Annotated in this window: 48 protein-coding genes (2 of these 48 cut by a window edge); 29 read left to right on the forward strand and 19 right to left on the reverse strand. The window is 70.9% G+C overall.

What is annotated here, in order from left to right; genetic code table 11:
• Both JOE64_RS02000 and JOE64_RS02005 read right to left on the reverse strand, forming a co-directional pair.
• Positions 1-381 carry the 5' portion of an ABC-2 transporter permease gene (locus tag JOE64_RS02000; protein ID WP_204962688.1) on the reverse strand. 447 nt of this gene lie to the left of the window's left edge, so only the first 381 of its 828 coding nucleotides appear in the window; its start codon is at positions 379-381; its stop codon lies off the left edge, out of view.
• Positions 378-1415, reverse strand: coding sequence for an ATP-binding cassette domain-containing protein (locus JOE64_RS02005; protein WP_204962689.1), 1038 nt, complete (start codon positions 1413-1415; stop codon positions 378-380). The genes JOE64_RS02000 and JOE64_RS02005 overlap by 4 nt, the downstream gene beginning before the upstream one ends.
• Positions 1416-1491: 76 nt before the next feature.
• Between JOE64_RS02005 and JOE64_RS02010 the strand changes: the two genes are divergently transcribed.
• Genes JOE64_RS02010 through JOE64_RS02025 form a run of 4 tightly spaced genes read left to right on the forward strand, consistent with a single transcriptional unit; the run spans position 1492 to position 4961 of the window.
• A complete protein-coding gene (locus JOE64_RS02010) occupies positions 1492-2601 on the forward strand; it encodes an enoyl-CoA hydratase/isomerase family protein (RefSeq protein WP_271202430.1) in 1110 nt (369 codons plus the stop codon).
• Positions 2598-3449, forward strand: coding sequence for an LssY C-terminal domain-containing protein (locus JOE64_RS02015; protein ID WP_204962690.1), 852 nt, complete (start codon positions 2598-2600; stop codon positions 3447-3449). The genes JOE64_RS02010 and JOE64_RS02015 overlap by 4 nt, the downstream gene beginning before the upstream one ends.
• Positions 3446-4006 (forward strand): hypothetical protein, encoded by a 561-nt coding sequence (locus JOE64_RS02020; protein WP_204962691.1) that lies wholly within the window; start codon positions 3446-3448, stop codon positions 4004-4006. Before JOE64_RS02015 ends, JOE64_RS02020 begins: the two co-directional genes overlap by 4 nt.
• 10 nt (positions 4007-4016) lie before the next feature.
• Positions 4017-4961, forward strand: coding sequence for a DnaJ domain-containing protein (locus JOE64_RS02025; protein WP_204962692.1), 945 nt, complete (start codon positions 4017-4019; stop codon positions 4959-4961).
• A gap of 8 nt (positions 4962-4969) precedes the next feature.
• Here the strand turns inward: JOE64_RS02025 and JOE64_RS02030 are convergent, their stop codons facing one another.
• Positions 4970-5629, reverse strand: a complete 660-nt coding sequence (locus tag JOE64_RS02030) for a TetR/AcrR family transcriptional regulator (protein ID WP_204962694.1) — start codon at positions 5627-5629, stop codon at positions 4970-4972.
• Positions 5630-5742: 113 nt separating this feature from the next.
• Here JOE64_RS02030 and JOE64_RS02035 point away from each other — a divergent pair, with 113 nt between their 5' ends.
• Entirely contained in the window at positions 5743-6282 is a 540-nt protein-coding gene (locus JOE64_RS02035; protein ID WP_204962696.1) for a YaeQ family protein, read from the forward strand.
• A 32-nt stretch (positions 6283-6314) separates the two neighbouring features.
• Here JOE64_RS02035 and JOE64_RS02040 read toward each other — a convergent pair whose 3' ends face one another.
• Positions 6315-7274, reverse strand: coding sequence for an SDR family oxidoreductase (locus JOE64_RS02040; RefSeq protein ID WP_204962697.1), 960 nt, complete (start codon positions 7272-7274; stop codon positions 6315-6317).
• 108 nt (positions 7275-7382) lie between these two features.
• Here JOE64_RS02040 and JOE64_RS02045 point away from each other — a divergent pair, with 108 nt between their 5' ends.
• Positions 7383-8219, forward strand: coding sequence for a helix-turn-helix transcriptional regulator (locus JOE64_RS02045; protein WP_204962699.1), 837 nt, complete (start codon positions 7383-7385; stop codon positions 8217-8219).
• Positions 8220-8241: 22 nt separating this feature from the next.
• On the opposite strand, the gene JOE64_RS02050 is transcribed toward JOE64_RS02045, so the two are convergent.
• Positions 8242-9441, reverse strand: coding sequence for a sensor histidine kinase (locus JOE64_RS02050; protein WP_204962701.1), 1200 nt, complete (start codon positions 9439-9441; stop codon positions 8242-8244).
• Between the two features lie 107 nt (positions 9442-9548).
• Here JOE64_RS02050 and JOE64_RS02055 point away from each other — a divergent pair, with 107 nt between their 5' ends.
• The gene (locus JOE64_RS02055; RefSeq protein ID WP_372432880.1) at positions 9549-10274 is read left to right on the forward strand and encodes a VIT1/CCC1 transporter family protein; all 726 of its coding nucleotides are present in this window, start codon (positions 9549-9551) and stop codon (positions 10272-10274) included.
• Between the two features lie 70 nt (positions 10275-10344).
• Here the strand turns inward: JOE64_RS02055 and JOE64_RS02060 are convergent, their stop codons facing one another.
• Together JOE64_RS02060 and JOE64_RS02065 are read right to left on the reverse strand one after the other, a co-directional pair.
• Complete coding sequence (locus JOE64_RS02060) at positions 10345-11355, reverse strand: NADP-dependent oxidoreductase (protein WP_204962705.1); 1011 nt, start codon at positions 11353-11355, stop codon at positions 10345-10347.
• Positions 11356-11404: 49 nt separating this feature from the next.
• Positions 11405-11791 carry a DUF1304 domain-containing protein gene (locus tag JOE64_RS02065; protein WP_204962707.1) on the reverse strand — a complete coding sequence of 129 codons (387 nt, stop codon included), beginning with the start codon at positions 11789-11791 and terminating at the stop codon, positions 11405-11407.
• 98 nt (positions 11792-11889) lie between these two features.
• Here JOE64_RS02065 and JOE64_RS02070 point away from each other — a divergent pair, with 98 nt between their 5' ends.
• The 3 genes from JOE64_RS02070 to JOE64_RS02080 all read left to right on the forward strand — a co-directional run bounded on the left by JOE64_RS02070 (position 11890) and on the right by JOE64_RS02080 (position 13929).
• Positions 11890-12483: a TetR/AcrR family transcriptional regulator gene (locus tag JOE64_RS02070; RefSeq protein WP_204962709.1), complete on the forward strand. Its 594-nt coding sequence runs from the start codon at positions 11890-11892 to the stop codon at positions 12481-12483.
• A gap of 280 nt (positions 12484-12763) precedes the next feature.
• Complete coding sequence (locus tag JOE64_RS02075) at positions 12764-13465, forward strand: SDR family oxidoreductase (RefSeq protein WP_204962711.1); 702 nt, start codon at positions 12764-12766, stop codon at positions 13463-13465.
• Positions 13462-13929 (forward strand): glutaminase, encoded by a 468-nt coding sequence (locus JOE64_RS02080; RefSeq protein ID WP_204962718.1) that lies wholly within the window; start codon positions 13462-13464, stop codon positions 13927-13929. The genes JOE64_RS02075 and JOE64_RS02080 overlap by 4 nt, the downstream gene beginning before the upstream one ends.
• Before the next feature lie 70 nt (positions 13930-13999).
• Here the strand turns inward: JOE64_RS02080 and JOE64_RS02085 are convergent, their stop codons facing one another.
• Positions 14000-14617, reverse strand: a complete 618-nt coding sequence (locus tag JOE64_RS02085) for a sugar O-acetyltransferase (protein WP_239531674.1) — start codon at positions 14615-14617, stop codon at positions 14000-14002.
• 59 nt (positions 14618-14676) lie between these two features.
• Between JOE64_RS02085 and JOE64_RS02090 the strand changes: the two genes are divergently transcribed.
• Together JOE64_RS02090 and JOE64_RS02095 are read left to right on the forward strand one after the other, a co-directional pair.
• Complete coding sequence (locus JOE64_RS02090; protein WP_204962721.1) at positions 14677-16194, forward strand: alpha-N-arabinofuranosidase; 1518 nt, start codon at positions 14677-14679, stop codon at positions 16192-16194.
• A gap of 134 nt (positions 16195-16328) precedes the next feature.
• Positions 16329-16529: a histidine ammonia-lyase gene (locus JOE64_RS02095; RefSeq protein ID WP_204962723.1), complete on the forward strand. Its 201-nt coding sequence runs from the start codon at positions 16329-16331 to the stop codon at positions 16527-16529.
• A gap of 76 nt (positions 16530-16605) precedes the next feature.
• Here JOE64_RS02095 and JOE64_RS14875 read toward each other — a convergent pair whose 3' ends face one another.
• Positions 16606-16938, reverse strand: a complete 333-nt coding sequence (locus JOE64_RS14875; RefSeq protein WP_372432881.1) for a ribbon-helix-helix domain-containing protein — start codon at positions 16936-16938, stop codon at positions 16606-16608.
• Here JOE64_RS14875 and JOE64_RS02105 point away from each other — a divergent pair.
• Positions 16912-18489, forward strand: coding sequence for an ApeA N-terminal domain 1-containing protein (locus tag JOE64_RS02105; protein WP_204962727.1), 1578 nt, complete (start codon positions 16912-16914; stop codon positions 18487-18489). The two genes, JOE64_RS14875 and JOE64_RS02105, sit on opposite strands and share 27 nt — an antisense overlap.
• Before the next feature lie 550 nt (positions 18490-19039).
• On the opposite strand, the gene JOE64_RS02110 is transcribed toward JOE64_RS02105, so the two are convergent.
• The 6 genes from JOE64_RS02110 to JOE64_RS02135 all read right to left on the reverse strand — a co-directional run bounded on the left by JOE64_RS02110 (position 19040) and on the right by JOE64_RS02135 (position 26937).
• Complete coding sequence (locus JOE64_RS02110) at positions 19040-19492, reverse strand: hypothetical protein (protein WP_204962728.1); 453 nt, start codon at positions 19490-19492, stop codon at positions 19040-19042.
• A gap of 59 nt (positions 19493-19551) precedes the next feature.
• Positions 19552-20955 (reverse strand): AAA family ATPase, encoded by a 1404-nt coding sequence (locus JOE64_RS14770; protein ID WP_204962730.1) that lies wholly within the window; start codon positions 20953-20955, stop codon positions 19552-19554.
• 457 nt (positions 20956-21412) lie between these two features.
• On the reverse strand, positions 21413-23713 hold the full coding sequence (locus JOE64_RS02120) for a beta-xylosidase/alpha-l-arabinosidase (protein ID WP_271202420.1): 2301 nt from the start codon (positions 23711-23713) through the stop codon (positions 21413-21415).
• A gap of 2 nt (positions 23714-23715) precedes the next feature.
• Positions 23716-24624, reverse strand: a complete 909-nt coding sequence (locus tag JOE64_RS02125; RefSeq protein WP_239531675.1) for a carbohydrate ABC transporter permease — start codon at positions 24622-24624, stop codon at positions 23716-23718.
• The gene (locus JOE64_RS02130) at positions 24621-25640 is read right to left on the reverse strand and encodes a carbohydrate ABC transporter permease (protein WP_204962732.1); all 1020 of its coding nucleotides are present in this window, start codon (positions 25638-25640) and stop codon (positions 24621-24623) included. Before JOE64_RS02130 ends, JOE64_RS02125 begins: the two co-directional genes overlap by 4 nt.
• A 7-nt stretch (positions 25641-25647) precedes the next feature.
• Entirely contained in the window at positions 25648-26937 is a 1290-nt protein-coding gene (locus JOE64_RS02135) for an ABC transporter substrate-binding protein (protein ID WP_204962734.1), read from the reverse strand.
• A gap of 167 nt (positions 26938-27104) precedes the next feature.
• Between JOE64_RS02135 and JOE64_RS02140 the strand changes: the two genes are divergently transcribed.
• On the forward strand, positions 27105-28103 hold the full coding sequence (locus tag JOE64_RS02140) for a LacI family DNA-binding transcriptional regulator (RefSeq protein WP_204962737.1): 999 nt from the start codon (positions 27105-27107) through the stop codon (positions 28101-28103).
• Here the strand turns inward: JOE64_RS02140 and JOE64_RS02145 are convergent.
• Both JOE64_RS02145 and JOE64_RS02150 read right to left on the reverse strand, forming a co-directional pair.
• Positions 28060-29274, reverse strand: coding sequence for an ROK family transcriptional regulator (locus tag JOE64_RS02145; protein WP_204964927.1), 1215 nt, complete (start codon positions 29272-29274; stop codon positions 28060-28062). The genes JOE64_RS02140 and JOE64_RS02145 overlap by 44 nt on opposite strands.
• A gap of 69 nt (positions 29275-29343) precedes the next feature.
• Positions 29344-33591, reverse strand: a complete 4248-nt coding sequence (locus tag JOE64_RS02150; protein WP_204962739.1) for an endo-1,4-beta-xylanase — start codon at positions 33589-33591, stop codon at positions 29344-29346.
• 217 nt (positions 33592-33808) lie between these two features.
• Between JOE64_RS02150 and xylA the strand changes: the two genes are divergently transcribed.
• The 15 genes from xylA (at position 33809) to JOE64_RS02225 (ending at position 54489) form a co-directional block, all read left to right on the forward strand.
• Entirely contained in the window at positions 33809-35002 is a 1194-nt protein-coding gene (gene xylA, locus JOE64_RS02155; protein ID WP_204962740.1) for a xylose isomerase, read from the forward strand.
• A gap of 291 nt (positions 35003-35293) precedes the next feature.
• Positions 35294-36595, forward strand: coding sequence for a xylulokinase (gene xylB, locus JOE64_RS02160; protein WP_204962742.1), 1302 nt, complete (start codon positions 35294-35296; stop codon positions 36593-36595).
• Between the two features lie 265 nt (positions 36596-36860).
• Complete coding sequence (gene glgX / locus JOE64_RS02165; RefSeq protein ID WP_204962744.1) at positions 36861-39071, forward strand: glycogen debranching protein GlgX; 2211 nt, start codon at positions 36861-36863, stop codon at positions 39069-39071.
• Positions 39072-39097: 26 nt separating this feature from the next.
• Entirely contained in the window at positions 39098-41470 is a 2373-nt protein-coding gene (treY, locus tag JOE64_RS02170; protein ID WP_204964928.1) for a malto-oligosyltrehalose synthase, read from the forward strand.
• A gap of 136 nt (positions 41471-41606) precedes the next feature.
• Positions 41607-43262, forward strand: a complete 1656-nt coding sequence (locus tag JOE64_RS02175) for a TIGR04028 family ABC transporter substrate-binding protein (protein WP_204962746.1) — start codon at positions 41607-41609, stop codon at positions 43260-43262.
• A 34-nt stretch (positions 43263-43296) separates the two neighbouring features.
• On the forward strand, positions 43297-44373 hold the full coding sequence (locus JOE64_RS02180; RefSeq protein ID WP_204962747.1) for an ABC transporter permease: 1077 nt from the start codon (positions 43297-43299) through the stop codon (positions 44371-44373).
• Positions 44370-45260 (forward strand): ABC transporter permease, encoded by an 891-nt coding sequence (locus tag JOE64_RS02185; RefSeq protein WP_204962748.1) that lies wholly within the window; start codon positions 44370-44372, stop codon positions 45258-45260. The genes JOE64_RS02180 and JOE64_RS02185 overlap by 4 nt, the downstream gene beginning before the upstream one ends.
• Positions 45257-46942, forward strand: a complete 1686-nt coding sequence (locus JOE64_RS02190; protein WP_204962749.1) for a dipeptide ABC transporter ATP-binding protein — start codon at positions 45257-45259, stop codon at positions 46940-46942. Before JOE64_RS02185 ends, JOE64_RS02190 begins: the two co-directional genes overlap by 4 nt.
• Positions 46939-48015, forward strand: a complete 1077-nt coding sequence (locus tag JOE64_RS02195) for a putative FMN-dependent luciferase-like monooxygenase (protein WP_204962750.1) — start codon at positions 46939-46941, stop codon at positions 48013-48015. The genes JOE64_RS02190 and JOE64_RS02195 overlap by 4 nt, the downstream gene beginning before the upstream one ends.
• The gene (locus JOE64_RS02200; RefSeq protein WP_204962751.1) at positions 48012-48656 is read left to right on the forward strand and encodes a CMD domain protein; all 645 of its coding nucleotides are present in this window, start codon (positions 48012-48014) and stop codon (positions 48654-48656) included. Before JOE64_RS02195 ends, JOE64_RS02200 begins: the two co-directional genes overlap by 4 nt.
• A gap of 1 nt (position 48657) precedes the next feature.
• Positions 48658-49281, forward strand: a complete 624-nt coding sequence (locus JOE64_RS02205) for an alkylhydroperoxidase domain protein (RefSeq protein WP_204962752.1) — start codon at positions 48658-48660, stop codon at positions 49279-49281.
• Between the two features lie 44 nt (positions 49282-49325).
• The gene (locus tag JOE64_RS02210) at positions 49326-49973 is read left to right on the forward strand and encodes a VOC family protein (RefSeq protein ID WP_204962753.1); all 648 of its coding nucleotides are present in this window, start codon (positions 49326-49328) and stop codon (positions 49971-49973) included.
• Positions 49970-51268 (forward strand): M20 family metallopeptidase, encoded by a 1299-nt coding sequence (locus JOE64_RS02215; protein WP_271202421.1) that lies wholly within the window; start codon positions 49970-49972, stop codon positions 51266-51268. Before JOE64_RS02210 ends, JOE64_RS02215 begins: the two co-directional genes overlap by 4 nt.
• Before the next feature lie 526 nt (positions 51269-51794).
• Positions 51795-53573 carry a malto-oligosyltrehalose trehalohydrolase gene (gene treZ, locus JOE64_RS02220; protein WP_204962754.1) on the forward strand — a complete coding sequence of 593 codons (1779 nt, stop codon included), beginning with the start codon at positions 51795-51797 and terminating at the stop codon, positions 53571-53573.
• A gap of 61 nt (positions 53574-53634) precedes the next feature.
• Positions 53635-54489: a TspO-related membrane protein gene (locus JOE64_RS02225; protein ID WP_307821446.1), complete on the forward strand. Its 855-nt coding sequence runs from the start codon at positions 53635-53637 to the stop codon at positions 54487-54489.
• Positions 54490-55298: 809 nt separating this feature from the next.
• On the opposite strand, the gene JOE64_RS02230 is transcribed toward JOE64_RS02225, so the two are convergent.
• Entirely contained in the window at positions 55299-56024 is a 726-nt protein-coding gene (locus tag JOE64_RS02230) for a glutamine amidotransferase-related protein (RefSeq protein WP_204962755.1), read from the reverse strand.
• 75 nt (positions 56025-56099) lie between these two features.
• On the reverse strand, positions 56100-56835 hold the 3' portion of the coding sequence (locus JOE64_RS02235; protein WP_204962756.1) for a substrate-binding domain-containing protein. It continues 83 nt past the right edge of the window; the window shows 736 of its 819 coding nt (coding positions 84-819); its start codon lies beyond the right edge, outside the window; it ends in the stop codon at positions 56100-56102.

Here is a 56835-nt window from a genome sequence, read left to right on the forward strand (position 1 = left end):
CGCGTAGAGCGTGCCCATGACCGCGCCCGCGACGAGCTTGCCACCCAGCGCGATGCCGCGCCGCGGGGTCGCGAGGAACGTCGGGGTGAGTGTCTTGTGACGGAACTCGCCGGTCACCAGCAGTGTGCCGATCAAGAGGGGGAAGACGTAGCCGACAGCGGTCGCGATGCTGTAGATCACGGGCGGCAGCGCCGCGGCAGGCAGGGCGGGCGTGTTCGACGCCTCACCGCCCAGAGAGCCGTTCGCCAGAGCCCCGAACGTCGCGGCGAGTCCGGCGGCGGTCGCGCCGACGTAGAGGAAGAGAACGATCCCGAGGATCCACCACATCGACGTGGTGAACTGCTTGGTGAGCTCGGACCGGGTCGCGTTCGCGAGAGTCATCGCTGCTCGCCTCCTTCCGTTGCCGGGCGCGGATCGGGGATCGTGGCCGACGCGGCGACGGGCGCCACGGGGGCGGCCGGTGCGTCGGGCGAGGTCGGGGGTGGCGAACCGGCGCCGACGACCGCAGTCCGGGCATCCGCACGCCCGTGACCGACGAGGTCGAGGAACACCTCTTCGAGCGACGGCCCGCGGCGCTGCAGGTTCGACAGCGCGACGCCGGCCGCCTGCGCGATCGAGCCGAGGTGGGCGGGTTCGGCGCTGCGCACCGTGAAGCCCGTGCGGAGCGCCTCGTACGAGACGCCGGCCGCATCGAGCGCGGCGGCGAGCGCGGCACGGTCGGGCGCGTCGATGACGGTGGCGACGTCGTCGGCTGGCGTGAGGCCGGCGAGGTCGCCCTGATAGACGAGGCGCCCGGCCGAGATGATGAGCAGCGACGACACCGTCTGCTGCACTTCGGCGAGCATGTGCGACGACACGAGCACCGTGCGCCCCTCCTGCGCGAGGCGGCGGAGGAACCCCCGCAGCCACGTGATCCCCTCGGGATCGAGACCGTTCGCCGGTTCGTCCAGCACCAGCACGCCGGGATCGCCCAGGAGTGTGTAGGCGAGGCCGAGACGCTGGCGCATGCCGAGCGAGAACCCGCCGACCTTGCGTCCCGCGGCGTCGGCGAGGCCGACGAGCCCCAGCACGTCGTCGACACGGTGCGTCGGAAGCCCCGCGGCCTGCGCATACACGCGCAGGTGGTTCGCGGCGGAGCGCCCCGGATGAAAGCTGGATGCCTCCAGTGCGGCGCCCACCGTCTGCAGCGGGTGCGCGAGCTCCGCGTAGCGTCGGCCGCCGATCGTCGCCGTGCCCGAGGTCGCCCGGACGAGGCCGAGGAGGATCCGCAGGCTCGTGGTCTTGCCGGCGCCGTTCGGACCGAGGAACCCGGTCACGGTGCCCGGTTCCACACGGGCGGTGAGTCCGTCCACGGCGGAGACGGCGCCGAACCGCTTCGTCACCCCGGTGAACTCCAGGACCTGTCCTTCGGGCATGGTGCGCTCCTCTGCGATGGCCTTTCCTCCATCCTTCCGTACCCGCGCCCGCTCGCCCGTGAGCCGCGCGGGTAACGTGGGCCGGGTGAGCCCTTCCGACATCGCCGCCGAGCCCGTCGTCCTCGTGCGCACGGTGCATCGACTCGGCCGGCTCACCCTGAATCGGCCGCACGCGATCAACGCGCTCGACCTGCCGATGATCTCCCTTCTTTCCGAGGCTCTCGATGCCTGGGAGCACGACGACGACGTCGTGTGCGTCCTGCTCGACGGGGCCGGGGAGCGCGGGCTGTGCGCCGGCGGAGACGTCCGCGCACTGCGCGAGCACATCCTGTCCGGACGAGACGGCGACGTCGTCGCGTTCTTCCGTGCGGAGTATGCGCTGAACGCCCGGATCGCCGAGTACCCGAAGCCGATCGTCGTGCTCGCCGACGGTGTGACGATGGGCGGGGGCATCGGTCTCGCCGGTCACGCCGCGATCCGGGTGGTCACCGAACGATCACGGCTTGCGATGCCCGAGACGCGGATCGGACTCACCCCCGACGTCGGCGGATCGTGGCTGCTCGCCCGGGCGCCGGGCCGGATCGGGGAGTACCTGGCGCTGACCGGTTCGACGATGGATGCCGCCGATGCGGTCTACGCCGGGTTCGCCGACCACATCGTGGGCGTCGATCGGCTCGACGCGCTCCGCGACGCGCTGTCGTCGCCCGAGGGCGTCCGCGATCCCGCGGCGCTCGTGCGTTCGATGCGTGTGCACCCTGGCGAGATCTCGATCGAGGCATCGGCGCTGGCTCGTGCGCGCGGATGGATCGCCGACGCGTTCGCCGCCGAGACGGCCGCCGCGATCGTCGCGCGTCTGCGCGCGCGGCCGGAGCCGGAGGCATCCGCCGTCGCCGACACGCTCGAGGAGCTCTCCCCGACGTCGCTGGAGGTGACCCTGGCCGCGGTCCGTGCCGCCCGCGGGCTGCCGGACCTGCGCGCCGCGCTCGCTCAGGAGTACGGGCTCGTCCTCTGGCTCGCCCGCACGCAGCCCGATCTCGTCGAAGGCATCCGCGCGCAGCTGGTCGACAAGGACCGGTCGCCGCGGTGGCAGCCGCCCACGCTCGCGGAGGTGGAGTCGGGCATCGGCGCCCGGGCGCTGGCCTGGACACCGCCGGAGGCCCTGTGGCGACGTGGCGGTACCCGATGAGGGCCGCCGAGCGGAGCGTCGACTCCGCCGCGTCGGCGCGCACGCGCCGTCGGTGGTCGATCGGGGCGGCGGTCGATCAGTTCTTCTTCGTGTTCGCGGGGCTCGCGGCGATCTGGCTGGCCTACCTCGGATTCACCCAGACGTTCGCCTTCGGGTGGTGGGGCATCGCCGTCGGCGTCGTGTTCTGGTTGCTTCTGGCCTACCTCGTCCTTCCGCGCCTGCACCGCATCCTCACCGCGATCTACGTTCCGGACTACTTCATCGGGCGGGCGCGCACGAGCGACGGCCTGCTCGGCGACCCGATCAATCTGGCGTTCATGGGGGAGGAGGAGAGGATCCATTCCGCCCTCGCCGAGGCCGGGTGGGTGCGCGCCGATCCGGTCACCCTGCGCTCCTCGTGGCGCATCGTCACCTCGACGCTCGGTCGCCGCAGCTACGACGAGGCGCCGGTGAGTCCGCTGTTCCTCTTCGGGCGCCCGCAGGACTTCGCCTATCAGCAGGAAGTCGACGGGAGCCCGGAGAAACGGCACCACGTGCGCTTCTGGCGCTGCCCGGACGGGTGGCTCCTGCCCGGCGGGCGCCGCGTCGACTGGCTCGCAGCCGGGACCTTCGACACGGCCGTCGGACTGTCGCTGTTCACGCTGCAGGTGACGCACCGGATCGATGCCGACACCGACATCGAACGCGATCACATCGTCGCCTCGCTGCGCGCGGGCGCGCCCGGCGTCGCCGTCGACGTCATCCGTGACTTCTCCAGTGGCTATCACGCGCGCAACGGCGGCGGCGACAGCATCCGTACCGACGGCGACCTGCCTGTCGTGGACGTCCGCGGGGTGATCGCACGATGACTTTCCACGATGACGAGCCGGAACCCACCGCACGCCCCGCGCGCCCCGAGCACCCCGCGCAGCGTCCCGGGTACGAACCGGTCGAGCGGCTGCTGCGTCCGACGCCCTATGATCCGGGCATGCGCCGCCCCGCGACGACGGTGGCGGGCGCCGCCCTCGTGCTGCTGGGAGCGCTCGTCGGGCTCGCGACGATCGTCGATCTGCTGGTGCACTGGCGCGAATATGCCGGAACGATCGAGATCGAGCTCGACGGCGTGACCCTCGACCCCGAGATGATCGATGCGTCGCTGTGGATCGTCGTCGCCGGCGTCGCCCTCTCGGCGGCGGTGCAGCTGGTGTGCTCTCTGCTGATCCTGCGGGGGCACAACATCGCCCGCGTCCTGGTGATGACGGTGTCGGCCATCAGCATCTCGGCGGCCTTCGCCTCGTGGTGGGCGCGCGACCAGGAGATCACGCTGCGCACGACGCTGCCCTCGCTGGCCGTCGACATCCTCGTGCTGCTCGCCCTGTCCAGCCGATCCGCCGCGGCGTACGCGCGGCGCAACCAGAAGCGCTGAGGCGGAGACCGTGTTCGATAGTCCTCTCTCGGCGTCTGCGTACGAGGTGCTGCAGGTCGCGGCCGACGTGTCCGATGACGACCTGCGCCGCGCGTACCGGCTGCGGCTGCGCCAGACCCACCCCGACACCGGCGGCGACGCGGCGCTGTTCGTCCAGGTGCAGCGCGCGTGGGAGCGCATCGGCACCAGCGAGGCGCGCGCCGCCTACGACCGCGGCCACGGCTTCGCCGCGGACGCCGCGCAGTACGCTCCTGAGCCGTCGGATGCCGGTGGCACCGGCTGGCGGCCGCGCGCGCGAGCGACCGACACGCGCCCGCGGGCGCGGTCGTTCGGCCAGCCCGGCGGGTGGCGCCGCGAGCGCTATCTGACGCTCATGCGCGAGTGGGTGGGCCGCGGCGCCGAGCTGCCCGATCCGTACGATCCGGCGCTCGTGCGCTCGGCGCCACGCGAGCTGAAGAGGCTTCTGGCCGATGCGCTCGCCGAAGAGGCGACGGCGCGCATCGTGGCCGATCTCGGCATGGGATACACCGTCTGGCACGACATCGCCGCCGATCCGCGCGACGCCACGCTGACCCTCGATCACATCGTCCTGGGCCCCAGCGGCCTGTACGCCGTGCTCAGCGGCGACTTCGGCGGGCCCGTGCGCCTGCGGCGGAGCGAGTTGATCGGCGAGGGCGTCGCCGGCTCGCCCATCGCCGACCTCGCCGCCGCCGCACGCGTGGTGGCGCGCGGGGCGCGCGTGAAGTTCAGCGGCGCGATCGTGGTGCTTCCCGACGATGACGTGGCCGCCGCCGTCGAAGAGATCGGGCGGGTGCGCGGGCTCGCGGTGGCCGTCATCGCCCGCTCGACCCTGTCGACCGTGCTCCGCCGTGGCCTGTCGGGCGCACGCGACATCGGCGGCAACGAGCTGTTCGACATCCGGACGCGGCTGCAGCAGAGCGTGCGCTTTCTCTGATCGGTGGGCTAGCGCGGCGGTGCCAGCAGTCCGTCCAGCAGGCGCAGGGCCGCTTCGTGATCGACGGACGGGTCGAGCAGCCACTGCGTCTGCAGGCCGTCCGACGCCGCGATGACGAGCGCGGCGGCGAGGCCCGGATCGATGTCGGAGCGGACCGCTCCGGATGCCTGCAGGTCGCGCACCCGCTCGGCGAGCTCGTCGCGCAGCCGCGCGAACCGACTCGTCACGAAGGCGTGTGCCGAGGGATGGCTGCCGTCGACCGCAGAGGCCACGAGCGACGAGTACAGCTGCACGAGGCCCGGGATCTCGCGGTTCTCGACCGCGGAGATCCGCATCATCTCGGCCGGACTGACCGACTCGGTCGCCCCGGACGGCGGGCCGTTCGGGGCCGCCGGCGCCTCGGCCGTGTAGGCCTCGTCGGCCGCGTCGTCCGGCGAGGACTGCTCGGACTCGCGGTACACGGCCACCAGCAGCTCGTCGAGCGACCCGAAGTAGTGCGTCAGTGCGGCGTGGGTGACCCCGACCTCCTGCGCGATGGCCCGCAGGCTCGTGCGGCTGCCGCCGCGCTGCGCGAAGACCTCGATGGCCCGGTCGAGGATCTCCTGGCGACGGGCCACGCCCTTGGCGTACGCCCCCCGTGTGCGGGGGGCCTGATCGTCGGGGCCCATGCGGCGATCCTAACCGGGCCCCCGTCGCAGGCCCCCGCGTCGTCGACGGGACTATCCCGGCCCGGGCGAGGGGCGGGTCGTCGCCCGGGCATCCGCCCGTCTAGGCTCGAGGCATGGCGATCGGCGTGGTGATGCACACCTTCGACGTGCAGCTCGCGGATGTCGACCGGGGCGTGTACGACGACCTCACGCTGCGCCTCGCGCAGCACCCCTCCGAAACCGGCGCGTTCCTCACGACGCGGCTGCTCGCCTACTGCCTCGAGTACGCGGAGGGCATCGCCTTCAGCGAGGGGATCGCCGCGACGAACGAGCCCGCCGTGTTCGTCCGCGATGCGACCGGCGCGATGACGGCGTGGATCGAGGTCGGCTCCCCCGATCCCGACCGACTGCACTACGGCAGCAAGCTCACCGATCGCGTCGTGATCTATACGCACCGCGACCCCTCCCGTGTGCTGCCGCAGTACGCCGGCAAGAAGATCCACGCCGCCGATCGGATCGAGCTGCGCAGCTTCGATCCCGGATTCGTCGAGGCCGCCGCCGCCGCAGTCGAGCGCCGGAACTCGGTGACCCTCTCGGTCACCGAGGGGCAGCTCTATCTGGACGTCAACGGCACGAATCTGGCGTCGCCGATGCACGTGCAGTCGATCGTCTGACGCGCGCCGGATCTCCGCCGCGGGGCCGCCCCTCACGACGCCGGGTTCGTCCGACCGCGGCGACGTGCTGCATCGATCAACTCCGCGGAGGTCTCCCACACCCGCGCCGCCTCGGCCTCGCTGCGCAGTCGTGAGTAGAGAGCCTGCTGTGCCGCGGGGCCGCCGAGGTGCGCGAGTCCCGAGGGACCGTACATGCGACCGGCGCCGTCGGGCGCGGTCGCCGCCAACAGCGCGGGCTCGGCGGCGCTGCGCACCGTGCCGAAGAGGATGCCGCGGCGCGAGAGCGCCTCGATGAACCGGCGCCCCCGCACGGGCTCCGCACGGCCCAGCTCGGTGCGGGCCGCCAGCAGAGAGGTCGGCGCGACACCGGGGTGCGACAGGTTGCTGGTGATGCCCCATCGCTCGATCCGACTGCGTCGATCGAGTTCGAGCCCGAACAGCCCGAGTGCGATCTTCGATTGGCTGTACGCGGTGCGTCCGTTGTAGCGGTGCTCGAAGTTCAGATCGTCCCACTGGATCGATCGCTCGTTCGCGGCGACGCTGACCTGCGACGTCACGCGCGCCGAGCCGGCGCGCAGCAACGGCAGGATGCCGAGAACGAGCGCGACGTGGCCGAGGTGATTCGTTCCCCACTGCAGTTCGAAACCGTCGGCGGTGAGCTGGCGGGAGGGCGGCGTCATCATTCCGGCGTTGTTGATCATGTGGTGGATCGGCTCTCCGGCATCCGTCAGCTCGGCCACGAGCCGGTCGATGGAGGCGAGTGACGACAGGTCGAGGCTCAGCAGCGTGACCTGTGCGTCCGGGACGGTGCGGCGGATCTCGGCGACGGCGGACGCGCCCTTGACCGGATTGCGCACCGGCAGGAGCAACTGGGTACCGGCGGACGCCAGCCGCGCGGCGATCGCGAGACCGATCCCGTCGCTGCCGCCGGTCAGCAGCGTGCGCGTGCCGGAGAGATCGGGGAGCTCGAGGGTGCGGGGTGAGGATGCCATGCTCCGATGCTCTCCCGCCCGTCGCGGCGCATCCAGGGTCTGCCGATCCCTGGATAACGGCGGCTCGTTCGAGAGAGACTGGACGCACGGCGGACAGGAGGGGCGGAGATGACGGGCAGAGCAGAGCTCGCCGCTTTCCTGAGGGCGCGGCGCGAAGCACTGCGACCCGAAGACGTCGGGCTCGGACGCGGGCCGCGGCGGCGGGCGGAGGGACTCCGCCGTGAGGAGGTCGCCGCACTCAGCCATATGTCGGCGGACTACTACACGCGTATCGAGCAGAACCGCGGGCCGCAGCCGTCGCCGGCGATGCTCGCGGCGATCGCGCAGGGTCTGCACCTCTCGCTCGACGAACGCGACCACGTCTTCCGGCTCGCCGGACATCGCGCGCCCGAGCGTGGGCCTTCGGGCGGGCACATCTCGCCGGGTCTGCTGCGCATCTTCGACCGGTTGCACGACACCCCCGCGGAGATCGTCAGCGAACTCGGCGAGACGTTGCGTCAGACGCCGCTCGGAGTCGCGCTATCAGGGCCGCTCACCGACTTCCAGGGCGAGCAGCGCAGCATCGGTTTCCGATGGTTCACCGACCCGGGCGCGCGACTGCGCTACGCGCCCGAGGATCGGGACGCTCTCGGTCGCGTGTTCGTCGCGAACCTGCGACGGGTCGCCGGCCTGCGCGGACCCGCCTCGCGCGCCGCCCATTACGCCGAGGCACTGCAGGAGCGCAGTGCCGAGTTCCGGGCCCTCTGGGACGAGGGGCAGGTCGCGACACCGCCCGAGGCCGTGAAGCGCTTCCTCCACCCCGAGGTCGGTCTGATCGAACTCACCTGTCAGCGACTGATCGATCCCGATCAGTCGCATGCGTTGCTGGTGTACACGGCCGCGCCGGGCAGCGAGAGTCAGGACAAGCTCGATCTGCTCGCGGTGATCGCTGCCGCGGGCGTCTGACGACGCGGTGACCGCCGCGGGGTCACTCGGGCTGGGGGAGCCACACGCGCACGCGCGCGCCGCCCCGCGGGGAATCCTCGATCACGATCGTGCCGCCGTGGGCCTGGGCGATCCGACGGCAGGTCGCCAGTCCGAGCCCGAGGCCGGGGACATCCTTCACCCATCCGCGCTCCATCGCTCCGAAAACGCGTTCGCGCTGGTCGACGGGAACGCCGGGCCCGTCATCGTCCACGGTGATCGCCCATGCCGTCGGAGTGCGCTGCGCGGTCACCGCGATGGTCGGGGCGGCGCGGGTCGTCGCCGTGAACTTCAGCGCGTTGGCGATGAGGTTCTGCATCAGCACGCCGAGGAGGGTCGGGTCGCCGACGACGATGTCGCCCGTGGCGCCGTCGGTCTCGGTGAGCGCGATCGAGACCGACGCTCCGAACGCGGTGACCGCGCCCTCGAGGTCGGCCACGGCGCTCTCGACGATGCCGCGCATCGACGCGGGTTCGCTGCGCGGTCGGGCACCGCCCACCTTGGCGTAGGCGAGCAGATCGGTGATCATCCGGTCCATGCGGGCGGCGGCGGCATCCGCATGCCCGAGGGCGCGCAGGGCATTCTGCGGACCGGTCTCGGCCGGCGCCTCGAGCGCATCGATCGCGAGGTCGATCTGACCGAGCATCGCCGTGAGGGGGTTGCGCAGATCATGGCTCACCTGACCGGCGAAGTGCGCGAGCTCGTCATTGGAGCGTTCGAGTTCGTGCGTCGCCCGTCGCAGCTCGAGCACCTCGACGGCCTGACCGGCCAAGAGATCCAGTGCGGCGCTCTGTTCGTCGCTGAGCGTTCCCGTTTCGCGCGCGAACACACACAGGGTGCCGATCGGCACGCCCGACGGGGTGATCAGCGGGCTCGACGCGTAGAAGCGGACGCGACCGCCGCGCACGAACGGGTTCGCGGCGAAACGGGCGTCGGCCTGGGCATCCGTCACCAGCACGTGGCGGGCCTCGGGCAGAACGACCGCGCACATCGAATCGTCGATGCTGCAGGCGCCGGCTTCGACGCCCACCGTGGCGACGGCGCGCTGGTAGCGGTCATCGATGATGTTGACGGCCGCCGAGGGTGCGCGGCACAGCGTCGCCGCCAGGCGCGCCAGACTCTCGAGATGCGTCTCGGTGGGCTCGCCGATGATGCGGTACTGCGTGATCGCGTCGACCCGAGCCGTCGCCTGTGCCTGCTGCATTCGTGCGCTCCTCCCGCCGGACCTCAGGATATCGGCGGTGCGGCTCCGGGGCGGGTCAGGTTCTGCTGACCTTGCTTGCGGCCTCGGCGACGCGCCCCTACCGTGGGGTGGTGAGCACCGACCCGACACCCGGACACCCCGACGAGCCGCACCGCGCCGGCCTCGCGCAACGTTTGAACGGCCTGCGGGCCGGTGTGCTGGGTGCCAACGACGGGATCGTCTCGACCGCTGCGGTGGTCGTCGGGGTCGCCGGCGCGACGGCCGAGGTCATGCCCGTGCTGCTGGCCGGCTCGGCCGCGCTCGTGGGCGGGGCGATCTCGATGGCGCTCGGCGAGTATGTCTCGGTGTCGAGCCAGCGCGACAGCGAACGCGCGCTCATCGAGAAGGAGCGGCAGGAGCTCGCCAGCGACCCGCACGGGGAGTTCGCCGAGCTCGTCGAGCTGTACCGGGAACGCGGCCTCAGCGAAGACACCGCCACCCGTGTCGCGACGGAGCTGACGGCGCACGATGCGCTCTCGGCGCATCTGTCGATCGAGCTGAACATCGACCAGGACGACGTCGTCAGCCCGTGGAGCGCCGCCATCGCCTCGGCGGTCGCCTTCACCGTCGGGGCGCTGCTCCCGATGGCGACGATCCTTCTGCTGCCCCACCCTGCGCGCCTCGTCTGGACGTTCGTCGCCGTGCTCGTCGCACTCGCCGTCACCGGCTACGTCGCGGCATGGATCGGCGGCGCCCGCCGCGGTCGGGCGATCATGCGGACGGTCGTCGGCGGCGCGCTGGCGCTGGGTGCGACCTTCCTCGTCGGCACGCTGTTCGGGGCCGTCGCCGGCTGAGCCTCGCACACGGGGACGGGCCCGGATCCGATGGATCCGGGCCCGTCAGGAGCGCACGCGGCGGCATCCGTCAGATGCGCACGAGCATCTTGCCGGTGTTCGCGCCGCGCATCATCGACAGGAACGCGTCGACCGCGTGGTCGATGCCGTCGACGATCGTCTCGTCGTACGCGATGCTGCCGGCTGCGAACCAGGCGGTCATCTTCTCCTGGAACTCGGGGACGAGGTGCAGGAACCCGGCAAGCGTAAAGCCCTGCATCGTGAGGCCCCGCGTGATCATGGTCGACATGTTGTCGGGACCGGCCGGGCGCTCGGTCGTGTTGTAGCTCGAGATCGCGCCGCACAGGGCCGCGCGCCCGCCGTCGTTGAAGACGTCGAGGGCGGCCTGCAGGTGGTCGCCGCCCACGTTGTCGAAGAACACGTCGATCCCCTCGGGAGCGGCCTCGGCGAGAAGCGTGCGCACATCTCCGGACTTGTAGTCGAAAGCGGCGTCGTAGCCGTACTTCTCGGTCAGGAGCGCGACTTTCTCCGGAGTTCCGGCCGAGCCGATCACGCGGCCCGCTCCGAGCAGCTTCGCGATCTGGCCGACCGCGGTGCCGACGGCGCCCGCCGCGCCCGAGACGAACACGGTGTCGCCCGGCTTCAGGTGGGCGATGGCGGTGAGCCCGACGTAGGCGGTGAGCCCCGTCATGCCGAGGATGTGCAGGTTCAGCGACAGCGGTACGCCCGGGATCTCCGGGATGGCGCGGAACGTCGAGGCATCCGCCTGCACGAGGTCGGACCAGCCGTGCTGGTGCAGGACGACGGTGCCCACGGGAAGGTCGTCGGACGCGGATGCCACGACCCGGCCGACCGCTCCGCCGGTGATGGTCTCGCCGAGGGCGAACGGCGGCGTGTAGGAGCGCACGTCGTTCATCCGTCCGCGCATGTACGGGTCGACCGAGACGAAGGTGTTCCGCACCCGCACCTCACCGGGCTTCGGGGCGTCATAGGTGACGTGCGCCGTCTGGAAGTCGGCCGGCGTCGGCCACCCGATCGGGCGGGCGGCGAGCTGGATCTGGGTGCTGGTGGCATCGGTCATGCGGGGTCCTTCGTGAGGTGGGGTGGGGCGGGGGATGCGGGGGTGCGCGTCAGAGCAGGACGCCGATGGCGAGCGCGATCACGGCGAGGAGGGGCAGGACTCCCTGCTTGAGGGCGGCACCCGCCTTGTCGGGGCTCGAGAGCAGCAGGACGAGGGCCGCGGCGGCCATGGAACCCGCGCCGGCGAACACGAGGGCCGCGCCGGCCGCGGTCGCTCCCGTCGCGACGAGCACGACGCCGAGGGCCGTGACGATCGCGAGGAGCAGGTTGTAGAAGCCCTGGTTGAAGGCCATCTCGCGCGTGGCCTCGGCCTCGTCGGCCGTGGTGCCGAAGGCGGCGCGGGCGCGCGGGCTGGTCCAGGCGACCGACTCGAGCCAGAAGATGACGACGTGCAGCAGGGCGGCCAGTGCGGCCAGCACGAGTCCGATGACGATCATGGGTCCTCCTGTGGGAACGGCGGCTGCCGTGGATGAGTTCTGAACTGACTGTTTCAATATATACTGAAACAATCGTTTCCGAAAGTGGGAGGTGTGCGATGGCCCGGACCCGAGAGTTCGACCGGCTCGACACGGTTCGCGCCGCGCGCGAGTTCTTTTGGGAGCACGGCTACGAGGACGCCTCGATCGCCGGGCTCGAGCAGGTCACGGGCCTCAATCGATCGAGCCTGTACAACGCGTTCGCCTCCAAGCGCGGGCTCTTCGACGAGGCGGTGCAGAGCTACCTCGACGAGATCGTGCGCCCCCGCCTGGCCCCGCTCGAGGCCGATCCGGTCGCCCCCGAGGCGCTCGGCGACTACCTCGACGGGCTTGCCGCCGCCCTCGGCCGTGCCGGATCGATGCCCGCCGACAACGGATGCCTGCTCATCAACGCCGCCGGTGCGCCCGTCTCGCGCGACGCCGAGGTCGCCCGCGTCATCGCCGAGTACCGGGCGGAGCTGCACCGCGCGATCTCTCGCGGCGTCGCCGCGGCGCTGCCGCAGGCATCCACCGCGCGTCGCGACCACCTGGCCGACGCCGTCACGGGTCTGGTCGTCGCCGGCTTCGCCTTGGCGCGCACGGCCTCGGGCGAGGCGGTCGGCAGCATCCGCACGGCGCGCCTGCTTCTGTCGGGCGATCTCGACCGCGACTGAGCGTCGCCCGCGGGGCGGCGTGGTCTGAGGTGGCCGCCCGCGTGGTCTGGGGTGGCCGCATGCGCCGTCGCCCGCGCCGTCGCCCCGCGGTCGGCCGCGCGGTCGGCCCCGATCTGCAGGAGCAGGTGGGGCTTTCGGCGCGGGGGAGCCCCACAGGCCACACCAGTATCAGTGCTCCCTGCAGTGTGGGAGCGAGGCGGCCATGGGCCAGGGTGCGGGAGCGAGGCGGGCGCGGGCGCGAGGCGGGAACGAGGTGGGCGCGGGTGCGAGGATGGATGCCATGGCCTCGACCCACGTCATCACCGGAGCAGGCTCGGGCATCGGACGGCTCGTCGCCGAGCGGCTGCACGCTCGCGGCGACCACCTCGTCCTCCTCGCGCGTAGCGCCGCCCGCGCCGCCGACCTGCGAACGGCCTTTCCGGGAAGCACCGTCGTCGTCGCCGATCTCGCCCGCCCGGACGGCCTCGCCCGCGCGCTCGCCGAGCAGGATGCGGTGATCCCCGCCGCGGTCGATGCGATCATCCACGCCGCCGGTGTCGTCCATCTCGGCGCGGTCGCCGACCTGCCGGTGAATGCCTGGGAGTCGCAGCTCGCCGTCAACCTCGTCGCCCCCGCCGAGGTGACCCGGCTGCTGCTGCCGCGCGTGCGTGCGGCGCGCGGTCAGGTGCTCTTCGTGAACTCGGGTGCGGGGCTGAACGCCCACCCGGAATGGTCGGCGTACGCGGCGTCGAAGCACGGGCTGAAGGCGCTCGCCGACGCGCTGCGCACCGAGGAGGCGCTGCACGGCGTGCGGGTCACCTCGATCTATCCGGGGCGCACGGCCACTCCGATGCAGCGCGAGGTCCACGCCCAGGAGGGTGCCGAGTACGACCCGTCGCGCTGGATCGACCCGGCGTCGGTCGTGGCCGCGATCCTCACCGCCCTCGATCTTCCGCGTGACGCCGTCATCAGCGATCTGACCGTGCGGCCCGGCGTGCGATGACGGATGCCGCGGCGCTGATCGCGGCGGCGCGCGCCCGCCTCTCGGGGTCGCCCCGCGAACGCCTCGGCGACTGGGCCGCGGCGCGTCGGCTGTTCGGGTTCGGGCGGGCGCCGCGGATCGTGCCCGTGGGCGAGGTATGGCATCTCGGCGTTCTGCTGATCGGCGACGAGGCGGTCTACGCGACCGGCGAGGTCCTTCGTGCCCGCACCGAGGCGCCCCGCGGCTACACGGCCGAGGCGCAGCGCGCCCGCTCGGAGCGCGCGGCGGCGGCCGCCCGCGGGGGGTTCGCCGACGGCGAGGTGCTCCACCTGGGGGCCGAAGAGCTCGACCTGGCGGCACTCGCTCGGGGCGAGGCATCCGGCCCGCTCTGTCTCGTAGACGGCGTGCCGCACGTGCGATGGAGCGCGAGTGGGGCGCCGCGGCCCCTCACCGATTACCTGAACGAGCAGCTCTCGCTGCGCTGACCCGGCCGGGCGGCGCGCGAGCCGTGGGGCCGAACGCGTCCGCGGCCTCGGCCTGACGAGACCCGGCCGATCAGTCCTGGCGGATCGGTCGCACGACGCGGCAGGGGTTTCCGACCGCGACGACGCCCGAGGGGATGTCGCTCGTGACGACGGATCCCGCACCGATGATGCTGTCGGAGCCGATCGTGACGCCGGGGAGCACCGTCACGGAGCCCCCGAACCAGACGTTGTCGCCGATGGTGACGGCGGATGCCCGTTCCCACCCCTCGCGGCGGCGCGTGGGCTCTTCGGCGTGGTTGGGCGTGTAGATGCTGCACCGCGGGCCGATGAGGCAGTCCGCTCCGATCGTGACGTAGCCGCCGCCGACGATGAGGAAGTCCTTGTTGATGAACGTGCGGTCGCCGATCGTGAGCCCGACGCCGTAGTCGAGGTTGATCGGCGGGCGGAAGTCGATGCCCGATCCGGCTCCGGGGACCAGATCGTGGAAGAGGCGCTGCGCTTCGGCCGGCTCGTCGAAGAAGATCTGGTTGATCCGCGCGCACGTGGACTGCGCGTGCCAGGTCAGTTCGGGAAGGCTGTCGGATGCCCGATAGCGGATCCACTCGCCGCCGAAGAGGGCGCGCACGTCGGCGTCGCGCTCGATGAGGTCGGCCAGGGAGTCGGCGCCACTGCCCACATTTGTTGTCATAAAGAACATATTAGTGGAAAGATGGTCGTGCGGCGAGGCCGCCGCAGAACGGAGCCCCCATGACCACCGCCCGCGCCGCCGTCGACCTCGACGTCACCGGACCCCAGATCAGCCGTCACCTCTACGGGCACTTCGCCGAGCACCTCGGCCGCTGCATCTACGGCGGGTTCTGGGTGGGGGAGGACTCCCCGATTCCGAACGAACGCGGCATCCGGCTCGATGTGGTCGAGGCCCTGCGGGCGATCCGCATTCCGAACCTGCGCTGGCCCGGCGGATGCTTCGCCGACGAGTACCACTGGCGCGACGGCGTCGGCCCGCGCGCGGAGCGGCCGACGATGGTCAACACGAACTGGGGTGACGTCGTCGAGGACAACGCCTTCGGCACGCACGAGTTCATGGACCTGTGCGAGATGCTCGGCGCCGACCCGTACGTCAACGGCAACGTGGGCAGCGGCACGGTGCAGGAGATGAGCGAATGGGTCGAGTACCTCACCCGCTCGGGTGACAGCCCGATGGCGCGGCTGCGCCGGGCGAACGGGCGGGACGAGCCGTGGCGGGTGCCGTTCTGGGGGCTCGGCAACGAGGCGTGGGGCTGCGGCGGCAACATGACACCCGAGTACTACACCTCGCTCGCGCGCCGGTACGCCACCTTCTGCAAGGAGCACGACGGCAACCGTCTCGTGCGGATCGCGGCCGGCGCCTCGGATGCGGACCTGCGCTGGACCCACACGCTCATGGCATCCGCCACGTCGTCGAACACGCCGGAGCCGCAGGCCTCGCCGTTCCAGGCGATCTCGTTCCACTACTACACGCACGCCGGCACCGGCATCCAGAAGGAGTCGGCGACGGCGTTCTCGCGCGAGGAGTTCCTGCGCACGGTCGCCCACGCCGCCGACATCGAGCGCGTCGTCTCGGCCCACGAGGCGGTCATGGACTCGTACGACCCCGACCGGGTCATCGGACTCGTCTGCGACGAGTGGGGCACATGGTGGAACGTCGAGCCGGGCACGAACCCGGGATTCCTGTTCCAGCAGAACACGATGAGGGATGCCCTCGTCGCCGGCCTCCACTTCGACGTGTTCCACCGGCACGCGGCGCGGATGCGGATGGCAAACATCGCGCAGACCCTCAACGTGCTGCAGGCGATGATCCTGACCGACGACGAGGGCGGGATGGTGCTCACGCCGACCTACCACGTGTACGAGATGAACGCCGGCCATCAGGACGCGCTGTCGGTGCCCGCGCACGTCGTCGCTGCCCCGGTCGTCACCATCGACGACGTCGAGCTGGGGGCGCTCTCGCTGTCAGCGTCGACGACGGACGGTGCGGCGCTGATCTCGCTCACCCACGTCGGGGTCGACGAGGCGCTGCCCGTCGAGATCGACCTGCGCGGTCGCACCGCGCGAGCGACGCGGGCGCGCGTGCTGACGGGTGTGGATGCCACGGCGCACAACACCCCCGAGACGCCCGACGCCGTGAGCCCGGTGCCGCTCGAGGCGTCGGTCGAGGGAGGCATCCTGCGTCTCACGCTGCCTCCGGTGTCGTTCGCGACGGTCGAGCTCGCGCTGGAGGGCTGAGCCGGGGGCCTTCGACCGCGGCTGCATTGGTTGCTCACGCATCGCCGGGCGTCATCTCGCGATTCGTATCGCCTAGTCTGAGTCCGTTCCGGCAACCCGACCACGACGGGCGGGCGCATGGCGAGGGGAGCACGGTGGGTGTGGAGTTCCCGGCGGGGGCGTTCTCGGTTACGACCGCGAGCGGCGATGTGATCGTCCTGCGCATCTGCGACCTGTGCGGTGCGGCCGTGCCGGACGCCGAGGGCACCGATCTCGCTCTCCACAAGCGCTGGCACCGGATCACCGGATCGGGCAACTGGATCGATCCCGCGACGGGGCGGCGCCACAGCCTCTGACCCTCGGCGCTCCAAGGCGCGTGGGCGACGGGTCGCCGCACCTCGCCGCCGTGTTTGAGGGCGGTGCCGTGGATGTTCACGCTGCGTGCGCGGCGATCGCCTCGCGGATCAGCTCGGACCGCGACTTGTGTTCGCGTGCCACGCGAGCGTCGAGGGGAATGAGGCCTTGAGCGGCGGTGGAGACTCTGGCATGGCAATCTGTATCCGTTCGTGCCGTCGACCGTGCACTGCGCGACTCAGGCACGCAGCCGGACGGGTCCCTCTGCGGGCAGGACGGGTGAGGGCAAGACGGGCGGCCCGGCTTCGCGCGTGAGGTGTCGAGGTTCGACGGCGCGCAGGTCCGATCCCCGTGGGTGCCAGCATGCGCCGGGATCATGAACACATGACTGAGACTCCGTTGAACGAGCATCAGAGCTGGAGCGGCGAGTGGTGGCTACCGCACGACCACGAGAACAAGGTGCCCGGTGTGCTTTCCTTCTCGCCCAAAAGGGGTCTCCTCCTCCGTCTCATAGGAGGCTGGCCATACAGCGTCACGCGACCGGGTGAGAATGGCTCGACCATCATCACTGACGAGCTTCAGAGCTGGCCCGTAGTACTTGGCCTGGGCGACGGCAAGTTCATTTCCCTGCTCAGCGTGACCGTTGCGACCGCGAGGACCTTCCACATCGGGCGAATGCTCGATGGCCCCGACAAGCTCGATCTACGCGCGAGCGTTGCTCTCGTCGGTGTCCACATGGACGACCCTCACGAAGCAGCGTTCACTGGAGCGTCCGCACACATCGAAGAGATGACCGTCTGGTCGCGCAGAAGCGGGGTCGACGTCACCGACTTCTTCGGCCCGGAACGGGACCTCAGCGGCACCATAGAACTCCGGCACCTAGATCCTTCGAGGGTGGTTATGGGGCCACTCTCCGCACGTCTCGATCATCACGCTTGGTATCCGTATACCGACCAGACGCGGGCTCAGAATCTCACTCACGTTCGCGAGCATCAGGGCATCTCGTTCGAGCATAAGGATCCTCAGACCTTTGAGTACTGGCTCGATCTCCTCGGAGGAATGGCGGACCTGATGTCGCTCTCGACGCTGCGTGCGTGCGGGATTATCAGCATGCGCGTCTTTATGCCTCCGACGCCCGAGGCCTGGAACGCCGACGATCCGAGGCGAGATCAACCCCACGAGATCACGGTGTACCGAGTTCGGGTCGTCAAGCCGAAACCGGGCGAGAAATCGCTCTCATTGCGTAGTTACGTCCTCACTCTCGATGACGTTCCGTTCGAGGAGTTGCTTCCACGCTGGCTCGAGGTGGGTGACACATTCTCCGCAGCGCGCAGCATGATCCTCGGCCTGAGGTACATCCGAAGCGGATACGTCGAAACCCGAGTAGTTACAGCCGTCGCTGCAGCCGAGGCGATGCACCGGGCTTTGGAGCCCGCGCCCCCCATCCCGCCCGACGAGTTCAAGCAACTCAGGCGGACGCTCCTGGAAACGGTATCGCCCGAGCGGAAGGCATGGCTGCGCGAGAGGATCACAGAGCACGCCAACGCGCCTACGCTGAAGGAGCGTTTGCTCGACCTCGTCGAGCGACTCGGCGAGGCCGGTCGCCTTCTCGTGCACGATCCGGAGGTGTGGGCGAAAGCGGCCAAAGATGCGCGCAACCATCTGGCGCACATCGGGTCCGCAAGCAGCGATCTGAATCACATGCATGCGGTTGTCGAGGTGACTGCGGGCGTCGTTGTACTCAACCTGCTGCACGAGCTGGGGGTCCCGCAGGAACGTCTCCTGAAGGCAGTAAACGAGCATCCCGATCTCTCGCACGCGTCAAAGCTGGCACGCCGAGTTCTCTGTGATGACGATTCGATCGTCATCCAGCTCGCGGCAGTCGGCGTGAGCGTTGGGGCCGATGAAGAACCGCGAAACGCCTCAAACGAAGCGGGCGCAGAGCCCGACCGAATCGATTAGCGGCGGCTGGCGCGTCGCCGCCGACGATGTCGCAGCTGCAGGTAGGCGCTCGCGACGATGCTGCCGCCGAACAGCAGCAAGTAGAGCGGATTCGGCTACAGCCATTCGAGCGTCGCCCGGGGGCGTCCGCGCGACGTACCAAAACGGCTCAGCGAACTCGAGGGCGGTCGGGCCAATGAGTGCCGGGGTGGACATGAGCACGATCCTGAGGGGGCAGTGTCGGAACCGCGTCGTGGCGTGTACCCCTTGGCCAGGGAAGGGCGACGCCGGCCACGCGGGCACCGACCGCCGCTACGCGCACGTTATCGACTCGGACACGGGAGAGAACGCGCTCACGGTCGCGCCCGCAACCCGGTCGTTGTCGGCGACAGGAAGATGGATTCAGTCATCGGGCAGCGCCTATCTGGTGTACCCCTCGATACGGCACCGGGACTGCGGAAATCCCGGTGAGCAAATCTCGTAGCATCAGCGGCATGTCCCCATTCGAGCCGCCAAGCTGAGTCCAGGATGACAACGTTCGAAACCACATTCTGCGTCGGTATCCACACGCTCACGACACCAGCGCGAACAGCTGATGGTCATCGCACCCGGAATCAAGCCATTCAATCCATCCGATCGCCGTCACGGGGTTGAACCATTCAACGTTGCCCACGAGCGCGTATTTGGCCGCGAGCGCTGCTACGTGCCTTGCTTGCTTGTCGTCTTGCGATGCCACGGGGTAGTGCTGGATTAACGCGAGTTCAACCATGTGTGCGTCTTTGAGTAGAAGATCACGCACCCCGGTGTCTCCGACAGCTTCGATCGCAGCACGGTAATCGGCGACGCGCACGTCCTTCTCGTGATTGATTCTGCCTCTAGATTCCATCGAAGCCCACCAGCTCATGAAAGTTCGCGTGGCGTGGCGTTCCCACTCCTCTTCGATCTTCGGCGTTAGGGCAACCCGAAGGTCGGAGCGGCGATGGGCCAGCATCTGAGTCAGCAGCAGGCACCCCTCGCTTGTCACGTGGCGCGCAGGATCAGTGCATGATCTTGCGATGTTGGCGTCAACTATTATTCGACGGCTCACGAGCGGTTCCGCCGCAACGCAGCGAGGTACGCGAGATCTGCCTCCTGCGAGACTTCGTCAAAGTCCAGCGGCCAATCGCCGAAACGTCCTTGATCGTCGAGATCGGCGACCGCCACTTGAGAAAACCCGGTTACCTCATCGCGGCTGAACCAATTCATCGAAACCGAGCTGGCCTCGATACTGCCGTCCGCCACGAGGGTTTGAACGGATCGAATAATGAGCGAACTATGAGTTTCGGCGATGACCTTCACGCCTCGCGCCGCGGCGCTCACCAGCGCACGAGCTAGAACGACCTGAGCGCGGGGATGCAGGTGTATCTCCGGCTGCTCGAGGTAGACAATCTGTCCTGGCTGCGCAACTAGCAGGGCGATGACCACCGGTAGGGTTTGGCTCACGCCGAAACCCACATCCGCGACGCTGACTAGGTCAAGCGCGCCGCCTTGTTGTGCGTGAGGCATCCGACCGACGAGCACCTCAACGGCCGCATCGTTCTTCTTCTTGCCCATCACTTTCCAGGTCAGCCCGAGCTGCTCGAGCTCGTGCGAGAGAAGGTCAAGCTTGGCGGGATCACTCGATGCCCACTCCAAGAGAATGCTCGCTACGTAGGTTTCGAAAGTTCCTGGATAGCTACTGCCGACTGCCGATCGCGCGTACTCGCGTTCCGGGTTTCCTCTGAGACCTGGTACATGGATGATGTTGCGCAAGTTGTTGGACCACTGCTGAGTTGCGAATTCGAGCGGTGCGAGGCCGAGCTCGAGGTTGACCCCGTCGCTGTCTCCAAGCTTAAGACTGATATCGAGGAAGCAGCCTTCGCGCTCGACCACGTACCGTCGAGTCTTGAAGCTAGACAAGAATCCGTTATCCCCTAGGGAAGTCAGAAGTGAGTCATGCTCAGTCGTGAAGTCCCTCAGGCGCTTCTCAATCGCCGTCGATGAAAAGGACGGAGTCAGCCTCATCTCACCCTTTTCGAGACCGACGACATCGGCATCGATCACGTAACCCTCCGGTGCCTCACGGTAGGTCACGGTGCGCGAAAAGCTTCCAGCGCGAAGTCCCACTGAGAAGGAGCCAGATTGTGTCTGACGCGACTTGCCCCGCGCCAAGATCTGACGCGCCAGAGTGAATTTCGCGTTAGGGCCGTAGAGCAAGAGCGCACCCGGATCGAACCCTGATTCAAGTGTCTGCTTCATGATAAGGAATGGCTGCATGAAGCTGGACTTACCTGCACTGTTTGTGCCTGAGATTAGCGTTAGGGGTGCGATCCGAAGTTCAATCTTGTCTCGGATCGCTTTGAAACCTTCCACGCTCAGGTAGAGGTCGTTGTTCCTGAGGTCGAGCACGCGACGGGGCGCGCGGCGATTGGCTCGGCGGGGAGTCTGGGCGGGCTTCTTTTGGGACACGCTAGAAATCTACCGGCCTAGCGAGACCAACCAGCGGTCTGAGGCAGCTGATCGAAGCGCGGGCTCGACCATATGCAACCTCGATGCCCGCGGTCATCCAAGCTCGGAGGCCAGCCGCCCTATTTCCGGTCGTCAATCGTGAGCGATCCGAGCGGAATGCAGAACCGCACGAGCACAGCATCCCCGGGTGTACGCATGACCTGCAGGAATGAACGCGCGGTGACGGTGCCGTATCTGCGACGCGGGCGCGCATGCGCGTGACAGAGCAGGTGGTGCCTTGACTGCTGGAGACGGCGATCGCTTCCGGGCCTCCTCGCGCGACGTCGGTTGCGCCGCACCGCCGAGATCCCGCCGGAACCCAGGTAGCCCGAGACAACCAGACAACACGAAGCGCTCCCGCCCTCCAGCGAGAGGGGCGGGAGCGCTTCGCGAAAGACCCGGCTGTCGGCCGCCGCGGCTACTCGACCCGAACCCCTACGAGGCGGGAATCCGCGGCGGTCACCCGGTGCACGTCCCCGACGATCTCGACCCGTGCCTCGGTCTCGCGGTCGTCGACCGACGCGCCGACCCACAGGTCGATGCGGCCGGGCTCCACGATCCGCTCGCCCGAACGCCCCGTGAAGGCCAGGCGCGAGGTGGGAACGTCGAAGTGCACGCGGGCGGATGCCCCCGGCTCGAGCTCCATGCGGGCGTAGCCGAGCAGCTGGGCGACGGGCCGCACGACGCTGCCGACCACGTCGTGGGCATACAGCTGCACGATCTCGGCGCCCGCGCGCTCGCCCGTGTTGGTGACCGTGACGGATGCCTCGAACGAGCCGCCCGCCGGCACCGCGGCATCCACCGTCAGCTCGGTGCGCGCGAACGTCGTGTAGCCGAGGCCGAAGCCGAACGGGCGCACCGGTGTCGCATCGGTGCTGGTGACGTCGCTGTTGCCCCCGAGGATCGGGTGCAGGTACGAGTACGGCTGCGCGCCCGCCGACCGGGGGAGCGAGACAGGCAGACGCCCCGAGGGCGACACCGCGCCCGACAGCACGCGCGCGATCGCAGCGCCGCCCTCTTCACCGGGGAAGAACGCCTGCACGACCGCCGCCGGAGCCGACGCGCCGTCGAGCGCCCACGACAGGGCGTAGGGGCGCCCGGTCAGCAGCACGAGCACGACCGGGGTGCCGGTCGCCGCGATCTGCTCGACGAGCTCGCGCTGCACGCCCGGCAGCTCCAGGCTCTCGGCGTCGTTGCCCTCGCCGACTGTGCCGCGGCCGAACAGGCCGGCACGGTCGCCGACCACAACGACGGCGACATCGGATGCTGCAGCGGCAGCCGTGGCATCCGCAAAGCCCGACCGGTCGTCGCCCTCGACGGCGCACCCGGCGACCGTCGTGATCTCGGCGCCCGGCAGCTCGGCGCGCAGCGCCTCGGCGACCGTCGGGATCTCGAATCCGAGCGGCACGTGCGGCACGTGTGCGAGCACGTGGTTCGCGAACGAGTAGCAGCCCATGAGCGCCGATGCGTCGTCGCCGTTGGGGCCGATCACCGCGATCCGGCGCGGCTCGGCGAGCGGCAGCACGCCGTCGTTGCGCAGCAGCACCAGCGAGCGCTCGGCGATCTCGCGCGCCACGGCGCGGTGCTCCGGGGTGTCGAGGTCGATCGCGGAGGGCGGTTCGGACTCGTCCGGGTCGAGCAGGCCGAGGCTCTCTTTCTGCGTGAGTACACGCACGAGCGCCCGGTCCACCAGTGCCTCGTCGATGCGCCCGTCGCGCACGCCCTCGAGCAGGGGTGCCGCATAGGCATCCCCACTGGGCAACTCGACGTCGATCCCCGCCGCCAGCGCGAGGCGGGCCGCCTCGGTGCGATCGGCCGCGACGGCGTGCATCGTCTCGAGGAACGCCACGGCGAAGTAGTCCGAGACGACGACCCCGTCGAAGCCCCACTGGCCGCGCAGCAGGTCGGTGAGCAGCGTCGGGTCGGATGCCACCGGCACCCCGTCGATGTCGGTGTACGAGTTCATCACCGACCGCACGCCGCCGTCGCGCACCGCCATCTCGAACGGCGGCAGGAACACGTCGGCGAGCTCCCGGTGCCCCGCGTGCACCGGGGCGTGGTTGCGCCCGGCGCGCGAGTCGGAGTACCCGACGAAGTGCTTGAGAGTGGCGTGCACCCCGGCATCCTGCATACCGCGCACGTACGCCGTCGCGATCGTGCCGACGACGTAGGGGTCTTCGGCGATGCACTCGTCGACCCGGCCCCAGCGGGGGTCGCGGATGACGTCGAGCACGGGCGCGAGCGCCTGATGTACGCCGAGCCGGCGCATGGACTCGCCGATGAGGCGGCCCATGCGCTCCACGAGCTCCGGGTCGAAGGCGGCGCCCCACGCGAGCGGCGTCGGGAACGTCGCCGCCTTCCATGCGGCGAGTCCGGTCAACGACTCCTCGTGCACGATCGCGGCGATGCCGTGACCGGATGCCTCGCGCAGGCGGCGCTGCTCGGCCCACAGCCACGCAGCGCGCTCGACCGGCTCGACCGGGCGCGTGCCGTACACGCGGGTGAGGTGTCCGAGCCCGTGCTCGGTGGCCTCGTCGTACTTGGTCGAGGTGGCCATCTCGCCCGCCAGCGGCGCGACCACGTCATCGCCCTGGTCGACCCAGAAGCCCACGAGCTGGGCGATCTTCTGTTCCAGCGTCATCGACTCGACCAGCTCCGCCACGCGGGCGGAGGCCGGCTCGAGCAGCTCGGTGACGACGGGGTTGTCTGAGAGGGTCACGATCAGCCCTTCACGGCGCCGGTCAGGCCGCCCACGATGCGCCGCTCGAACAGGCTGAAGAAGATCAGCGCGGGCAGCATGGACAGCGAGGTGAATGCCAGCACCTTGGCGGTGTCGACGGAGTACTGCGACGAGAACGCCTGCACGCCCAGCGGCAGGGTGAACGTCGCCTCGTTGTTGAGGATGAACAGGGGCAGCAGGTAGCTGTTCCAGCTGCCGATGAAGGCGAGGATGCCGACGGTGATGACACCGGGGACCGCCAGCGGCAGCACCATCCGCCAGAAGAAGCCCAGGCGCGAGCAGCCGTCAATGAAGGCCGCCTCCTGGATCTCGTCGGGGATGGCGCGCAGGAACGGCACCAGGATGATGATCGTCGTCGGCAGCGCGAACGCGATCTGCGGCAGGATGATGCCGCCGAGCGAGTTCATGAGCCCGAGGTTGCGGATCACGATGTACAGCGGCGTGATCGCGACCGTGATCGGGAACATCAGACCGGCGGCGAACAGAGCGTACAGGGCGCCCTTGCCGCGCATCGGATAGCGCGCGATCACATAGCTGGCCATGAGGCCGAGCACCACGACACCGGCCGTGGTGGCGCCGGCGGAGATCAGCGAGTTGAGTACCTGCTGCCAGAACTGGGGGCCGGTGAGCACCGCGAGGTAGTTGTCGAAGCGCCACGGGTCGGGCCAGCCGGCCGGGTCGACCGTGATCTGAGAGTTGCTGCGGAACCCGCCGATGATGATGTACAGCACCGGTGCCAGCATGAGCGCGATCACGACCAGCGCGATGAAGTAGACGATCGGGCTGCCCCAGGGCAGGTGCTCCTTGGCGGGCCGATCCGTGCGGCGTCGGCGACGCGAGTCGGCGGCGGTCGTCGCCGCGACCGACGCGGGGGCGGTCAAGACGCTCATCGGGTCTTCCCTTCCGTGATCGCTCCGGCGGTGTCACGCCGGAGGACGAAGCGCTGGTAGATCAGGGCCACCACGAGCGAGATGACGAAGATCACGACGGCGACGGCGTTTCCGAAGCCGAAGTTGCCGGCGTTGCGGCCGTTGACGACCATGTAGGTCGCCATCGTCGAGGTGCCGGCGGTCGAGGCCACGTACTGGCCCCAGATGATGTAGACGAGGTCGAACAGCTGGAGGGCCCCGATGATCGACAGGAACGCCCAGATGCGCAGGGTCGGAGCCAGCAGCGGCAGCGTGATGCGCCAGTGCGCCTGCCAGTACCCGGCGCCGTCGAGGGCGGCGGCCTCGTAGAGCTCCTCGGGAATGCCCTGGAGTCCGGCGAGGAAGAGGATGACGGCGAAGCCGACGTACTTCCAGGTGAGGATCGCCATCAGGGTCCAGATCGCGATCGACGGGTCGGCGATCCAGTCGTGGGTGAGCCAGCCGAGTCCGATGCTGTCGAAGAACGCGTTCAGTGCGCCCTGGGTCTGCAGCATCAGCCCGAAGCCGGTGCCGACGACGACCTCGGCGATTACGTAGGGCACGAAGATCAGCACACGGATGATCGACTGACCCCGCATGCGTCGGTTCAGCATGAGGGCCAGCAGGACCGCGACCGGTCCCTGCAGCAGGATCGAGGCGATCACGACGAACCCGTTGTGTCCGAGCGCGTCGAGGAATGTGGGGTCGGTGAGGATCGTGAGGTAGTTCTGCAGCCCGACGAAGTCGGTGGGGGTGCCGTAGCCCTGCCAGCGGAAGAAGCCGTAGTACGCCGCCATCACGACCGGGAAGATCACGAAGCCGAGGAACATGATCAGCGCAGGGCCGACCAGGATCGCTACTTCGAGTCGTCCGGCCCACCCGAGTCCTCGGTGACGGCGGCGCGGCGCGGACGGGGGCGGCGTGACGCCGCCCCCGTCGTGCTGCGCGAGATCCGTCTCCGCGTCGGTGTGCGTCGCGGCGGTCTCGCGAAGGGTCATGATCCGATCAGCCCTTCTTCGCGGCGTCGGCCACGGACTTCATCATCTGGTCGGGGGAGCTCTTGCCCGCGAGCAGGTCCACGACCGCGACGTTGAGCGCGTTGCCGACGTTCTGGCCGAGGACGGTGTCGAGCCACTGCGACACGAACGGCGCCTTGTTGTAGGCCGCGAGGACCTGCTGCAGGTAGGGCTCGGTCACCGACTTCTGCGCGGTGGTGTTGACCGGCGGCGCGTTGTAGGCCTTGTAGTACGCGACCTGCTGGTCCGCCGAGGCGACGAAGTTCAGGAAGTCGGCGCACTCCTTCGGAGCCTTCGCCGAGCAGGAGTAGCCGTCGACGCCGCCCATCATCGAGCCGGGCTCGCCCTGACCGCCGGAGAGCTCGGGGAAGGGGAACCAGGCCAGGTCGGGGAGCGGCTTCTCGTCGGGGGTGAGCGAGGCGATCACGCCCGGGTCCCACGCGCCCATGAGCTCCATCGCGGCCTGGTGGTTGGCCACGAGGCCGGCCGAGCTGCCCGCGCCCTGCTGCGCGGACGTCGTGAGGAAGCCCTCGTTGAACGGCTTCGTCGCCGCGAAGTCGGCGAGGTCCTGAGCGGCCTTCGTCCAGCAGGCGTCGCTGAAGTCCTTCGAGTCGCCGGTCTTCTCGATGGTCTTCGCGCTGCACTCGCGCAGAGCGAAGTTGTAGTACCAGTGGGCGGCGGGCCAGGCATCCTTGCCGCCGAGGGCGATCGGCGCGATGCCGGCCGCCTTGAGCTTGTCGACGACGCCCTCGAGCTCGGTGACGGTGGTCGGCGTGCTGGAGACGCCGGCCTTCGTGAACAGGTCGGAGCTGTACCAGAAGCCGCTGGGCAGCACCGCGAGCGGCATCGCCCACACCTTGTCCTGGTAGGTCTCCGCCTTGAACGAGCCGGCCGAGATCTCCGACTTCACGGTGTCGCTGATCTTGTCGGTGAGGTCCATGACCTGACCGGCCTGCACCATCGCGGTCATCTTGCCGCCGCCGCGCTGCAGGAAGATGTCGGGAGCGTCGCCGGCGTTCAGCGCCGTCTGCAGTTTGCCGTCCAGGTCTTCGTTCTGGATGGACTGCATCGTGATCGTGACGTTCGGGTTCTGCTTCTCGAAGGCCGCGATCGCGTCCTTCCAGAACTGCTGACCGGCGCCGGTGGTCGAGTTCTGCCACAGGGTCATCTCGACCTTGCCGTCGCTCGAACCGCCGGATCCGCCGCCGCTGCAGCCGCTGAACGCCAGGGCGCCCGCGACCAGGAGCGCGGCTCCGGTCAGAATCTTGTTCGCCTTCATGTGATTCCTGTCCTCCTCATTGAGCGTCACCCCGGCCTTCCGGAGTGGGGAGCATTCCGGTCGATCGGGAACCGGAATGCGGCAAGTGTCTCTATTTGTTGCCAACAACGTCAAACGTTTTCAAAAACCTTTTCGATAACGTTTCCGACCGTCTACGATCGAACACCATGAGCCGACGCGCCACCATCCACGACGTCGCCGCCGCCGCGGGTGTCTCGGTGGCGACGGTCTCCAAGGCGGTCAACGGGCGCTATGGCGTCGCGAGCGCGACGGTGGCGCGCGTTCTGCAGGCGGTCGCCGAACTCGGCTACGAGTCGAGCCTCGTCGCGAGCAGCATGCGATCCCGTCGCACCGGTGTCATCGGCGTGCTGGTGGCCGATTTCGAGCCGTTCAGCGCCGAGGTGCTCAAGGGCGTCGGCGCGGCTCTCGCGGGCCAGCGCTACGACCTGCTCGCCTACAGCGGCTCGCGCGAAGAGGCCCATGAAGGCTGGGAGCGCAGGTCGCTCTCACGGCTCAGCGGCACTCTGATCGACGCGGCGATCATGGTGACCCCCACGGTGGTCGGGGTGAACTCCGATGTTCCCATCGTCGCCATCGACCCCCACATGGGCCGCGCCGACATCCCGTCCGTGCAGTCCGACAGCCTGGGCGGCGGGTTCGAGGCGACCGCGCACCTGATCGAGCTCGGGCATCGGCGGATCGGCTTCCTCTCCGGTCGGCCCGAGCTGCGCTCCTCCGGAATGCGCGAGGCCGGCTACAAGCGTGCGCTCGCGCAGGCCGGGATCCCGTTCGACCCGAGCCTCGTGGCGGTCGGCATGTACGAGCCCGACATCGTGCGCCAGGTCGCGCGGCCGCTGCTCGAGCGGCACGACCGGCCCACCGCCGTGTTCGCCGCCAACGACCGCTCGGCGCTCGGGCTCATCGAGGTCGCCGCAGACCTCGGTCTCGATGTGCCGGGCGATCTGTCGGTGATCGGGTTCGACGACATCCCCGAGGCGTTCCTCAGTTCCCGGCCCCTCAGCACCGTCCGCCAGCCGATGCAGCGCATCGGAGCGGAGGCCGCGAAGATGCTCGTCACGCTCCTCGGTGGTGCGACGCTCGACGCGCCGCACCGGGTGCTGCCTACGCGGCTGATCCCCCGGGCGACCACGGCGCCGCCGCGCTGACCATATCGGCGCGCAGCGGGTCGACCAGGAGGGGCTCGAAGGCGATCTCCGCCGCCCCGACGAGCAGGCGATCGGGGCCGAGCGCTGCGGCACGGATCTCGAGTTCGTCGGCGTTCCGGCCCATCGTCTGTTCCTGCACGGCCTCGACGAGGCCCGCCGGATCCTGATCGAGAAGGGTCGCGAGGAACCCGCCCAGCACGATGACCGACGGATTCAGCACGTTGACGGCGTTCGCGAGCGCCGTCGACAGGATGCGGCGCTGGCGATCCACCTCGGCGTCGACCTCGACGGAGGATGATGCGCGGATCGCGGCCTCGAGGGTCGGCTCATCCGCGCTCAGCAGTCGCGTCACCGACAGCAGCCGCGCGCGACTGACCTCGTCCTCGACTGTCCCCTGCGCCTGCGACCGTCGATCGGCGGGGTTCGCGATGCCGGGTCGGTTCTGCCCGAGCTCTCCCGCATAGCCTCCGGCCCCGCGCACCAGGTGGCCGCCGATGACCAGCCCGCCGCCGATGCCGCTCGCGCCGCCGTTGACGTAGACCAGATCGCGCACGTCGCGGGCCGCCCCGTAGAGGCTCTCCGCGAGGGCGCCCAGCGTGGCGTCGTTGTCGATCGCCGTGGGCAGGCCCGTGGCATCCGCGATCTGGTCGCGCAGCGGCGCATCCGTCCAATCCAGGTGCGGGGCGCGGCGCACGAGGCCGTCTTCGGCCCGCACCAGTCCGGGGACGGCCACGCCGGCGGCGACGACGTCGCACTCGGAGAGCGGGCCCTCCCGCCACCGATCCACGCACTCCGCGACCATTCGCGCGACGCGATGCGTCGACACGAGCGCCTCGACCTCGATGCGCTCGCGGACGAGCACGCTCCGATCCAGAGCCACGGCGGCGACCGTGAGCGCGTCGACCTCGGGGTTGATCGCGATCGCCACGACGCGCGGCGAGGCGCTGACGTTGGGTGACGGGCGACCGACCCGTCGCTGCAGGTCCGGTGCGCTCTCGTGCACGAGTCCGGCGGCGGCGAGGTCGCCGACCAGGGCGCCCACCGTCGAGCGGTTGAGGCCGGTGGCATCCGTCAGCGCGGCCCGCGAGAGCGGACCGGCTTCGTGCACGAGGCGGAGCACGCGCGAGAGGTTCGCGCGGCGCACGCCCTCGACGGTCCCCTCGGCTCGCATCACGGCTCCACCCTAGGAGATGGGGACTCGTGCGCCGGGCGGCGCGCGGGCCCGTGACGCCGGGATCGGTCAGGCACGCCGGCGCCGCGCGACGGTGAGCGCCCCGCCCGCGACGGCGAGGACGGCCCCCAGCAGCGCGATCCCCCAGGGGATCTCGCCGCCGGTCGACGACAGGCGCCCCGACGCGGTGACCGTGACGGGCGCGGTCAGCGGCGTGCGGTCGCCCGAGGCGACCTCGAGCGTGTGCGCACCGGCGGCGAAGTCCGCCGGGACCCGTACGACGAAGCTCGTCGTGCCCCGGGCGTCCGCCGCCGGGATGCCCGTGACCCGGAGCGGCTCGCTGTGCAGCGTCGCCTCGATCTGCTGGCCGGGGGCGAGCCCGGTCACCGTGACCTGCAGCGACCCGCCCTGCGCGACCCGCCCGTCGCCGACGTCGATCCGACCCCACGCGGCCGCCGGCCCGGTCGGATCCGTGGGTCCGGTGGGATCCGTGGGTCCGGTGGGATCAGTGGGCCCCGTGGGATCGGTCGGTCCGGTCGGATCCGTGGATGCCGCCACGAGGCGGGCGACGCCCCAGCGGGCCGTGCTCTGGTAGCCGGTGCCCGTCGGGTCGGCCCAGGTGTGGACCGCGACGCGCGATCCCGAACGGCCGTCGTTGATCTGGAAGTCGATCCCGTGGAAGGTGGCCGCGCCGCCCAGTGGCACGTCGGACTGGCCGCCCGACTGGCCGACGAGGTCGATCTCCAGCTCGACGATGTAGCCGGCCTCGGTGCGCTGGGTCGAGCTGGAGAGCACGCGCGCCCGCTGCACGCCTGCGTCGCCGCTGCCGAAGGACAGGTCGCCGTCGGCGGTCACCCGGATCTGGGTATCGTTGGGGCCGTACGCGCCGTTCTTGCGGTTTCCGAGGTCGAGGAACAGCTCGACGGAGTCACGGTTCCAGGGGTCGCTGTTGGTCTGGTCGAGGGCCGGATCGGTGACCTCGAACAGCACGAACAGGCGGTTGCCGTTCCAGAGCGTGCGCACATCGGCGCGCGCCCCCTCGGGCGAGCCCTCGACGGTGCGCGAGGTCTGCACGCGCGCGGCGCGCTGCCAGACCTCGTCGACGCCGCCGTCGATCGTCGGGGCCGGGAGCTCGGGCACGTCGAGCGTCGACAGCTCCTCGAGGAAGGTCAGCGTGCCGGTCGCGCCCGGCGTGTTCCAGCCCCCGACGACCGCGGCTCCGGTGAGCGCCCGCACGTCGAACGGCGCCGTGTCGCCCTCGTGAACGCTGCGGTGCGGCAGGCGCACGGCGAACAGACGCTCGGATCCGCGGACGACGTCGATCCCCGGGACCGACCCGCCGCCGCCCGCGCGGTAGACGTGCTCGGTGCCGGCGTACGTGAACGCGAGCGCGTCGACCGCGGCAGGCGTGCGCACGAGGGCCGTGAGGTGGTCGTCGCTCCAGCGCAGTCCGAACGAGCCGGCGCCCCCGGTCAGGGGGAGGGCCGGGAGGTTACGCCAGGCGGGGTCGTCCACGAACCGGGCGTCGAGCCCGACGTCGCCACGGAACACGTCCGCCGTCGTCACCAGGTTCGGCAGCGCCGCGCCGACGATGCCCCGATAGGCGGGCTTGGGGGCGAACGTCGCGTCGAACACGAGCGGCTTCTGCTCGGAGCGCCACGAACGGTCATCGGTCAGGCCCCAGATCGTCGCGGCGAACAGCTTCTCGCCGGCCGGCGCCGCCGCGTGGTAGCGGCGGAACAGGTCGAACGCGTCGCGGTAGTAGTAGCCCTGCCGGATCACGTTCGCCTCGCTCGCCGGGTTCGCCGTGACGTCGAGCTCGGTGACCTCCTGCATCAGACCCATGCCCGCAAAGCGCGCGAGTGCCGACTCGAGGGCGCTCACCGGCGTGTTGAGCGAGACATGGAACTGGTGGCCGACGCCGTCGATCGGGGTCCCGGCCGCCACGAGGCGCTGGACGAGCGCGCGGTACTGCGCGCCCTTGACGTCCTGCTCCGTGTTGTAGTCGTTGATGAACAGCTTCACGGGGCGGGCGGTCCCCGGCTGCGCGTACGTCTCGTTGAAGGCCTTGTCGGCGAGGCGGAACGCGAGGCCGATGTACTCCTCGCCGAGGATGTCGTGCCACCGGCTGGGGCGCAGCCCGTCGGGCGTCGCCTGGTCGGAGATGACCTCGTTGACCACGTCCCACGCGACGACCGGGTTGGTCGTCGACCCGTACCGGCCGTAGTCGTCGGCGATCGACTTCGCGACGGCGTCCATGTGCGTCGCGAGCCGCTCCCGGAGCAGCTGCTTGTCGGCCTCCGACGAGGTCAGCTCGCGCCCGCCGGCATCCTGGAAGAACCAGTCCGGCGTCTGGTCGTGCCACAGCAGCACGTGCCCGTAGAAGCGCAGGCCGCTGCGCTGCGCGAAATCGAGCAGCTGGGTGGCCTCTTGATGGCGCGCGAACCGGTGCTGCGCGTCGTACCAGGCCTCGACCTTCATGTGGTTCTCAGGAGTGATCTGCGTGAAGTGGTGGCGCAGCAGCTGCGCCGCCGATCCCGTCGTCTCGCGGGCGTCGATCGCGACGCCGAGCGGGAAGTCGACGGTGGATGCCAGTGGCGCGAGGCTCGTGTCGACCGTGCCGGCGTCGGGGGCGGTGACCCGCACCTGGTCGATCAGGAACGTCGAGAGGTTGCCGCTGTTGTAGCGGGCCTCGATGTAGAGATCGGCCGTCCGCGTGTATGCGGGCACCCTGATGTTCGCCGCGACCTTCGTCCAGTCCGTCGCGGAGACCGTCTCGAACTGGGCCAGGTTCGTGTATGCGAAGCCGTCGCCGCTGTCGGTGCGCATGGACAGGGTCAGCCCCCGGCCGGTCGAGGCCCCCGCGGCGAAGCGCAGCGCGGCCTCGAAGCGGTAGGTCGTGCCGGGCAGGAGGACCCCCGCCACGTCGCGTTGGATGCCGTCGCCTTCGTGGACGCGGCCCGACACCTGTGCGGCGAACGCGGTCGCATCGGCGCCGGGCGCGACGGGCTCGACGGTCGGGGGTGCGACGTCGCCGCCCTGGCGCGGCGTCCAGCCGTCGAGTGTGCCGCCGTCGAAGTCGGTCTCGACGAGGGTGGCGCCGGTCGTGGGCGCCTGCGGTGCGCCGACCGGCAGGGTGAACGACCACCCCGCCGCCAGACGTTCGTCGATGACGGTGGTCGTGGCCTGGAGCGACGGCCGGCGCTCGCCGCCGCCGTCGTGCACGAGCACCAGGGTGCCCGGCTGCATGGCGCTGCGGAGATTCTGCGTGAGCACGGCGGGGTCGGAGATCTGCCAGTCGGCGATCGTCCCGGTCACCGCGAGGGGCTGCATGCCGAGCGCGACGGCGACCGCGGGGGTCTGGCCCCAGCTGCCGTTGGGGGCGCGGAAGAACGGCACCGGCGCGTCGGGGTCGCCGAGCGCGTCGCGGATGATGCGGAGATTCGCCACCAGGTCGGCGCGGACGGCGTCGGCGCTCCAGGAGCCCATGTCGGCGTAGGTCGTCGAGTGGTTGCAGAGCGTGTGGCCCTCGGCGACGATGCGCCGCAGGAGGTCGGCGCCGCCGGGCGCCGTGATGTTCTGGCCGATGACGCAGAAGACGGCGTGGATGCCGCGGGCCTTGAGCATGTCGAGGAAGCCCGCGGTCGTCGCACCGTTCGGTCCGTCGTCGAAGGTGAGCGCCGACACGTTCCCGGTGCCCTGCGCCTGCGCTACGGGTGTCGTGGTCGGAGAGACCGCGCCGCCCGGGGCGACGTCCGGGTCCGGCTGCCCCGTGCCCCCGGAAGTCGTGGTGATCCGGATGTCGTCGACGAGGTAGTCGTAGGCGCTCGCCCCGGCGAGGTCCCCCGTGCCGAGGTAGACCTGCAGCTGGTCGGCGGCGGCGTCCGCGGGAACGGTGTACTCGCCCGAGACGGTGCTCCAGGCATCCGCCGTCATCGTCGTGTCGCCGACCCAGGCGTACGCGGGCTTCACGACGAAGCGCACACCCGCCGAGCCCGGGGTCGCCTCCGCGAGGCGGACCCGCATGCTGAAGGAGTAGGTCGCGCCGGGCTGGAGCAGACCCGTCGGGCTCTGGATTCCGACGTAGTCGTGGTCGCGGCCGTGCACTCGGAGCGCTTTGCTGCCGTCGACGTCGATCACCGTGAGCGTGTCGTCGTCGCCGCCGGAGCGGGTCCAGTCACCGGTGGTGCCGTCGCTGAAGTCGAGGGAGGCGATGTCCCTGAGGTCGTCGTCCGCGGAGGCCGGCGCGATCGGGGGGATGGCCAGAACGGATGCCAGCAGCAGGGCCGGAAGGCCCCGGGACAGGACTCTGCGCATGGTCGCTCCTTTGCGAGGGGTGGGGGAGTGCAGTCGCCCACAACGTACAGGCGACGCATATGTTGCCAGCTACCCGTTATCTAACCGTTACGAAAACTCGCGTCGTTTTCGATGATCGGAAGACGCGCTCCGTCGAGAAATCTCTGCTGGACGGACGGGGGCGCATGGGATACGTTGTTAACCGCAACAAAGTCTTCCGTCTTCGCAAAGGAGCATCATGACCACCCTGTCCGCCACGCCCGCCGACAAGTTCACGTTCGGCCTGTGGACCATCGGCTACAACGGCACCGATCCGTTCGGCGGTCCGACCCGCAAGCCCCTCGACGTCGTGCACGCCGTCGAGAAGCTCGCCGAGATCGGCGCCTACGGCCTCACGTTCCACGACGATGACCTCTTCCCCTTCGGCTCGACCGAGGCCGAGCGCCAGAACCAGATCGACCGCCTGAAGGGCGCGCTGGATGCCACGGGCCTGAAGGTCCCCATGGTCACCACGAACCTCTTCAGCGCCCCGGTGTTCAAGGACGGCGGCTTCACCTCGAACGACCGCGACGTGCGCCGGTTCGCGATCCGCAAGGTGCTGCGCCAGATCGACCTCGGCGCCGAGCTCGGTGCGCAGACCTTCGTCATGTGGGGCGGCCGTGAGGGCGCCGAGTACGACTCCGCGAAGGACATCCGCCAGGCGCTCGAGCGCTACCGCGAGGCGGTCAACTTCCTCGGCGACTACGTCGTCGACAAGGGCTACGACATCCGCTTCGCGATCGAGCCGAAGCCCAACGAGCCCCGCGGCGACATCCTGCTGCCGACCGTCGGCCACGCCCTCGCCTTCATCGACTCGCTCGAGCGCCCCGAGCTCGTGGGCCTGAACCCCGAGGTCGGCCACGAGCAGATGGCGGGCCTGAACTTCGCCGCCGGCATCGCCCAGGCGCTGTACCACGGCAAGCTCTTCCACATCGACCTGAACGGCCAGCGCGGCATCAAGTACGACCAGGACCTCGTGTTCGGTCACGGCGACCTGCACAACGCGTTCGCGCTCGTCGACCTGCTCGAGAACGGCGGCCCGAACGGCGGCCAGGCCTACGAGGGCCCCCGCCACTTCGACTACAAGCCGAGCCGCACCGAGGACGAGAACGGCGTGTGGGACTCCGCCGCCGCGAACATCCGCATGTACCTGCTGCTCAAGGAGCGCGCCGCGTCGTTCCGCGCCGACCCCGAGGTGCAGGAGGCGCTCGCCGCCGCCCGCGTGGCAGAGCTCGCGCAGCCGACGTTCGCCGAGGGGGAGAGCTACGAGGACTTCGTCGCCGACCGCTCCGCCTACGAGGACTTCGACACCGACGCGTACCTGGGCGGCAAGGGCTTCGGCTTCGTCCGTCTGCAGCAGCTGGCATCCGAGCACCTCCTCGGCGCTCGCTGACCCCACCCCCTCCCCTTCGCCCGCCGGGCGCCTGCCGCGGCTCCGCCGAGCCCCTCGCTGGGCTCCGGCAGGGCCCACTCCGGCCGGCCGTGTCCCACGTGATGCGTGGCATGTCCCACTTTCTGTCGCTTTCCACCTCCCGGAGCAACCGAAAGTGGGACATGCCCGTGTGACGAAGGCGACCGGACCCGCCCGCGCCGGGCCGGGCCCGCCCGGCCCGGCCAGCCAGCCGGGCCGGCCGGGCGGCCGCATCGGCGCCCGCGGGCGAAGGGAATCAGAAAGGATGCCGCAATGGCACTCGTGATGGGCGTCGACTCGTCGACGCAGTCGTGCAAGGTCGTGATCGTCGACACCGCCTCGGGCGAGATCGTGCGCCAGGGGCGCGCATCGCACCCGAACGGCACGAGCGTCGACCCCGAGGCGTGGTGGAGCGCCCTGCAGACCGCGATCGCGGATGCCGGGGGGCTCGACGGCGTCGAGGCGTGGTCGATCGGCGGGCAGCAGCACGGAATGGTCGCTCTCGACGAGCGCGGCCGCGTCGTGCGCGACGCGCTGCTGTGGAATGACACCCGCTCCGCGGGGGCGGCCGCAGACCTGACGGCGGAGTTCGGCGCCGAGGCGCTCGCCCAGCGCACCGGGCTGGTGCCGGTGGCATCCTTCACGATCACCAAGCTGCGCTGGCTGCGCGACGCCGAGCCCGACAATGCCGCGAAGGTCGCGGCCGTCGCCTTGCCGCACGACTGGCTCACGTGGCGCCTGCGCGGCTTCGGTCCGGTCGAGGCGGGCGAGACTCCCGCGTTCGACGAGCTCGTCACTGACCGGTCGGATGCCTCGGGAACCGGCTACTGGAACCCGACGACCGGGGGCTACGACCGCGACCTGCTCGTCGCGGCCCTCGGACACGACGCGGCGCTGCCGCGCGTGCTCGGCCCCACCGAATGGGTCGCCGATCCGGACGGTCGCCGCGTCGCGCCGGGCGCGGGCGACAACGCCGGGGCGGCACTCGGCGTCGGCGCCGAGGTCGGCGACGTCGTCGTCTCGATCGGCACGAGCGGCACCGTCTTCGCCGTCAGCGCCGAGCGGACGATCGACCCGACAGGAACCGTCGCCGGGTTCGCGGATGCCGGTGGGCACTTCCTGCCGCTGGTCGCGACCCTGAACGCCGCACGCGTGCTCGACGTCACGGCGCGCCTGCTCGGCGTCGACCACGACGGACTGAGCGCCCTCGCCCTCGCCGCCGAACCCGGTGCCGGGGGTCTGCGCCTGCTGCCCTACTTCGAGGGTGAGCGCACGCCGAACCTTCCGGATGCCACGGCGGAGCTCACCGGCATGACCCTCGCCTCGACGACGCGCGAGAACCTCGCCCGCGCCGCCGTCGAAGGGATGCTGCGCGGGCTCTCCGCAGGACTCGACGCCATCCGCGGGCTCGGCGTTCCGATCGAGCGCGCCCTGCTGGTCGGCGGCGGCGCCCAGTCCGAGGCCGTTCGCCGGATCGCGCCCGAGGTGCTGGGCGTGCCCGTCGAGGTGCCCGCCCCCGGCGAGTACGTCGCCCTGGGGGCCGCCCGCCAGGCGGCATCCGTCGTCGAGGCCTGACCCGCGGCATCCCCCACCCCGTCGAGACACCACTCCCACGCTGAGACAGGACGGCTGGAGTGGTGTCTCGCCGCGCATGTCATGTCTCGCCGTGCATGTCGTGTCTCGCCGCGCGAGGCGCGAGGCGCCAGCCGGCCAGCCGCCAGACGTCGTGACATAGCCCCTCGCGGGCTCCGCGTCCAGGGGTGATGCCGGATATCTCCCCGACTCATGCAGAGCCTAGGCTGAGGGTCGTCAGGGCAGTCGGAGACCAGGGGAGATGCACATGCAGGTTTGGCCGGGTTCCGCGTATCCACTGGGAGCGACCTTCGACGGCAGCGGCACGAACTTCGCCCTGTTCAGCGAAGGCGCCGAGAAAGTCGAGCTGTGCCTCTTCGGCGATCGGGGTAAAGAGACGCGGGTCGAGCTGCGCGACGTCGACGCGCACGTCTGGCACGCGTACCTGCCGACGATCCAGCCGGGGCAGCGCTACGGGTACCGCGTCTACGGCCCGAACGACCCGTCCAGCGGTCAGCGCTTCAACCCGAACAAGCTGCTGCTGGACCCCTACGCCAAGGCCGTCGACGGCCAGGTGCAGTGGGGGCAGCCGGTCTTCGGCTACGACTTCGGCGACCCCGACTCGCGCAACGACGACGACTCTGCGCACGCCATGATGAAGGGCGTCGTCGTCAACCCGTTCTTCGACTGGGCGGGCGACCGGCTGCCGAAGACCCCCTACGCCGAGAGCGTCATCTACGAGGCGCACGTCAAGGGCCTCACCGAGCGGCATCCCGACATCCCGGAAGAGATCCGCGGCACGTACAGCGCGATCGCGCACCCGGTCATCATCGAGCACCTGAAGCGCATCGGCGTCACGGCGATCGAGCTCATGCCGGTGCACCAGTTCGTGAACGACTCGACCCTGCAGGAGAAGGGCCTCAGCAACTACTGGGGCTACAACACGATCGCCTTCCTCGCGCCGCAGAACACCTACTCCTCGACCGGCCAGCGCGGCCAGCAGGTGCAGGAGTTCAAGACGATGGTGAAGGCCCTGCACGCCGCCGGCATCGAGGTCATCCTCGACGTGGTCTACAACCACACCGCCGAGGGCAACCACATGGGTCCCACCCTCTCGATGCGCGGCATCGACAACGAGGCGTACTACCGCCTCGAGCAGGACGACAAGCGCTACTACACCGACTACACCGGCACGGGCAACAGCATGAACGTCGGCAACCCGCACACGCTGCAGCTGATCATGGACTCGCTGCGCTACTGGGTGCTCGAGATGCACGTCGACGGCTTCCGGTTCGATCTGGCCGCGACCCTCGCCCGCGAGTTCTACGAGGTCGACCGCCTGGCGGCCTTCTTCGAAATCGTGCAGCAGGATCCGGTGATCTCGCAGGTGAAGCTCATCGCCGAGCCGTGGGACATCGGCCCCGGCGGGTACCAGGTGGGCAACTTCCCCCCGCAGTGGACGGAGTGGAACGGCAAGTACCGCGACACGGTCCGCGACTTCTGGCGCGGCGAGCCGTCGACCCTCGGCGAGTTCGCGTCACGGCTCACGGGCTCGGCCGATCTGTACGAGCACGACGGGCGCCGCCCGGTGGCATCCATCAACTTCGTCACCGCGCACGACGGGTTCACGATGCGCGACCTCGTCTCGTACAACGAGAAGCACAACGACGACAACGGTGAAGACAACAACGACGGCGAATCGCACAACCGGTCGTGGAACTGCGGCGTCGAGGGCCCCACGGACGATCAAGAGGTGCTGACCCTCCGCGCCCGCCAGCAGCGGAACTTCCTCGCGACGCTCCTGCTCAGTCAGGGTGTGCCGATGATCGCGCACGGCGACGAGCTCGGCCGCACGCAGGACGGCAACAACAACGGCTACGCGCAGGACAACGAGATCACCTGGGTCGACTGGGAGCACGCGGATGCCCCGCTGATCGAGTTCACGGCGGCGCTCACGCGTCTGCGCCGCGAGCACCCCAGTCTGCGCCGCAGCCGCTTCTTCAACGGGCGGCCCGTGCGCCGGGAGGCGGGAGCACCCGTGCCCGACATCGCGTGGCTGCGCCCCGACGGCAGCGAGATGCAGCCCGAGGACTGGGAGTCGGGCTTCGGCCGTGCGATCGGTGTGTTCCTCAACGGCGACGGCATCCGCGAGCGCGACCGTCGCGGTGACGCCATCCACGACCGCCACTTCTTCATCCTGTTCAACGCGGGTGACGAGTCGCTGTCGTTCACGATCCCGCGGGCGGAGTTCTCGCCGCAGTGGGAGGTGGTGGTCGACACGACCGGCCAGCTCACCGACACGGATCCTCGCCGCGGCGGTGAGGCGCTCGAGCTCGCCGGCCGGTCGATGATCGTGTTGCGCGATCACCGGGCCGAGACCGCCGAGATCGACCACTCGGTCGCCGCGTCGCTGGCGGCGCTGACGATGCCGATCGACGTGATCCGCTCACCCGCTCCCCAGCCCGAGATGCCGCACTGATCGTGTCGGATGCCACGCGTCCGTCGGTGGGCGCTCCCGCGTCGACCTACCGCCTGCAGGTGCGGGCCTCGTTCGATCTGGATGCCGCAGCCGACGTGACGGGATACCTGCGCGATCTCGGCGCCGATTGGGCCTACCTCTCGCCCATCCTGCAGTCCGCGGGCGGCTCCGACCACGGGTACGACGTCGTGGACCCGACGCGCGTCGACGAGGCGCGCGGCGGGGCGGCCGGCCTCGACCGGTTCGCCGCGGCGGCCCGCGCGGCGGCCCTCGGCGTCCTCGTCGACATCGTGCCCAACCATCAGGGGGTCGCCGTTCCGGCCGAGAACCCGTGGTGGTGGGACGTGCTGGCGTACGGCGAACAGTCGGCGCACGCGGCATCCTTCGACATCGACTGGGCGCACGGCGGTGGGCGTCTGCGCCTTCCCGTGCTCGGGGCCGAACTCGACGACGTGATCGCCGCCGGCGAGCTGACCGTCGCGCCGGAGTCGCCAGACTCGCCACACGCGCCGGATGCCCCCGCCGCCCCGTTCGGCACGGCGCGCTACTACGACCTGGTGCTGCCGCTCGCTCCCGGCACGGCTCCGCTGCACGAGACGACGGATGCCGCGGCGGTGCGCGATGTGCTCGCGCGCCAGCACTGGGAGCTCGGGTTCTGGCGCCGCGCCGAGGACCTGCTCAACTATCGGCGCTTCTTCACCGTGACGAGCCTCGCCGGCGTGCGGGTCGAGCGCCCCGACGTGTTCGACGCGTCGCACGTCGAGGTGGTGCGCTGGGTGCGCGACGGGCTCGTCGACGGCCTGCGCATCGACCACCCCGACGGCCTCGCCGACCCCGGCGGCTACCTCGATCGCCTGAGCGACGCGACCGGCGGCGTGTACACGGTGGTCGAGAAGATCCTGGAGCCCGGCGAGGAGCTGCCGGGCTGGTGGGCTGCCGAAGGCACCACCGGCTACGACGCGCTCGGCGAGATCGAGCGCGTGCTGGTCGACCCGGCGGGGGAGCGCCCCCTGACGGATGCCGCGCCGCAGGGCCCCGGCTGGGACGAGCTCATCGCGCGCACCAAGCGCGACGTGGCCGACACCTCGCAGGCCGCCGAGGTCGGCCGCCTCGTGCGATGCCTGCCCGCCGAGGCGCGCGAGACGCTCGGCGACGCCGTGGCACGCGACGCCCTCGCCGAGCTGCTCACCCGCTTCGACGTGTACCGCGCGTACCTGCCCGCCGGGGCGGACCGTCTCGCGCGGGCGGCTGCCGAGGCATCCGCGCACCGCCCCGACCTGGCCGAGGCCGTCGCCCGACTCGTCCCGCTGATCGCCGACGCGGACGCGGAGCTGTCGCACCGGTTCATGCAGACGACCGGTCCCGTGATGGCGAAAGGCGTCGAGGACCGCGCCTTCTATCGCTTCACCCGGCTCGGCTCGCTGACCGAGGTTGGCGGCGATCCGTCGCGGTTCTCGCTCACGGTGCCGCAGCTGCACGACGCGTTCGCGCGCCGGCAGGCATCCTGGCCGCACGCGCTCACCGCGTTGACGACACACGACACGAAGCGCTCCGAAGACACCCGCGCGCGCCTGGACGTGCTCGCCGAGATCCCCGAGCGATGGGCGGCCGCGCGCGGCGAGCTGTCGGCGATCGCCTCGACAGGCGACGGGGCGCTCGACGATCTGCTCTGGCAGGCCGTCGTCGGCGTCTGGTCGGATGACCCCGACCTCGGCGATCGGCTGCACGCGTACGCCGAGAAGGCGGCTCGCGAGAGCGGTGCGGGCACCAGCTGGGAAGACCCCGACGAGGCGTTCGAGGCCGGCGTGCACGCCCTCGTCGACGCGGCCGCAGGCGCGGCGCGGCCGGTCGTGGAGCGCGTCGTCGACGAGATCGCCGGCGCCGGCCGCAGCAACGGACTGTCGGCCAAGCTGCTGCAGCTCGCCGGCCCCGGGGTGCCCGACGTCTACCAGGGCACCGAGCTGTGGGACCACTCCCTCGTCGACCCCGACAACCGTCGTGCCGTCGACTACGACGCACGGCGTACCCTGCTCGCGCGGATCGACGACGGCTGGCATCCGCCGGTGGACGCATCGGGTGCGGCGAAGCTGCTGCTCGTCTCGCGCACCCTGCGGCTGCGCCGCGACCGGCCCGAGCTGTTCACGAGGTACACGCCGCTCGAGACGGCGGGCGCCGCGCGCGACCACGCCGTCGCGTTCGACCGTGGCGGGGCGATCGCGATCGCGACGCGCCTGCCGCTCGGCCTCGCGGCACGCGGTGGGTGGACGGATGCCGCGGTCATGCTGCCGGCCGGACCGTGGCGCGACGAGCTCACCGGGCGCCTCGTGAGCGGTGGCGCCGCGCCTCTGGCGCAGGTGCTCGCGGACTACCCCGTGGCGCTCCTGACCCGCGCCGGCTGACGCTCCGGGGGCGTGCGGCGGCCGGTTTCTTACGGCGTGTAACCGTCCATTTCTCCGCGCTCGTCGCTCGTGATGAGGTGTTCTTCGCACCTCTTCACCGCCGCGCCCGCGGCGACACCGTCCCCCAGGAGACCCGATGCCCCGCTTCGCCCGCACCCTCGCGACCACCGCCGTCGCCGCTGCGATCGCCCTCCTCGCCGCCGGGTGCTCCGCGGGCGGCTCCGCCGCCCCGAGCGACGGAGCCTCCGCAGAGCCTCAGTCCGGCGGGACCCTCACCTACCTCGAGCCGCAGACCTGGACGACGCTGTATCCGCCGTCCGCGGGCTTCTACCCCAACGGCGGCATCGTCAACAACGTCACCGACCGACTGCTGTACCAGAACCCCGAGACTCTCCAGCTCGAGCCGTGGATCGCGACCGACTACAAGGTCAACGACGACGCCACCCAGTACACGTTCGATCTGCGCACCGACGTCACCTACTCCGACGGCACGCCGCTGACGGCCGCGAACGTCGTCAAGAACATCGACCTGTACGGCAAGGGCGACAAGGCCCGCGCGCTGCCGGTGTCCGAGGCGATCAACAACTACGACCACGGCGAGGTGACCGGCGACCACACGGTGGTCTTCCACTTCACCGCGCCGTCGCCCGGCTTCGCGCAGGCCGTCTCGACGATCAACTCGGGCCTCCTCTCCGACGCGACGCTCGACCGCAGCAGCGAGAAGTTCGGCCCCGGCAACGCGAAGGAGATCATCGGCAGCGGCCCGTTCGTCATCTCCGACGAGCAGATCGGCACCCAGACGAGCGTCACGGCGCGCAAGGACTACGCCTGGGCGCCGCCGTCGCTGAAGCACCAGGGCGCCGCGTACCTCGCCGGCGTCAACTACGTCGTCGCGGCGGAGAACAGCGTGCGCGTGGGCACGGTCGTCGCCGGCCAGGCCGACATCGCCCGCAACATCCCCGCGCCCGACGAGGCGCAGTTCGCCGCGGGCGGGCTGTCGCTGCACGCCGCGGCCACCAACGGCGTCAACAACGGCCTGAGCTTCCGCTTCCGCGACCAGCGTCTGGCCGACGTGCGCGTGCGCCAGGCGATCATCGCCGGCATCGACCGCCAGAAGATCGTCGACACCCTGTTCACGAAGAACTACCCGCTCGCCACCGGCGCCCTCGCCAAGACGGCCCTCGGCTACGTCGACACGTCCTCGTACTACGCGTACGACCCCACGAAGGCGGCGTCGCTGCTGGATGCCGCGGGCTGGACCCTGGGTTCGGACGGCGTCCGTGCCAAGGACGGCGAGAAGCTCTCTCTCACCTTCAACGAGGCCCTTCCGCAGCCCCGTTCCAAGGAGGTCGTGACCCTCATCCAGGAGCAGCTGGGCAAGCTCGGCATCACGGTCAACCTGTTCGCCGGAGACATGGCCGCCCAGACCAAGGCCTCCAACGACCAGAGCACGATCCAGGTGTACCACTCGATGGTCGGCCGCGCGGACTTCGACGTCCTGAAGTCGCAGTACTTCTCCAAGAACCGCAACACGCTGCTGAACCTCAACCCGGCCGACGGCTCGATCGGCGACCCCCAGCTCGACGCGCTCCTCCAGGCCGTCGCCTCCGAGCCCACCTCGGCGCAGCGCCAGACGGCATCCGAGGCGGCACAGAAGTATCTCGCCGAGAACGCCTACATCCTGCCGATCTTCGAAGAGCCGCAGGTGTTCGGCCTCACCGCCAAGGTGCACGGCTTCGAGACCGAGTCGGTCGGACGCCCCTCGTTCTACTCGACCTGGCTCGCGGGCTGACCCGCCGGCCGGAAGACCGGGTCACGGAGAATCCATGTCGTACGTCCTTCGTCGTGTGGGCCAGGCGGTGCTCGTCCTCGCTCTGGCCTACACGGCGGCCTACCTGCTGCTCGCCGCGCTGCCGGGCGATGCCGTCATCGCGCGGTACGGCAGCCCCGAGCTCGGGCTGACCCCCGAGCAGATCGACGCCATCCGCGAATCGCTGGGGGCCGACCAGCCGCTCATCGTGCAGTACTTCCGCTCCATCGCGGGCTTCCTCACGGGCGACTTCGGTTACTCGGTCGCCAGCGGCGCCGCCGTGTCCGACCTGATCGCGACAGCGCTGCCGCCGACCCTGACCCTCGCCTCGCTCGGTCTCGTGCTGGCGGTCTTCCTCGCGGTGACGATCGCCTTCACGGCGACCTACGGCGCCGGCGGCGTGCTGCGGCGGATCTTCCGGGGCATCCCGCCCCTGTTCGTGTCGCTTCCGGTGTTCTGGATCGGCATCATCCTGATCCAGATCTTCTCGTTCCGACTCGGGCTCGTGCCCGTGATCGGGGCGAACCCCGTGCAGGCGCTGATCCTGCCGGTCATCACCCTGGCCATCCCGATCGCCGCGCCCCTGTCGCAGGTGCTCATGCGCTCGATCGACGAGGTGCGCGAGCAGCCGTTCGTGGCGGTCATCCGTGCGCGCGGTGCGAGCACCTCGTGGCTGCTGTGGCGAGGCGTCGCCCGCAACGCGCTGCTGCCGACCCTCACCATGGCGGGACTGCTCTTCGGCGAGCTCGTCGGCGGTGCAGTCGTCACCGAGACCGTGTTCGCCCGCGCCGGCCTCGGGCAGCTGACGGCGCAGGCCGTCGCGAACCGCGACACCCCGGTGCTGCTGGCGGTCGTCGTGATCTCGACCGTCGCGTTCGTGGGCATCAACCTGATCGTCGACCTGCTGTACCCCGTTCTCGACGCGCGTCTGCGCACCGGCTCGCGCCGTCGCGCGACCGGTGCGGGCGCCACGGCGACGGTCGACGCCGCCGAGCGCGCCGTCGACGAGCTCGTGGATGCCGAGGTCGGCGCATCGGCCGGCGCGGGCACCGCGGGCGCCGTGCCCGCCGGATCCCGAGGAGAGAACCGATGACCGCCCTCGCCACCACCGCCGGCCTCGCCGGAGGCGCCGCCGACGGGCCGGGCGCCGGCCCCACCGCGGACCGCCGCATCCGGTGGGGGAGCCTTCTCTCCCGCGTCGGCTTCGTCCTTCCCGCCATCGCGATACTCATCGCCCTGCTCTGGGCGCTGTTCCCCACGCTGTTCACCGGGCAGGACCCCACCGAGACCGTCGCACCCGCGCTGCAGGCGCCGAGCGCCGAGCACTGGTTCGGCACGGATGCCACCGGCCGCGACCTCTACGCCCGCGTCGTCTACGGGGCGTCGCAGTCGATCATCGGCGCGCTCATCGCCGTGCTCGTCGGCCTCGTCGTCGGCACCGCGATCGGACTCGCCGCCGGCGCCCTCGGCGGCGCGGTCGACGAGGCGCTCATGCGCGTCGTCGACGTGCTGCTGGCGATCCCCGCGCTGCTGCTGTCGCTGAGCGTCGTGATCCTCCTCGGCTTCGGCACGACGAGCGCCGCCGTCGCGGTCGGGGTCACCTCGATCGCGGTGTTCGCCCGCCTCGCCCGCTCCCGCGTCGTCAGCGTGCGCGTGACCGACTTCGTCGAGGCCGCCTACGGCTCGGGCGGCACGTTCTTCGGCGTGCTGTGGCGGCACATTCTGCCGAACTCCCTGACGCCGGTGATCGCGCTCGCCGCGCTGCAGTTCGGCTCTGCCATCCTGCAGATCTCGACCCTCGGATTCCTCGGCTACGGTGAGCCGCCGCCCACGCCCGAGTGGGGCCTGCTCATCGCCGAGGGGCGCAACTACGTCGCCACCGCCTGGTGGCTCACCGTGCTGCCCGGTCTCGTCGTCGTGCTCGTCGTGCTCGCGACCAACCGTCTCAGCCAGGCCCTTCGAGGAGGCGATTCCGCATGAGCGCGCAACCGCTGCTGTCCATTCGCGACCTCGCCGTCCAGTACCGCACGCGGCGCGGCCCGGTCGATGCCGTGCGCGGCGTCTCGTTCGACGTCGAGGCGGGGTCGGTCACGGCCCTCGTCGGTGAGTCGGGGTCGGGCAAGACCACGGTCGCCCAGACGGTCATCGGGCTGCTGGCATCCAACGGCCACGTCTCCGCGGGCAGCATCCGCCTCGCCGAGCGCACCGACGGGCTCACCGATCTCGTCGGTCTGTCCGAGCGGCACTGGCGCCGGCTGCGCGGTCGCTGCATCGCCCTCATCCCGCAGGATCCGGGGAACTCCCTCAACCCCGTCGCCACCATCGGCTGGAGCGTGGGCGAGGCCCTGCGCATCCACGGTTGGAGAGACCGGGCCAAGATCCACGCGCGGGTCATCGATCTGCTGGACCGCGTCGGCATCGACGATCCCGAGATCCGCGCCCGGCAGTACCCGCATGAGCTGTCCGGAGGCATGCGTCAGCGGGTGCTGATCGCCGCCGCTCTCGCCCTCGAGCCCGAGCTGATCATCGCCGACGAGCCGACGAGCGCGCTCGATGTCACCGTGCAGCGGACCGTGCTCGACCTGCTCGACGAACTGCGTGCCGAGACGGGCACCGGCATCCTGTTCATCACGCACGACCTCGCCGTCGCGGCCGACCGCTCCGACGCGCTCGTCGTGATGCGCTCCGGCCAGGTGCAAGAGGCGGGCCCCACGGCAGAGGTGCTCGCGGCTCCCTCGTCGCCCTACACGCGCACCCTCCTGGCCGATGCCCCCTCGCTCGCCCGTGTGGTCGAGCGCACCGCTCCGGATGCCGCGCGCTCCGATGATCCGCGCGACACGCTCGTCGAGGTGTCCGGCCTCACGCAGCGCTTCGCGCGGGCGGGCCGGTCGCCCCTCGTGGCGGTCGACGACGTCTCGTTCAGCGTCGCACGGGGAACGACGCACGCGATCGTCGGCGAGTCCGGATCGGGCAAGACCACGACCGGGCGCTCGATCGCGGGCTTCAACCGCCCCACGAGCGGGAGCATCCGTGTGGGCGGCACCGAGGTGACCGCGCTCGCGGGAGGGCGCGCGCGCCGCGCCTTCCACCGCAGCACCCAGCTCGTCTACCAGAACCCGTACGCCTCGCTCGACCCGCGTCAGAGCATCGCCGACATCCTCGCCGAACCGCTGCGCAACTTCGGGATCGGCTCGCGCGCGGAGCGGGACGACCGCGTCGCCCACCAGCTGGAGCTCGTCGCCCTGCCGCCGGAGATTGCGACGCGGCATCCGCGGGAGCTCTCCGGCGGGCAGCGGCAGCGGATCGCGATCGCGCGCGCGCTGATCGTCGAACCCGAGCTCGTCGTGCTCGACGAGGCCGTCTCGGCGCTCGATGTCACGGTGCAGGCCCAGATCCTGCGGCTGCTCGCGCGGCTGCAGATCGAGCTCGGCCTCACCTACGTGTTCATCTCGCACGACCTCGCCGTCGTGCGCCAGATCTCCGACACCGTCTCGGTGCTCCGCCGCGGCCGTCAGGTCGAGCACGGCACGGCCGCTGCGGTGTTCGACGACCCGCAGCACGCGTACACCCGCGAGCTGCTGGCCGCGATCCCCGGAGCGACGCTGCGCGAACAGTCGCCGTCTCGCCCGTCCGTCCCCCGCCAGGAAGAGGTTCGCGCATGAGCGCCCCCCGTCTCGGTTTCTTCAGCCGCGTGCTCGAAGAGGCCTCCGCCGCCGACCGGTACCGGTTCGCGATCGAGCAGATCGTCCAGGCCGAGCAGAGCGGCTTCGCCTCGGCGTGGCTCGCGCAGCACCACTTCGGCGAGCACGAGGGCGGCCTGCCCTCGCCGTTCGTGCTGCTCGCGGCCGTGGCCGAACGCACGAGCCGCATCGCCCTGGCGACCGGCGTGATCACCCTGCCCCTCGACGACCCGCTGCGGGTCGCCGAGGACGCCACGGTGCTCGATCAGCTGAGCGGTGGGCGCGTGCAGCTGGGGCTCGCGACCGGCGGCACGCCGTCGTCGTTCGCCGCGTTCGGGCGCGAGTCCGACCGTCGCCGCGAGATCTTCGCCGAGCACCTCGAGGTGCTGCTCGACGCCCTGGAGGGGCGAGGCATCCGCGGCACCGACTCGCGCATCTACCCCGCCGCGGGCGATCTGTCGGCCCGCATCTGGCAGGCGACGTTCTCGGTCGACGGTGGACGGCGGGCCGGCGAGCGCGGCGACGGGCTGCTGCTCTCGCGCACCCAGCCGCGCACGGCGGACGCCCCCGACGCGCCGCTGCACGAGCTGCAGCTGCCGATCATCGAGGCCTACCGCGCCGCGCTGCCCGAGGGGGCGCCCTCGCGCGTGCTCGCCTCGCGCACGGCGCTGGTCGTCGACCCCGAGGACCGCACCCGGGCCCTCGAACTGGCCGGCGACGGCCTGCGCCACCTCGCGCAGACGATGTTCCGGATCGACACCGACGGCGTCTCGCTCGACGAGCTGATCCGCATCACCGACACGCACGTCGGCACCGTCGACGAGGTCGTCGCCTCGCTCGCCGCCGACGAGACCCTGCCCGCGGCGAGCGACGTGTCGTTCCAGGTGCACTCGATCGCCGCGCCCCACGAGCTGACGCTGCGCTCGCTGCAGCTGCTCGCCGACGAGGTCGCCCCGCGCCTCGGCTTCGCCATCGGGCCGGACGCTGCCGCCGACCTGCAGAACGCCCACCGGCCGCTGGCTGTCACCGGCGCCGCCACGGAAGGACACGCATGAGCACCGCCGCCGACATCATCGACCTACTCGCGGGCATCGCCCCCGGCGATCCGCTCGTCGCCGTACGCGACCAGCGCGCGCAGGCGCGCGAGAACGCGCAGCGCAGCTTCGAGGCGCTGCTCGAACCCGCCGAGCCGGGCACGTTCCCGCTCGCCGAGCGGTACGCCGTCGCAGCCTTCGTCGCGCGTCTGCACGCCTTCGAGGCCGCCACCGCCTTCTACGACGACCTGCTCGGCGATGAGGCGGGCGGGCTCGAGACCGTCGTGGCGGATGCCGCGGCCTCCGCCGCAGCTCCCGGACCCTTCGGCGCGTACCGCGAGACGGGGCTGCACAACGAGTCGACGGACGGCCCGCGGTGGGCGCCCGCGTCCGAGACGGCCGACGCGCTCGGCATCCGCCTCGCCGCCGCCCTCACGCACGCGCACCTGCTCGTCGTGCGCCCGCGCGAGGCGCGCCCCGAGGCACTGCAGGCCCTCGTCGACGCGGGCTGGAGCGCCGACGACATCGTCTCGCTGTCGCAGCTCGTCGCCTTCCTGACCTTCCAGCTGCGGCTGTCGTGGGGGCTGCGCGTGCTCGCCGCCGCACCCGTGTCTGACGTCGCCGCCGACCCCGCCATCGCCGCCATCGCCGAGGGAGCCTGATATGACCGAGATCGTCACCTCGTACCCCGAGCTCGCCCGCCCCGAGGCGTTCACGCAGCAGGGGCTCGGCTGGGTGCCGTGGCTGCTGCCGGTCGCCGAAGACGAGCTGACCGGCATCCAGCGTGACGCGCTCATCGAGCCCGCTCGCGCGAAGATGCCGTACTTCCGGCTGCTCGCCCGCGATCCCGAGGCCCTGCACGCGCGGACCCTCACCGACCTCGACATCTTCTACAACGTCGCGGGGGGCATCGGCCGTGCCGAGCGCGAGCTCGCGGCTGCCGCGACGTCGCGCCGCAACGGGTGCGTCTTCTGCGCGTCCGTGCACGCCGCCTCCGCCACCCGCGAGTCCGGGCGCGAGGCCGACGTGCAGCGCCTGCTCGACGACGGTGTCGACGCCGACCTCGGCGACGAGACCTGGAACGCGGTCGTCGCGGCATCCGTCGCCCTCGCCGACACCCCGCTCGACTTCGGCCCGGACGACATCGCGCGCCTGCGCGCCGCGGGCCTGGGTGACGCCGAGATCGTCGACGTCATCGGCGGTGCCGCCTTCTTCAACTGGGCGAACCGGCTGATGCTCTCGCTCGGCGAACCCGAGGTTCCCGCCCGACGCTCTTCCACCCGATAGCCCTATCCCCCCCCGATAGCCCCGATAGCGAGGACGCCCCCCCCATGAGCATTCCCACCCTTCTCGACCACGTCGTGATCGCCGGCCCCGATCTTCCGGCCCTCATCGACTGGTTCGCCGAGCGCACCGGCGTCGTCGCCGCCCCCGGCGGCGCGCACCCGACCGGAACCGCCAACGCGCTCGTCGCCCTCACCGTCGACGGCGCGCGCGGACCGCAGTACATCGAGCTCATCGGCCCCAACCCCGAGCGCACCGATCCGGCGCTGCCCGAGACCTTCGGCATCGCGACGCTCACGGGGCCGAGCGTGCAGGCGTACGCCGTGCACCCCGCCGACATCGAGGCGACCGTCGCCACGGCGCGCGCCGGCGGCTACGACCCGGGCGATGTCAGCGACCTGTCGCGCCGCACGCCCGACTGCACGCTGCTCGAGTGGCGGCTCACGCGCGGTGAGAACCGGCGCATCGACGTGCCGTTCCTCATCGACTGGGGCACGACGCCCCAGCCGGGCCTCAGCGACATCCCGGTGATCGAGCTCGTCTCGCTCGTGCGCACTGAGCCCGACCCCGCGCCGCTGCAGCAGATTCTCGGCGCGTACGACCTCGACGACGGCGTGGCCGAGGTCGTCGTCGGCGACGAGCCGGGCTTCCGACTGACGCTCCGCACGGCCACCGGCGACCTCGTCGAGCTGTGAGCACCGACGTGCCCTCGGCCGCGGGCGCGGCGCCGGCCCTGCCGGGCGACGCCGAGCTCGCCGCCGCCGTCGAGCGGCTGCGCCCCGAGCTCGCCCGCCTCGCGCGTGAGCTGTACGACGAGCCCGAGATCGGCTTCGAGGAGCACGCCTCGGTCGCCCGGATCGCGGCGCTGCTCGCCGCGCACGGGGTGGATGCCGAGGTCGGAGCCTTCGGGCTCGACACCGCCCTGCGCGCCGTCGCCGGAGCGGCGGTCGGCGATGCGAGCGGCGCGAGCGACCCCGGTGCGGGCGTCGCGGCATCCGCCCCGCACTTCGCGATCATCGCGGAGTACGACGCGCTGCCGGGGATCGGTCATGCGTGCGGGCACAACATCATCGCTGCGGTCGCGGTCGGTGCGTTCCTCGCGGCGGCGCCGGTCGTCGCTCGCCTCGGCGGCAGGCTGTCGCTGATCGGCACCCCCGCTGAGGAGAACGGCGGCGGCAAGGAGCTCATCATCCGCGCCGGAGGCTTCGACGACGTGGACGCCGCGGGCATGGTCCACCCCTCGAGCGGATCGGGCACGAGCTCCGTGCTCGGGCAGCGCACGAGCGGGGTGCGGCGGGTCGCCGTCACCTTCCATGGCCGCGCGGCGCACGCCGCCGGCGCGCCATGGCTCGGCCGCAACGCGCTCGACGGCGTCGTCACGGCGTACCAGAGCGTCGCGCAGCTGCGTCAGCACATCCTGCCGACCGACCGCCTGCACGGGATCATCACCGACGGCGGCGCGGCGCCCAACATCGTCCCGGAGCGCGCGTCGGCCCTGTTCTACGTGCGCTCGGCCGACGTTCCGGCGCTGCGCGAGCTCACCGACCGGGTCGTCGCAGTGCTCGAGGGTGCGGCGCTCGCCACCGGCACCCGCGCCGAGATCGACGTCGACCCCGTGCCCCCGTACCTGCCGTTGCAGACCAACACGGCGCTGACCTCGCGCTGGACCGAGGCGTTCGCCGAGCGCGGCCACGAGATCCCGCCGCCGGCCGCGCCGCCGCAGGGGGGACCCTCCACCGACATGGGCAACGTCAGCCGGCTCGTGCCCTCGATCCACCCCTCGCTCGGGCTCGGCGGCCCCGACGACGTCTTCCCGCACAACGCGGCCTTCGCCAACCTCACGGTGCTGCCCGCCGCGATCGACGCGCTGGTGGATGCCGCCGCCGCCCTCGCCGCGACGGCTGTCGCCTACGTCGCCGACCCCGAGCTGCGCGCCGCTGCCGCGGCGGAGTTCGCGGCATCCGGGGGCCCCTCCCGCTGGGAGGGGTGACGCGGGCGCGCCGCGCGGCGCGCGCCGTGCGATCGTGCGACGTCGACGAACTCCGCAGATGGTGGCGTACTCCGCAGGCATCCGGGCGTTCGGGTGCGGAGTTCGTGACATTCTGCGGAGTTGGAGACGTTGGCCGGGTTGCTGGGGTGCGACGCCGCCGAGGCGTGCGGTCGGTGGTGGATGCCAGGGGTGGCAAGAGCCCGTGGGCCGCGGCGTGCGGCGGCACGCGCAGGAACTCCGCAGATCGTCGCGTACTCCGCAGGCATCCGGGCGTTCGTGTGCGGACTTCGTGACATTCTGCGGAGTTCGTGAGGGAGCGCCGGGTCGCTGAGGGAAGCTGGCACGTCACGGGATGCCACGGCCCAGATGCCACGTGCGGGATGCCACGGCCCGGATGCGATCCCACGGTGCCCAGTGACGCCACGCCCCGGACGCCACGTTCCCCGGACGCCACACGCCCGTACGTGGAGGCCGCGGCGCGCGCAAGGGGGCTCGACCCCGCCCGCGACCGGGGCAGGATGGTGCCATGACGATCGAGGTGTGGGCTCCGAAGGCCGAACGGGTGCGACTGCGGCGGCCGGGGCGCGACGATGTCGAGCTCGTCGCCACGGACGCGGGGTGGTGGCGGTCGGATGCCTCACCGGAGCCCGGCGAGGAGTACGGGTTCGTGCTGGGCGACGCCGATGTCGCCCGCCCCGACCCGCGGTCCCGCCGTCAGCCCCGCGGAGTGCACGAGCTGTCGGCGGCGGACGACCCGGCATCCTTCGTCTGGACCGACGGGGGCTGGAGCGGGCGCCGCCTCGACGGCGGGCTGATCTACGAGCTGCACGTCGGCACGTTCACGCCCGAGGGCACGCTCGACGCGGCGGCGGGCAGGCTCGCGTATCTGGTCGATCTCGGCGTCACCCACGTCGAACTCCTGCCGGTCAACGCGTTCAACGGCACCCACAACTGGGGCTACGACGGCGTGCTCTGGTACGCCGTGCAGGAGGAATACGGCGGACCCGAGGCCTACCGCCGGTTTGTCGACGCCGCGCATGCGGCTGGCCTCGCGGTCATCCAGGACGTCGTCTACAACCACCTCGGGCCGTCGGGCAACTACCTTCCCGAGTTCGGGCCGTACCTGCGCGAAGGTCCCGGAAACACCTGGGGTGCGAGCGTCAACCTCGACGAACGCGCGGTGCGCGACTACATCGTGGACAACGCCCTGATGTGGTTGCGCGACTTCCACGTCGACGGGTTGCGGCTGGATGCCGTGCACGCCCTGCACGAGTCGGACGGCACTCCCGTGCACATCCTCGCCGAGCTCTCCGCACGCGTCGATGCGCTGGCCGAACAGGTCGGCCGACCTCTCACCCTGATCGCCGAGAGCGACCTCAACGACCCCGTGATGATCACGCCGCGCGCGGAGGGCGGCTATGGCATCCATGCGCAGTGGGTGGATGACTGGCACCACGCCGCCCACGTCGCCCTCACCGGCGAGACCGCGGGGTACTACTCCGATTTCGCCGACCCCGAGGCGCTGCCCAAGACCTGGCGCGGCGGCTTCTTCCACGACGGCACCTACTCGTCGTTCCGGGAGGAGGACTGGGGCGCTCCGGTTTCGCTCGACGCCCCGTCGTGGCGATTCGTCGAGTTCGCCCAGGACCACGACCAGGTCGGCAACCGTGCGGCGGGCGACCGGCTCAGCCAGTCGCTGTCGTTCGAGCGCCTCGCGGTGGCGGCAGTGCTCACGATGACCGCGCCGGGCACGCCCATGCTGTTCATGGGGGAGGAGTGGGGGGCATCCACCCCCTGGCAGTTCTTCACCTCGCACCCCGAGCCCGAGCTCGCCGAGGCGACCCGTCGAGGGCGCACCGCCGAGTTCGCCCGCATGGGGTGGGATCCGGCGCTCGTCCCCGATCCGAACGATCCGGCCACGTTCGAGCGCTCGAAACTCGACTGGGCCGAGGCGGAGCAGGGCGACCATGCGCGGCTGCTGTCGCTCTACCGGGGGCTTGCGAGGCTGCGGCGGGAGCACCCCGAGCTCACCGACTCGGATCGAACCGGCCACGGCGCCGAAAACGTCGGGCCCGGCCGGTGGATCCTGCACCGCGCGGCCGCGACGGTGTACGTCAATCTGTCGGATGCCCCGTGGACGATCGAGTCAGGGCCTGGCGATGAGGTCTGGATCTCGACGGGCGCGGCCGACGGGACGCCCGTGCCCGAGGGTGCCTTCGTGCTGACGCCTGAATCCGCCGGAGTGGTGGGGCCGGCGGCATCCTCGCGTATGACTCGTCGATACGCGGAGAACACCGCCGAGTGACCGGGTCCGTCGCCTGTCAAGGGACTGCCATCGGCGCCGTGGAACGCATACCGTCGATGGCATGACCTCATCCCCCCGCCCCGAGGCCGATCTCCATCCGCCGGCCGATCGCCCTGCTCGCGTGACCGACCTCGCCCGTCAGATCGTCGTGATCTCGGCCGTCGTCTTCATGATCATCGCCGCGATGTTCGGGGTGGGACTGTTCGGCGGCACGAATGTGCGCGACCTGCAGAACGGCGCGCTCGCCGCGGATGCCACGGCGCTCGCCCCGGCGACCCAGGCGTTCTCGATCTGGTCGGTCGTCTACCTCTTGATGATCGCGTACGCGATCTGGCAGGCCCTGCCCGGCGAGCGCACGCGCGAGCGGCAGCGGACGGTCGGCTGGTGGGTCGCCCTCACCGCCGTGCTCAACGGTGGATGGCTCCTCGCCGCGCAGTATCTGAACCTTCTCGCGACCGTGGTGGCGATCGTGGCGCTCCTCGTCGCCCTGTGCATCACGATGCGTCGGCTCGTGCTCTCGCCGGCCGAGCGCTGGATGGATCGCCTGCTGCTCGACGGCACTGTCGGCATCCACCTGGGCTGGGTGGCTCTCGCCACCGTCGCGAACATCGCGGCGTGGCTGGGTGCCGAGGTGGTCCCCGCGCCCGGCGAGGCGGCGCAGACCGCCTGGGCGATCGGCGTTCTGGTGGTCGTGGGTCTCATCGGGGTCGCGCTGGTCGTCGGTGCGGGTGGACGGATCGCCCCCGCCCTCGCCATGGCGTGGGGTCTCGTCTGGATTGGCGCCGCCCGCACCTCGGGCGAGCCGCATGCGCCCGCCGTCGGAGCCACGGCGTTCATCGTGGCCGCCGTGATCCTGTTGTCTGCCGCGCTGGCGATGGTGCGCCGCCGCACGGTCGCCGGCGCCATCGGCGACTGACCCTGGCATCCGCCCCTCGCGCTGCGCGCTGCGGCGTGCGGCGTCGCGGCGTGCTGCGTCGCGGCGACACGGCGTCCGTGAGAAACCAGATTCGTGTCGAGAAACCGCGGCTGGGGGTGTTTCTTGTGCTCGAGATGGATTCTCGGCGGCGGCGGCAGCGGCAGCAGCGGCAGGGGCAGGGACAGGGGCGGCAGCAGTGGCAGCAACGACTGCAGCGCGCCGTAGCGGATGCCTGGTGGTGAGAAACCAGACTCGGGTCGAGAAACTAGGGCTAGGGGTGTTTCTCGCGCGGGAGATGCTTTCTCAGCGACGGCGGCGGCAGCAACGACTGCAGCGCGCCGTGGCAGGGCGCGTCGTGGCAGTAGCGCGGCGGTGGCGGATGCCTGGGGCGAGAAACCAGATTCGTGTCGAGAAACCAGGGCTTGCGGTGTTTCTCGCGCTGCAGATGGTTTCTCGGCAGCGGCAGCGGCAGCGGCAGCGGCAGCGGCAGCGGCAGCGGCAGCAGTTGCAGCGCGCCGTGTCAGGGCGCGCGGCGGCAGCGGCGCGCGGCGGACGCCTGGGGTGAGAAACCAGATTCGTGTCGAGAAACCAGGGCTTGCGGTGTTTCTCGCGCTGCAGATGGTTTCTCGGCAGCGGCAGCGGCAGCGGCAGCGGCAGCAGTTGCAGCGCGCCGTGTCAGGGCGCGCGGCGGCAGCGGCGCGCGGCGGACGCCTGGGGTGAGAAACCAGATTCGTGTCGAGAAACCAGGGCTTGCAGTGTTTCTCGTGCGGGAGATGGTTTCCCGAGCCGAGCCGAGCCGAGGCGCGGCCTCAGAACGCGGTGGCGAACGCGCGCAGGATGCGCGGAGGCTCGCTGAGCGACGCGGCCAGCACCTGGGCGGCGATCGCGTCGTAGTCGCCGGCGGCGAAGTAGCCGTCGTCGCGATAGACGGCCATGCGTTCCGTGAAGGCGCGACCCGTCGGCTCGGGGTGGAACTGCGTCGCGTAGAGCGTCGTTCCGACCCGGTATGCCTGCACGGGGCATCCGTCGTTCTCGGCGAGCAGCACCGCCCCGTCGGGCAGCGTTCCCGTGCCCTCTTTATGCGCGGTCAGCGCGGTGAACGACTGTGCGAGGGGCCCGAACAGCGGGTCGCGGCGCCCCTCGTCGGTGAGGGTGACGACGGTCGGGCCGGTGTCTTCGGGGTACGCGCGCGTCACGTCGCCGCCCAGCACACGGGTGGCGACGCCGATCCCGTAGCAGGTGAAGAGCGCTGCGGTCTCTCCGGCGGCCGCGGCCGCGGCGAGACGGGCGAGGCCGTCCTCGACGCGGCGCTGTGCGTCGGTCTTGCTCGACTCGGGGTCGCTGACGTTGAACGGGCTGCCGCCGACGACGGCTCCGCGCCAGCGCGACGCAAAGTCGTCGGGCAGCGGGTCACGCACGAGATCCCAGCGCTCGAGCGCGGCCTCGTCGAGTCGCATCGCGGCGCGGAACGACTCGTACTCGGCCTCGGCGGCACCCGCTTGGGGGCGGGCGCAGAGATAGACGAGCGGAGCCATGGCGACGATTCTACGTCGGGGCGTCGCCTCGACGTCGGGTGTGTGACACCGCGACGGCGGGTGTGACGAGATGCGTCAGCGGGACGAGTTGGCCGTGCGGCCCCGGACGATCCCGATGAACGCGTCGACGAGCGGGGGCGTCTCGCCGTCGTCGCGCCAGGCGAGGGCCACGGGCGAGAGCGGGCCGTCCACGAGCGGCCGGTGCGCGACGTCCTTCCGGTGGTGCAGTCGCGCGAGCGACATGGGCACGATCACGACGCCGACCCCGGCCGCGACGGTCGCGATCGCCTCGCCGACGCCCGCGGGCGGATCGAACCGCGGCGCGAGGGTACCGGGCACCTCGACCGCGAGTGGTGCGTCACGGGGCACGATGACGATCTCGCCGACGAGGTCGTCGAAGGTCAGCTCATCGGCAGCGGTCAGGTGGGAGTCCGCCGCGCACACGACGACCGCCACCTCGTCGTACAGCGGGATGACATGCAGGCCGCTGCGCTCGATCGGCAGGCGCACGAGCGCGGCGTCGACGCTGTCGCGGGCGGCGTGGCCGGCGTCGGATGCCTGCGGTGCACGCAGCGCAGAGCGCTGATCGGCCATCCCCAGAGCCACCAGTTCGAGGGCGATGTCGGGGTGGCGCTCCTTCCACACGTCGATCCATTTGCCGGGCGTGGCGCCCTCGATCGCGCCGAGGCGGAAGGGTCCGGCGGGCAGGGCAGGTGCGGCGGAGGTTCTCGCCGACGAGGCGCCTCTCGTCGAGGAGGGCTTCGCGGGCTTCGTCGGCTTCGAGGCTGTGCCTCCGCGTGCGCCTCCTTTG

Source organism: Microbacterium dextranolyticum, assembly GCF_016907295.1.
Classification (GTDB): domain Bacteria; phylum Actinomycetota; class Actinomycetes; order Actinomycetales; family Microbacteriaceae; genus Microbacterium; species Microbacterium dextranolyticum.

What these genes read in the sequence shown, in the direction of transcription:
- xylB (WP_204962742.1), top strand. Translation starts at nt 35,294, where the DNA reads ATGGCACTCGTGATGGGCGTCGACTCGTCGACGCAGTCGTGCAAGGTC.
- JOE64_RS02030 (WP_204962694.1), bottom strand. Translation starts at nt 5,629, where the DNA reads ATGGGCCCCGACGATCAGGCCCCCCGCACACGGGGGGCGTACGCCAAG.
- JOE64_RS02175 (WP_204962746.1), top strand. Translation starts at nt 41,607, where the DNA reads ATGCCCCGCTTCGCCCGCACCCTCGCGACCACCGCCGTCGCCGCTGCG.
- JOE64_RS02210 (WP_204962753.1), top strand. Translation starts at nt 49,326, where the DNA reads ATGAGCATTCCCACCCTTCTCGACCACGTCGTGATCGCCGGCCCCGAT.
- JOE64_RS02035 (WP_204962696.1), top strand. Translation starts at nt 5,743, where the DNA reads ATGGCGATCGGCGTGGTGATGCACACCTTCGACGTGCAGCTCGCGGAT.
- glgX (WP_204962744.1), top strand. Translation starts at nt 36,861, where the DNA reads ATGCAGGTTTGGCCGGGTTCCGCGTATCCACTGGGAGCGACCTTCGAC.
- JOE64_RS02225 (WP_307821446.1), top strand. Translation starts at nt 53,635, where the DNA reads ATGACCTCATCCCCCCGCCCCGAGGCCGATCTCCATCCGCCGGCCGAT.
- JOE64_RS02130 (WP_204962732.1), bottom strand. Translation starts at nt 25,640, where the DNA reads ATGACCCTTCGCGAGACCGCCGCGACGCACACCGACGCGGAGACGGAT.
- JOE64_RS02185 (WP_204962748.1), top strand. Translation starts at nt 44,370, where the DNA reads ATGACCGCCCTCGCCACCACCGCCGGCCTCGCCGGAGGCGCCGCCGAC.
- JOE64_RS02080 (WP_204962718.1), top strand. Translation starts at nt 13,462, where the DNA reads ATGACGGATGCCGCGGCGCTGATCGCGGCGGCGCGCGCCCGCCTCTCG.
- JOE64_RS02125 (WP_239531675.1), bottom strand. Translation starts at nt 24,624, where the DNA reads ATGAGCGTCTTGACCGCCCCCGCGTCGGTCGCGGCGACGACCGCCGCC.
- JOE64_RS02230 (WP_204962755.1), bottom strand. Translation starts at nt 56,024, where the DNA reads ATGGCTCCGCTCGTCTATCTCTGCGCCCGCCCCCAAGCGGGTGCCGCC.
- JOE64_RS02195 (WP_204962750.1), top strand. Translation starts at nt 46,939, where the DNA reads ATGAGCGCCCCCCGTCTCGGTTTCTTCAGCCGCGTGCTCGAAGAGGCC.
- JOE64_RS02135 (WP_204962734.1), bottom strand. Translation starts at nt 26,937, where the DNA reads ATGAAGGCGAACAAGATTCTGACCGGAGCCGCGCTCCTGGTCGCGGGC.
- JOE64_RS02005 (WP_204962689.1), bottom strand. Translation starts at nt 1,415, where the DNA reads ATGCCCGAAGGACAGGTCCTGGAGTTCACCGGGGTGACGAAGCGGTTC.
- JOE64_RS02015 (WP_204962690.1), top strand. Translation starts at nt 2,598, where the DNA reads ATGAGGGCCGCCGAGCGGAGCGTCGACTCCGCCGCGTCGGCGCGCACG.
- JOE64_RS02090 (WP_204962721.1), top strand. Translation starts at nt 14,677, where the DNA reads ATGACCACCGCCCGCGCCGCCGTCGACCTCGACGTCACCGGACCCCAG.
- JOE64_RS02105 (WP_204962727.1), top strand. Translation starts at nt 16,912, where the DNA reads ATGACTGAGACTCCGTTGAACGAGCATCAGAGCTGGAGCGGCGAGTGG.
- JOE64_RS02070 (WP_204962709.1), top strand. Translation starts at nt 11,890, where the DNA reads ATGGCCCGGACCCGAGAGTTCGACCGGCTCGACACGGTTCGCGCCGCG.
- JOE64_RS02205 (WP_204962752.1), top strand. Translation starts at nt 48,658, where the DNA reads ATGACCGAGATCGTCACCTCGTACCCCGAGCTCGCCCGCCCCGAGGCG.
- JOE64_RS02140 (WP_204962737.1), top strand. Translation starts at nt 27,105, where the DNA reads ATGAGCCGACGCGCCACCATCCACGACGTCGCCGCCGCCGCGGGTGTC.
- JOE64_RS02190 (WP_204962749.1), top strand. Translation starts at nt 45,257, where the DNA reads ATGAGCGCGCAACCGCTGCTGTCCATTCGCGACCTCGCCGTCCAGTAC.
- JOE64_RS02050 (WP_204962701.1), bottom strand. Translation starts at nt 9,441, where the DNA reads ATGCAGCAGGCACAGGCGACGGCTCGGGTCGACGCGATCACGCAGTAC.
- JOE64_RS02145 (WP_204964927.1), bottom strand. Translation starts at nt 29,274, where the DNA reads ATGCGAGCCGAGGGGACCGTCGAGGGCGTGCGCCGCGCGAACCTCTCG.
- JOE64_RS02065 (WP_204962707.1), bottom strand. Translation starts at nt 11,791, where the DNA reads ATGATCGTCATCGGACTCGTGCTGGCCGCACTGGCCGCCCTGCTGCAC.
- treZ (WP_204962754.1), top strand. Translation starts at nt 51,795, where the DNA reads ATGACGATCGAGGTGTGGGCTCCGAAGGCCGAACGGGTGCGACTGCGG.
- JOE64_RS14875 (WP_372432881.1), bottom strand. Translation starts at nt 16,938, where the DNA reads ATGCTCGTTCAACGGAGTCTCAGTCATGTGTTCATGATCCCGGCGCAT.
- JOE64_RS02200 (WP_204962751.1), top strand. Translation starts at nt 48,012, where the DNA reads ATGAGCACCGCCGCCGACATCATCGACCTACTCGCGGGCATCGCCCCC.
- JOE64_RS02040 (WP_204962697.1), bottom strand. Translation starts at nt 7,274, where the DNA reads ATGGCATCCTCACCCCGCACCCTCGAGCTCCCCGATCTCTCCGGCACG.
- JOE64_RS02020 (WP_204962691.1), top strand. Translation starts at nt 3,446, where the DNA reads ATGACTTTCCACGATGACGAGCCGGAACCCACCGCACGCCCCGCGCGC.
- JOE64_RS02045 (WP_204962699.1), top strand. Translation starts at nt 7,383, where the DNA reads ATGACGGGCAGAGCAGAGCTCGCCGCTTTCCTGAGGGCGCGGCGCGAA.
- JOE64_RS02075 (WP_204962711.1), top strand. Translation starts at nt 12,764, where the DNA reads ATGGCCTCGACCCACGTCATCACCGGAGCAGGCTCGGGCATCGGACGG.
- JOE64_RS02060 (WP_204962705.1), bottom strand. Translation starts at nt 11,355, where the DNA reads ATGACCGATGCCACCAGCACCCAGATCCAGCTCGCCGCCCGCCCGATC.
- xylA (WP_204962740.1), top strand. Translation starts at nt 33,809, where the DNA reads ATGACCACCCTGTCCGCCACGCCCGCCGACAAGTTCACGTTCGGCCTG.
- JOE64_RS02085 (WP_239531674.1), bottom strand. Translation starts at nt 14,617, where the DNA reads ATGACAACAAATGTGGGCAGTGGCGCCGACTCCCTGGCCGACCTCATC.
- JOE64_RS02150 (WP_204962739.1), bottom strand. Translation starts at nt 33,591, where the DNA reads ATGCGCAGAGTCCTGTCCCGGGGCCTTCCGGCCCTGCTGCTGGCATCC.
- JOE64_RS02180 (WP_204962747.1), top strand. Translation starts at nt 43,297, where the DNA reads ATGTCGTACGTCCTTCGTCGTGTGGGCCAGGCGGTGCTCGTCCTCGCT.